Annotated in this window: 43 protein-coding genes and 2 pseudogenes (2 of these 45 cut by a window edge); 32 read left to right on the top strand and 13 right to left on the bottom strand. The window is 47.8% G+C overall.

Going from position 1 to position 57,671, the window contains the following annotated elements:
• A protein-coding gene (locus RWO08_RS07115) for a M20 family metallopeptidase (RefSeq protein WP_314211618.1) crosses the window boundary here: on the top strand, positions 1-1,167 show its 3' portion. It extends 39 nt beyond the left edge of the window; the window shows 1,167 of its 1,206 coding nt (coding positions 40-1,206); its start codon lies beyond the left edge, outside the window; it ends in the stop codon at positions 1,165-1,167.
• A 17-nt stretch (positions 1,168-1,184) separates the two neighbouring features.
• On the top strand, positions 1,185-2,024 hold the full coding sequence (locus RWO08_RS07110) for a MetQ/NlpA family ABC transporter substrate-binding protein (protein ID WP_291453799.1): 840 nt from the start codon (positions 1,185-1,187) through the stop codon (positions 2,022-2,024).
• 47 nt (positions 2,025-2,071) lie between these two features.
• On the opposite strand, the gene RWO08_RS07105 is transcribed toward RWO08_RS07110, so the two are convergent.
• Positions 2,072-3,076 (bottom strand): biotin--[acetyl-CoA-carboxylase] ligase, encoded by a 1,005-nt coding sequence (locus RWO08_RS07105; RefSeq protein WP_314211617.1) that lies wholly within the window; start codon positions 3,074-3,076, stop codon positions 2,072-2,074.
• Between the two features lie 172 nt (positions 3,077-3,248).
• On the opposite strand from RWO08_RS07105, the gene RWO08_RS07100 reads away from it, so the two are divergent.
• On the top strand, positions 3,249-4,295 hold the full coding sequence (locus RWO08_RS07100) for an alpha/beta hydrolase (RefSeq protein WP_314211616.1): 1,047 nt from the start codon (positions 3,249-3,251) through the stop codon (positions 4,293-4,295).
• Between the two features lie 47 nt (positions 4,296-4,342).
• On the opposite strand, the gene RWO08_RS07095 is transcribed toward RWO08_RS07100, so the two are convergent.
• From RWO08_RS07095 to RWO08_RS07060, 8 genes are all read right to left on the bottom strand, one after another.
• On the bottom strand, positions 4,343-5,635 hold the full coding sequence (locus RWO08_RS07095; protein ID WP_314211615.1) for an adenylosuccinate synthase: 1,293 nt from the start codon (positions 5,633-5,635) through the stop codon (positions 4,343-4,345).
• Between the two features lie 12 nt (positions 5,636-5,647).
• A complete protein-coding gene (locus RWO08_RS07090; protein WP_314211614.1) occupies positions 5,648-6,544 on the bottom strand; it encodes a cation diffusion facilitator family transporter in 897 nt (298 codons plus the stop codon).
• Positions 6,545-6,604: 60 nt separating this feature from the next.
• Positions 6,605-7,555 carry a C39 family peptidase gene (locus RWO08_RS07085; RefSeq protein WP_314211613.1) on the bottom strand — a complete coding sequence of 317 codons (951 nt, stop codon included), beginning with the start codon at positions 7,553-7,555 and terminating at the stop codon, positions 6,605-6,607.
• Between the two features lie 217 nt (positions 7,556-7,772).
• A complete protein-coding gene (gene glnA, locus RWO08_RS07080) occupies positions 7,773-9,119 on the bottom strand; it encodes a type I glutamate--ammonia ligase (protein WP_023391564.1) in 1,347 nt (448 codons plus the stop codon).
• 42 nt (positions 9,120-9,161) lie between these two features.
• The gene (locus tag RWO08_RS07075) at positions 9,162-9,512 is read right to left on the bottom strand and encodes a MerR family transcriptional regulator (RefSeq protein ID WP_306486499.1); all 351 of its coding nucleotides are present in this window, start codon (positions 9,510-9,512) and stop codon (positions 9,162-9,164) included.
• Between the two features lie 175 nt (positions 9,513-9,687).
• Positions 9,688-10,530, bottom strand: coding sequence for a triphosphoribosyl-dephospho-CoA synthase CitG (citG, locus tag RWO08_RS07070; RefSeq protein WP_314211612.1), 843 nt, complete (start codon positions 10,528-10,530; stop codon positions 9,688-9,690).
• Positions 10,523-11,218: a GntR family transcriptional regulator gene (locus RWO08_RS07065; protein ID WP_314211611.1), complete on the bottom strand. Its 696-nt coding sequence runs from the start codon at positions 11,216-11,218 to the stop codon at positions 10,523-10,525. The genes citG and RWO08_RS07065 overlap by 8 nt, the downstream gene beginning before the upstream one ends.
• Before the next feature lie 87 nt (positions 11,219-11,305).
• The gene (locus tag RWO08_RS07060) at positions 11,306-12,049 is read right to left on the bottom strand and encodes a MerR family transcriptional regulator (RefSeq protein WP_314211610.1); all 744 of its coding nucleotides are present in this window, start codon (positions 12,047-12,049) and stop codon (positions 11,306-11,308) included.
• 104 nt (positions 12,050-12,153) lie between these two features.
• On the opposite strand from RWO08_RS07060, the gene RWO08_RS07055 reads away from it, so the two are divergent.
• Positions 12,154-13,065 carry a DUF2268 domain-containing putative Zn-dependent protease gene (locus tag RWO08_RS07055; protein WP_314211609.1) on the top strand — a complete coding sequence of 304 codons (912 nt, stop codon included), beginning with the start codon at positions 12,154-12,156 and terminating at the stop codon, positions 13,063-13,065.
• 152 nt (positions 13,066-13,217) lie between these two features.
• On the opposite strand, the gene RWO08_RS07050 is transcribed toward RWO08_RS07055, so the two are convergent.
• Entirely contained in the window at positions 13,218-14,600 is a 1,383-nt protein-coding gene (locus RWO08_RS07050) for a citrate:proton symporter (RefSeq protein ID WP_311466221.1), read from the bottom strand.
• A gap of 348 nt (positions 14,601-14,948) precedes the next feature.
• Here RWO08_RS07050 and RWO08_RS07045 point away from each other — a divergent pair, with 348 nt between their 5' ends.
• Genes RWO08_RS07045 through RWO08_RS07000 form a run of 10 tightly spaced genes read left to right on the top strand, consistent with a single transcriptional unit; the run spans position 14,949 to position 22,743 of the window.
• Positions 14,949-15,281: a hypothetical protein gene (locus RWO08_RS07045; RefSeq protein WP_314211608.1), complete on the top strand. Its 333-nt coding sequence runs from the start codon at positions 14,949-14,951 to the stop codon at positions 15,279-15,281.
• Between the two features lie 34 nt (positions 15,282-15,315).
• Complete coding sequence (locus RWO08_RS07040; protein WP_314211607.1) at positions 15,316-15,726, top strand: acetyl-CoA carboxylase biotin carboxyl carrier protein subunit; 411 nt, start codon at positions 15,316-15,318, stop codon at positions 15,724-15,726.
• A gap of 24 nt (positions 15,727-15,750) precedes the next feature.
• The gene (locus RWO08_RS07035) at positions 15,751-16,875 is read left to right on the top strand and encodes a sodium ion-translocating decarboxylase subunit beta (protein WP_268442528.1); all 1,125 of its coding nucleotides are present in this window, start codon (positions 15,751-15,753) and stop codon (positions 16,873-16,875) included.
• Between the two features lie 18 nt (positions 16,876-16,893).
• Entirely contained in the window at positions 16,894-17,025 is a 132-nt protein-coding gene (locus RWO08_RS07030; protein WP_298078484.1) for an OadG-related small transporter subunit, read from the top strand.
• A 6-nt stretch (positions 17,026-17,031) separates the two neighbouring features.
• Positions 17,032-18,066 (top strand): [citrate (pro-3S)-lyase] ligase, encoded by a 1,035-nt coding sequence (gene citC / locus RWO08_RS07025; protein WP_315271221.1) that lies wholly within the window; start codon positions 17,032-17,034, stop codon positions 18,064-18,066.
• Positions 18,067-18,068: 2 nt separating this feature from the next.
• Positions 18,069-18,377: a citrate lyase acyl carrier protein gene (gene citD, locus RWO08_RS07020; RefSeq protein ID WP_070756744.1), complete on the top strand. Its 309-nt coding sequence runs from the start codon at positions 18,069-18,071 to the stop codon at positions 18,375-18,377.
• Positions 18,365-19,252 carry a citrate (pro-3S)-lyase subunit beta gene (gene citE / locus RWO08_RS07015; RefSeq protein WP_291428105.1) on the top strand — a complete coding sequence of 296 codons (888 nt, stop codon included), beginning with the start codon at positions 18,365-18,367 and terminating at the stop codon, positions 19,250-19,252. Before citD ends, citE begins: the two co-directional genes overlap by 13 nt.
• 1 nt (position 19,253) lies before the next feature.
• A complete protein-coding gene (citF, locus tag RWO08_RS07010) occupies positions 19,254-20,786 on the top strand; it encodes a citrate lyase subunit alpha (protein WP_314064301.1) in 1,533 nt (510 codons plus the stop codon).
• Positions 20,779-21,333 (top strand): citrate lyase holo-[acyl-carrier protein] synthase, encoded by a 555-nt coding sequence (gene citX / locus RWO08_RS07005; protein ID WP_314211605.1) that lies wholly within the window; start codon positions 20,779-20,781, stop codon positions 21,331-21,333. The genes citF and citX overlap by 8 nt, the downstream gene beginning before the upstream one ends.
• A gap of 15 nt (positions 21,334-21,348) precedes the next feature.
• Positions 21,349-22,743, top strand: coding sequence for an oxaloacetate decarboxylase subunit alpha (locus RWO08_RS07000; protein WP_314211604.1), 1,395 nt, complete (start codon positions 21,349-21,351; stop codon positions 22,741-22,743).
• A 237-nt stretch (positions 22,744-22,980) separates the two neighbouring features.
• On the opposite strand, the gene RWO08_RS06995 is transcribed toward RWO08_RS07000, so the two are convergent.
• Both RWO08_RS06995 and RWO08_RS06990 read right to left on the bottom strand, forming a co-directional pair.
• The gene (locus tag RWO08_RS06995; protein ID WP_314211603.1) at positions 22,981-23,739 is read right to left on the bottom strand and encodes an HAD-IIB family hydrolase; all 759 of its coding nucleotides are present in this window, start codon (positions 23,737-23,739) and stop codon (positions 22,981-22,983) included.
• Positions 23,740-23,742: 3 nt separating this feature from the next.
• On the bottom strand, positions 23,743-25,458 hold the full coding sequence (locus RWO08_RS06990; RefSeq protein ID WP_314211602.1) for a PTS transporter subunit EIIC: 1,716 nt from the start codon (positions 25,456-25,458) through the stop codon (positions 23,743-23,745).
• A 190-nt stretch (positions 25,459-25,648) separates the two neighbouring features.
• Between RWO08_RS06990 and RWO08_RS06985 the strand changes: the two genes are divergently transcribed.
• The 7 genes from RWO08_RS06985 (at position 25,649) to RWO08_RS06955 (ending at position 33,707) form a co-directional block, all read left to right on the top strand.
• Positions 25,649-26,416 carry a MurR/RpiR family transcriptional regulator gene (locus tag RWO08_RS06985; RefSeq protein WP_314211601.1) on the top strand — a complete coding sequence of 256 codons (768 nt, stop codon included), beginning with the start codon at positions 25,649-25,651 and terminating at the stop codon, positions 26,414-26,416.
• Positions 26,417-26,437: 21 nt separating this feature from the next.
• Entirely contained in the window at positions 26,438-27,775 is a 1,338-nt protein-coding gene (locus tag RWO08_RS06980; protein WP_311466204.1) for a bifunctional UDP-sugar hydrolase/5'-nucleotidase, read from the top strand.
• 295 nt (positions 27,776-28,070) lie between these two features.
• Positions 28,071-28,535, top strand: a complete 465-nt coding sequence (locus RWO08_RS06975; protein ID WP_035364070.1) for a CtsR family transcriptional regulator — start codon at positions 28,071-28,073, stop codon at positions 28,533-28,535.
• A gap of 19 nt (positions 28,536-28,554) precedes the next feature.
• Positions 28,555-31,065, top strand: a complete 2,511-nt coding sequence (locus RWO08_RS06970) for an ATP-dependent Clp protease ATP-binding subunit (RefSeq protein ID WP_314211600.1) — start codon at positions 28,555-28,557, stop codon at positions 31,063-31,065.
• A 24-nt stretch (positions 31,066-31,089) separates the two neighbouring features.
• Positions 31,090-31,968, top strand: coding sequence for a CdaR family transcriptional regulator (locus RWO08_RS06965; RefSeq protein ID WP_306486514.1), 879 nt, complete (start codon positions 31,090-31,092; stop codon positions 31,966-31,968).
• Between the two features lie 4 nt (positions 31,969-31,972).
• Positions 31,973-32,509: a tRNA adenosine(34) deaminase TadA gene (gene tadA, locus RWO08_RS06960; protein WP_252477769.1), complete on the top strand. Its 537-nt coding sequence runs from the start codon at positions 31,973-31,975 to the stop codon at positions 32,507-32,509.
• 205 nt (positions 32,510-32,714) lie between these two features.
• Positions 32,715-33,707, top strand: coding sequence for a 2-hydroxyacid dehydrogenase (locus RWO08_RS06955; RefSeq protein ID WP_306486516.1), 993 nt, complete (start codon positions 32,715-32,717; stop codon positions 33,705-33,707).
• Between the two features lie 170 nt (positions 33,708-33,877).
• Here RWO08_RS06955 and RWO08_RS06950 read toward each other — a convergent pair whose 3' ends face one another.
• Positions 33,878-34,729 carry an HAD family hydrolase gene (locus tag RWO08_RS06950; protein ID WP_311467668.1) on the bottom strand — a complete coding sequence of 284 codons (852 nt, stop codon included), beginning with the start codon at positions 34,727-34,729 and terminating at the stop codon, positions 33,878-33,880.
• Positions 34,730-34,838: 109 nt separating this feature from the next.
• Between RWO08_RS06950 and manA the strand changes: the two genes are divergently transcribed.
• The 11 genes and pseudogenes from manA to rpoC all read left to right on the top strand — a co-directional run.
• Complete coding sequence (gene manA / locus RWO08_RS06945) at positions 34,839-35,789, top strand: mannose-6-phosphate isomerase, class I (protein WP_314211599.1); 951 nt, start codon at positions 34,839-34,841, stop codon at positions 35,787-35,789.
• 23 nt (positions 35,790-35,812) lie between these two features.
• Positions 35,813-36,424, top strand: coding sequence for a class I SAM-dependent methyltransferase (locus RWO08_RS06940; protein WP_291430596.1), 612 nt, complete (start codon positions 35,813-35,815; stop codon positions 36,422-36,424).
• Positions 36,425-36,681: 257 nt separating this feature from the next.
• Complete coding sequence (locus RWO08_RS06935; protein WP_314211598.1) at positions 36,682-38,742, top strand: YSIRK-type signal peptide-containing protein; 2,061 nt, start codon at positions 36,682-36,684, stop codon at positions 38,740-38,742.
• Positions 38,743-39,071: 329 nt separating this feature from the next.
• The gene (locus RWO08_RS06930) at positions 39,072-45,932 is read left to right on the top strand and encodes a ZmpA/ZmpB/ZmpC family metallo-endopeptidase (RefSeq protein ID WP_314211597.1); all 6,861 of its coding nucleotides are present in this window, start codon (positions 39,072-39,074) and stop codon (positions 45,930-45,932) included.
• A gap of 140 nt (positions 45,933-46,072) precedes the next feature.
• A complete protein-coding gene (locus RWO08_RS06925) occupies positions 46,073-47,173 on the top strand; it encodes a PfkB family carbohydrate kinase (protein WP_314211596.1) in 1,101 nt (366 codons plus the stop codon).
• Position 47,174: 1 nt separating this feature from the next.
• Positions 47,175-48,086: a pseudouridine-5'-phosphate glycosidase gene (locus tag RWO08_RS06920; protein WP_314211595.1), complete on the top strand. Its 912-nt coding sequence runs from the start codon at positions 47,175-47,177 to the stop codon at positions 48,084-48,086.
• Between the two features lie 197 nt (positions 48,087-48,283).
• Positions 48,284-50,203, top strand: a complete 1,920-nt coding sequence (locus tag RWO08_RS06915; RefSeq protein ID WP_314211594.1) for a heavy metal translocating P-type ATPase — start codon at positions 48,284-48,286, stop codon at positions 50,201-50,203.
• Positions 50,203-50,499, top strand: coding sequence for a helix-turn-helix transcriptional regulator (locus tag RWO08_RS06910; protein WP_291430585.1), 297 nt, complete (start codon positions 50,203-50,205; stop codon positions 50,497-50,499). Before RWO08_RS06915 ends, RWO08_RS06910 begins: the two co-directional genes overlap by 1 nt.
• 150 nt (positions 50,500-50,649) lie before the next feature.
• Positions 50,650-51,582, top strand: a complete 933-nt coding sequence (locus RWO08_RS06905) for a dihydroorotate oxidase (protein WP_291430584.1) — start codon at positions 50,650-50,652, stop codon at positions 51,580-51,582.
• Between the two features lie 320 nt (positions 51,583-51,902).
• Positions 51,903-55,383, top strand: a pseudogene (gene rpoB / locus RWO08_RS06900) (DNA-directed RNA polymerase subunit beta); the annotation flags it as partial.
• 263 nt (positions 55,384-55,646) lie between these two features.
• A pseudogene (rpoC, locus tag RWO08_RS06895) lies at positions 55,647-57,671 on the top strand (DNA-directed RNA polymerase subunit beta') (its annotated part continues 1,533 nt past the right edge of the window); the annotation flags it as partial.

The following is a 57,671-nucleotide window of genomic DNA, read 5'->3' as shown; positions in this document are numbered from 1 at the left end:
GCAGAAAAATTAGCCACTTACCAAGACCATGCCAAGGCCATTTATGAGCGACCTGAGGTCTGCAACACAGAATACTTTGCTTCTGATTTACTGGCTAAGCAATTGCGACAAGAAGGGTTCGAAGTCACCCAGAACATTGCAGGTCATGAGACTGGCTTTGTCGGGGTCTACCGGGCAAGCAAGCCAGGTCCTGTCTTGGCCTTCCTAGCCGAGTATGATGCCTTGCCAGGTATTGGCCATGCTTGTGGGCATAACCTCTTCGGTAATTATTCACTCTTAGCAGCTGTAGCCCTCAAAGCCGTCATCGATGACCTAGGTGGTGAAATCCGAGTATATGGGACACCTGGAGAAGAAGGCGGGGAGAACGGCTCTGCCAAAGGTTCCTATGTCAAGGCTGGCTTCTTCCAGGATGTCGATGCCGCCCTTTGTGCTCACCCAGCCCACAAATTCGCGCCGACCTTACGGCTCTTGGCTAATGCGCCAGTTGATATTGAGTTTTTTGGCCGGGCTTCACATGCAGCCGGGGCACCGGAAGCGGGCATTAACGCCTTGGAGGCTTTGATTCAAGTTTTCAATTCCATTAATGCTTTACGCTTAAATCTGACCAAGGATGTCAATATTCACGGTATTATCACCAATGGCGGGCAGGCTGCCAATGTCATTCCGGAATATGCGTCAGGTCGCTTCTACCTCAGAGCCGCTGAGCGCAAGACCTTGGAAAGTGTCTACCAAAAGGTGGAAAATATTGTCAAAGGGGCGGCGTTAGCAACCGGATGCGACTACAAGTTTGGTCTCTTCCAGAACTGGGTGGACGATGTGGTACCAACGCCACTCTTCGACCAACTCTTCTTCCAAGAAGTCGCTGACTATGGCATTGATGAGTCCGAAATCGAAAGAAGCGAGCGTAATTCGCTAGGTTCTTCTGATGTCGGCAATGTCTCTCAAGTCGTGCCTACCATTCAACCTACGGTTTCCATTAGTGACAGCCCAATTCCAGGTCATTCCGGGGAGTTTAAAGCCGCAGCAGGTAGCCCTAAGGGTTATGCTTCCATATCGGTGGCAGCTAACTTGCTGGCTAATACGGCCTTGGCGCTACTATTGGACCCAGAAAAACTAGCGGCCATTAAGGCCCAGCATCAATCATTGACACAAACAAATAATAATTAATAAAGGAGTCATGCAATATGAAAAAGTTTGTTAAAAAATTAGGGGCTCTAGCCCTCGCAGCAGGTTTAGTGTTTGGGGCTAGCTTCCCAACTGCACAAGCCGCCAAAGAATTTGAAGGCCAAAAAGTAAAAGTTGGGGTTGTCGGTGAAGCTGACAAGGAACTCTGGCAAGCTGTAGCAGAAAAAGCGAAAAAAGATGAAGGTATCGAAATCGAAATTACCAACTTCTCAGATTACAACTTACCAAACGCGGCAGTAGAAGACGGTTCATTAGATCTCAACGCTTTCCAACACATTATCTTCTTGGAAGAATGGAACAAGGCTAACAAGGGGAAAGTTGTAAATATCGGCTTCACTTATGTAGAACCTCAAGGTATTTACTCTGAAAAAGTTAAATCTTTGGATGAGTTAAAAGCTAAAGATGGGGCAAAAATCGCTATTCCTAACGATGTGACCAACCAAGGTCGGGCCCTCTTGACCTTAGAATTAGCAGGTTTGATTGAAGTAGACGATGCTAAAGGTATTTTAGCTAGCGTTAGCGACGTAACTAAGAACGACAAGAACATCAAGTTTGAAGAAGTGGACGCTTCTCAAACAGCACGCAGCTTGAAAGACGTGGATGCAGCAGTTATCAATGGGAACTACGCAGCAGATGCTAATTTAACCGTCAAAGACGCTCTCTTCGTTGATGCGACTGACAAAGCAAAACTGAAAGATGAGTACAAGAACATCATCGCCGTTAAAGAGTCTGAAAAAGACAACAAACTCTACAAGAAAGTCGTAGAAATCTTCCAATCAGACGAAATCGCTAAAAAGATTGAAGAGTTAAGCAAAAACTCTAAGATCCCAATGTGGTAATCTAAATGATTAAAAAAATCCCGCATCTTATGATGCGGGATTTTACTTTAGTCGAGGTCATCAGCAAATTGTTGACTAGAAAAATGAACCTCTTGGCTGAAGAGGGTGCGGATTTGACCGTGAGGGTCTTGAACCAAGAGGTGGCCCTGGTCGGTGATTCCTTGAATGATACCTGTATATTCTTGTCCTGCTTGCTGGTAGCTGACTTGGCGCCCGACGCCCAGTAGGTGTTCTTCATAGTGGGGTAGGTAGGTTTTGTCAGAGAGGGTACGGATATAATAAGCCAATTGCTTAAGGAAGTCATGGATGACTTGGTTGGGATTGAAGTCGGCTGGCATTTTCTGACCAAAGAGGGTCCCTGCAACAGACTGAGTTGAGGCTTCCGCTTGACTGAAGTCGCCGCTTAAGTTGAGGCCGATACCAATAATAATCGAGGATAGGCTACGACTTTCAATATCGGTCGTCGCTTCTGTCAGGATTCCGCCAATTTTACGACCACGACAGAAGAGGTCATTAACCCATTTGATATGCAGCCTTTGTCCACTGGCTGCTTCCAGAGCGGCAACCATGGCACTGGCAGCTAGCAGGGTGTATTGGGGCACTTCTTCTAAATCTGTCACTTGGGGTTGGAAGACGACAGATAGATAGAGACCTGAGGCAATATCGGAATGGAAATGGCGACCTGAGCGGCCTCGTCCTTGGGTTTGTTTACGAGCAATGAAGAGGCCGGCTTGGCCAGGTGATTGAATGGCGAATTGTTTGGCTAGGTCATTGGTTGAGGTGACACTGTCATAGAGGGCCACATGCAGCGATTCAAAAGGGGCATCCAAGTCACGCTTGATTTGTTGGGCATCTAGGGTATGGCTGACCCTCTCTAGCAGATAGCCCTTCTTGCTTAGACTGGCAATTTGGTAGCCTTGCTGACGCAAGCCTTCGACAGCCTTCCAGACAGCTGTCCGAGACAAGCCTAATTGATCCGCCAAGGCTTGGCCAGAAATGGGCTGACCATCTTGTTCTAGTAAAACTGCCAAAATTTCATCTTGTGTCGACATCATGTGACCTCCTCGTCTTCGATAATCTAAGTCTAGCAAATGTCTGGTCCGGGGTCAATTCCTGCCTAGCTAGTTGAAAATAGAGCTAGCTAGACCTATAATGAACTTGAGAGGGGAAGGCAAGCAAGTCATGCTTCCCATTTTGAAGGATAAAATAAGGAGAGTCTTTCCCATGAATCTTATGAAGAAGCTAGTGCCCCTGCTAGGGGGCCATCATCAACTGGGGTTGCCAGGAGTTCGACACTATTTGGCTTGGCGCTATCCTCAGGTTAATCCGGATTTACGTTTTCGAGGTTGGATGACGGATATCTTAGTTGACTTCAAAAAGCCAGAAGGCCTAAAGGCCTATAATGAGACAGGCCTTACGACCTACCGAGTGCCCTTTCCTCAGGATCCAGACCTAATTATCGAAGAAGTGAAGATTCCCAGTAGTCAGAACCCTAATTTAAGTGCCCTTATCTATCGTTCTAAGCAGCCACGACCCCAAGCGACAGGCTTGCTATGGCTTCATGGGGGTGGCTATGCCCTGGGGCATCCACGCTTGGAATTACCCTTCATCCGGCAATTTGTGCTAGAGACCAATACGGTGGTCCTAGCTCCTGATTATCGGCTGTCCGCTCAGGAGCCCTATCCGGCAGCCTTAGAAGATGCCTACGCTAGCCTAGTTTGGCTCAAGGAAGAAGCGGCCGACTTAGGCGTCAATCCTGACCAACTCTTTGTGGGAGGACCTAGTGCTGGTGGTGGTCTTACCATTGCCACGGTTCTCTATGCTAGAGATAGGGATCAAGTTCAAGTGGCCTTCCACATGCCCATTTATCCAATGATTGATGACCGTCTATCGACAGAGTCCATGAAGGGTAATCGGGAAATGATTTGGAACGAAATCAAAAATCGAGCGGGCTGGCAGCTCTATCTAGGAGACCTCTATGAATCTAAGGAGGTGCCCATCTACGCGGCACCCTATCGGGCATTAGACTTAAGGGGTATGCCACCTGCCTATACACATGTGGGAGATTTAGATCCCTTCTTGGATGAAACGCTAGACTATATGAAGCGACTGCAAGCTGCGGGTGTAGCGGCCAAGTACCGCGTCTATCCGGGTGCCTATCATGGCTATGAGGCTTTCGATTGCGCCTTGACGCGTCAGACTATGGCAGATTGGTTAGCAGCTTACAAGGAAGCTGTCACTCAGTATTTTGCCCCACAAAAAGAGTCATAAGCACAAAAATCCCCGTCTGTCATCAGATAGACGGGGATTTTTATCGTTTAGCTGCGCCATACGCTTTCTAAGATCATGGTTTGTTCGCGGTCTGGACCTACAGACAAGGTGGCGATTTTAGCCCCCACTAATTCGCTAATACGACGGACATAGTTTTGGGCATTCAAAGGTAGGTCTTCCAAACGACGACAAGAAGTAATGTCTTCAGTCCAACCTGGTAATTCTTCATAGACAGGTGTGCAAGATTTGAGCAACTTGAGGCTAGCTGGATAGTACTCAATCACTTGACCATCTGGTGTCTTATAAGCAGTACAAATCTTAATGGTCTCTAAGCCAGTCAGAACGTCGATGGAGTTAAGGGAGAGATTGGTAATGCCTGATACTCGGCGAGAATGACGCATGACAACAGAGTCAAACCAACCCACCCGGCGAGGGCGACCAGTAGTTGTCCCGTATTCACGGCCAACTTCGCGAATTTGGTGACCAATTTCATCGAAGAGTTCAGTAGGGAATGGGCCATCGCCGACACGAGAGGTATAGGCCTTGCAGACGCCGACAACACGATTGATGCGAGTTGGGCCAACCCCACTTCCGATGGTGACCCCACCAGAGACTGGGTTGGAGGAAGTAACGAAAGGATAGGTCCCTTGGTCGATGTCCAACATGACCCCTTGAGCTCCTTCGAAGAGGACGCGTTTGCCTTGATCCAAGGCATCGTTCAAGATAACGGAGGTATCAGTCACGTATTGTTTAATTTCTTGACCGTATCGATAGTACTCTTCAAAAATATCTTCAAAACGTAGGGGATCTGCGCCATAGACGCGTTCAATAAAGAGGTTCTTCTCTGCCAAGTTAGTCCGTAGGCGTTCTTCAAAGATTTCACGGTCTAATAAGTCGGCAATCCGAATCCCAACCCGAGCAGATTTATCCATATAGGCTGGGCCAATCCCTTTGTTAGTAGTCCCAATCTTGTTATCGCCTTTAGAGGCTTCTTGGAGCTTGTCCAAGACAATATGGTAAGGCAAGATAACATGGGCACGTGAGGAGATACGAAGATTATCGGTTGAGACACCTTCGCCATGTAGGTAGGCAAGTTCTTCCACGATAGACTTAGGGTTAACGACGACGCCATTGCCAATGACGCTGATTTTGTCAGGGGAGAAAATCCCGGAGGGAATGAGGTGTAACTTGAAGGTTTTGCCGCCAAACTGAATGGTGTGACCGGCATTGTCGCCACCTTGGTAGCGTGCGATGACTTCGGCATTCTCGCTTAGGAAGTCGGTAATTTTCCCTTTACCTTCATCGCCCCATTGAGTGCCTACAACAACAACTGATGACATAAACATACCCCTTTACTGATTGAGATTGGTTTGGAAATATGGTTCGACATGGACATCGACATCATACACATTATAATTATACGCTAAAATCTGTTCGATTTCCTCTGTTATGTGATGAGATTGAATAACTGAAAGATGACCATCAATTAAAACGGTGATATCCACGTGGACATACTGGCCACAGAGACGAGCGCGAATCTGCGGCACAGCGCGGATTTGAGGGTGTTTGAGGACGATTGCGCGATAGGCTTCTAGTTCCTCTTGGTCAAAACCATCTGATAATTCAAAGGTCGAATCTTTGAAAATAGTATAGGCGGTGTGGAGGATAATGCCACCAATTACAAGAGCCGTCAGGATATCCAGCCAGGCTAGTCCTAGGCTAGAAGCGGCAATGGCCACCATGGTGGCAAGTGTCGTTAAGAAGTCACTGAAGAGGTCCTTGGCACTGGCCTTAAGCCCCATGCTCTGAGTTTGCTGGGCTAAATGATGGATGTAGCGCTGGGTGACGAGTAAAATGACACTGGCAGCCAGCCCCACCCAGAGTGCTTGGAGATCAGGGCTGGGATAATCCTGAGCGATAAAGCGTTCTGCTGAAGTTTTGATAACTTCAAGTCCGACAGTGAACATAATCAGAGAAGTGGCGAAACTGGCCAAGGGTTCAAATTTGGAGTGACCAAAATAATGATCCTCATCTGCTGGTTTGCGGGCAATTCGAAGGCCAATAAAAATCAAAATCGATGAGATGATATCCGTTAAGTTGTTAAGACCATCGGCTCTGAGAGAAGCTGAGTGGAAGAAATAAGCGGCGCCCAATTTGAGGCTAGAAATAATCAGGTAGACGATAATGCCGACTAAGGCCCCACGGGCGGCAATTTTAAGTTGCTGGTTTTGTCTGTCGCTAGTTTGCATAGAATTTTCCTCCGCGAGATAATGCCAAAAAATCAGGAGCCTTAGCTCCTGAAATGATGCTTATTTGGATATGGCCCAATAGTTGACCCCTTCTTCCATCATGGTTTGGGCTGGAATAGCTTTAATGCTGAACATTTTGCTTGGGTCATCATTAGGGTCATTGACATAGACTTGGCCATCTTGGTAGCCACGAATGACAAGGATGTGGCCAGTTTCGGTGAAGAGGCCTGGTTTAACCGTCGCGACAATGGCTTGCCCTTGGTTGACAGCCTGCATGGCTTCTTCAAAGTTATTGCCGAAATTGGTGAACTGATAATTGAAGGATTGAGCGAAGTCATAGAAAATATTCCAAGAAGTTCCTTGGTTGTGGACATAGTAATGGTCCTTGCTCCAATCCAGAATGGTCTGCGGTGTTACCGTAGCTTGCGGATTATAGTAGGCATGAATCATAGCCAAGGAGAGGATAGCACAGCCATTTTCGCCCAATTGGCGAGTGGTGTCCGTTCCGTATTGGAGGGTCCGCCATTTAGGATCTTTCTGCAGATAGAGCGGAATGTCCAGTTGTTTGACGTTCTGCAACTGGCTAACTTCGGCTGGTTTTTGCGGCAGGAAGAGATAGCCTAGCTCGCTGATATTTTGGCGGTGCTTGTTGATGGCAGCCACGATGTCAGACTGGGCATTAAGTAAGTCGTTCTGATAGTCTTGGTTTTGGATATCTTGCAAGACTTCAGAGAGCTCGTCCTTGGATAGGCTGTGAACTAGGGAATCATCCGATAGTTGCAGCGGAACCGTGTTGAAAGGCGCCGATTCTGACTCACTAGATGACTCAGGTGTGCTAGAGGTCACTTGGCTACTTTGGACCTGAGCAATATGTTCTTGGCCAGCCACTTGGTTATTTAATTTTGATGCCTGATGCGTATTTTCCTTGAGGAAAACGACAATCGCCGTCCCGCAAATCAAGAGCAAGAAGAAGGTAACAACGGCAATCGTATTTTTACGACGTTTGCGCATAGGGCCAGCTCCTTTGGTTAAGTAATCAATCATAAGGGAAGTATAACAGAGAAATATATGATAAATATGAATTTTCTGGCAAGAAATCAAAGAATTTCTCCGATACAATCCTTATTTATTGTATCAAAACCTGGAACATAAAGCACCTATTCTGGTTGCCTGTTACAGAGACTTAATAAAGAGAGGCTGGGTGTTACACCAGCCTCTAACTTGTTGATTAATAGTTTTTGAAGTATTGTTCTAGTTCCCATTGGGTGACTTGCTTTTGATAAGCGAAGTATTCGGCTGTCTTCTCAGCGATGAAGTTTTGCGCGATGTGGTCACCCAAGGCTTCCAAAATGACAGGTTCCTTCTTGAGCTCTTTGAGGGCTGCACGCAAGGAGCCTGGTAGATCCTCTACCCCTTCCGTTAGGCGCTCTTCACGGGTCATGGTGTAGATATTACGGTCAACAGCAGAAGGTGGCATAATCTTATCTTCGATCCCCTTGAGGCCGGCTGCCAAGAGGACAGACAGAGCCAAGTAAGGGTTAGCCGCTGGGTCTACACTACGTGCTTCAATCCGAGTAGAGTTACCTCGAGCTGCCGGAATCCGGATAAGTGGTGAACGGTTTTGACCTGACCAAGCCACGTAGACAGGGGCCTCGTAACCAGGCACCAGCCGCTTGTAGGAGTTAACCAGTGGGTTACAGATAGCGGTATAGGCGCGGGCATACTTGAGCAAGCCACCGATGAAGTAGAGGGCGGTTTGGGAGAGTTGGTCTTCTGTGTCAGGATCGTAGAAGGCATTACCTGATTCATTAAAGAGGGACATGTTACAGTGCATCCCGCTCCCGGCAATGCCGAAGATAGGCTTAGGCATGAAGGTCGCGTGCAGGTTGTGGCGACGGGCCACGGATTTGACGATGAGTTTGAAGGTTTGGATATTGTCGGCAGAACGGAGGGCGTCTGCATACTTCCAGTCGATTTCGTGTTGGCCAGGCCCTACTTCGTGGTGGCTGGCTTCAATTTCAAAGCCTAGAGCTTCTAGTTCCAAGACGATGTCACGACGGCAGTTCTCGGCCAAGTCGTTAGGCGCCAAGTCAAAGTAGCCGCCGTTGTCGTTGAGTTGCATGGTAGGTTGGCCTTTTTCATCTAGTTTGAAGAGGAAGAATTCTGGCTCTGGCCCAATGTTGAAGGAAGTGAAGCCAAGGTTTTCCATGCGCTTGAGAATACGCTTGAGGTTGCTACGAGGGTCACCTTGGAAAGGCAGACCATCCACGCTGTTGACGTCACAGATTAAGCGGGCAATCTTGGTGTCGCCAGCGCCATCTTCCCAGTTGAAGACTAGCCAAGTGTTGTAGTCAGGTACCAAGTACATATCGCTCTCTTCAATCCGGACGAAGCCTTCAATCGAAGAACCGTCGAACATCATTTTGTTGTCTAAGGCCTTTTCTAATTGGGAGACAGGCACTTCGACGTTTTTGATGGTTCCGGTAATATCAGTGAACATGAGGCGGACATAACGAACATTGCGTTCCTTGGCGTCTAGTAAGATACTTTCTTTGGTCCATTGAGTGGTTGGCATGGAAATCCTCCTTTGATAGTAGGCTAGTCAGTCTAGCCAGACTTAGCGAAATCGACCTTGGATGTCTAACTCATCCCATAAAATCCGACGGACATCTTGGTCAGTCAGGGGTTGACTGGTAGTAGGATGCCCCATATGAGGGCGCTCAGCTTCTGTTTCGAAGCGGCGTTTAATGCCCTTCAGGGTCATGCCTTCCTCGAGCAGGTCACTAATTTCCAAGAGCCGATCTACATCGTTGAGGGAGTAGAGGCGGCGATTGGTTGAGCTTCTGCCCGGCACTACCAGACCGAAATCTTCGTAATGCCGAATTTGCCGGGCGGTCAAGCCTGTTAGGGTCATGACGGTTCCGATGGGAAATACGGCGAGAGATTTGCGGAATTCTTTGGCTGCCATAGTTGTCACCTTCTTTTATCATTTATGATTATAGGGAAAGTCAAATGAGGGGTCAACTGCTTCCTGACCTCTTATGTTAGATAATATGACAAACGTTCGGGTTCTGCAAGCCAGAGCCCTAGATCAGTCGCTAAGCCAAATAAAAAAGCTTGCCAAGTTACTTAGCAAGCCGGGATTAAGTTTGGGTAATCAGTGTGCAGAAATAGCCTAGAGCCAAGAAATCGGCGCTGCCGCCGGGGCTAAGATGACGTTCGATGAGGACTTGGTCATAGGCTATAAGTCGCTCTTCGAGCTGGGCCAAGGATAAGTCAGGAAGTTGGCTTAAAAGTAGACTCATTTCGCCTTGAATCTGGGCTAAGGCGGTCAGTCCACCCCGGTGGAGTAGGTTGCCATCTTGGACGGTAGCCATTAAATAGACTAAAGCCTGCAACCAAAGCTGGCGTTGATCCAGGTCTTGGCGATGATAGACAAAGGGTAGCAAGCCTTGGCGCAAGACCGGATAGCCTGCTGCTGCTTCGCCCCGGACCCCGGTAATACCATGCTCCAAGTAAAGGCGTTCGCCATAAGAGAGGGAGGTTTTTTGGGCCAAATGGGCAAAATCCTGAGTTACGAGCTGCTGGGTCATGGCCTTAATCAAAGGCCAACTAGCCTCCAGGTCGCCCTGGCAGGCTCCCAAGGCACCTAATAAGAGGGCGAAGGAAAAATTAGCCCCCTTGTGGGTGTTGACTCCAGCTGTTGCAGTTAACATAGCGGCTTCGGCTTCTTGCCCTAGCTGACGTAGGGCTTGGAAGAGCTGATCAGGCGACCCCGCATGTGCTTGGCCTAATTGGACATAGCCCTTAAAATAAGGTCGTAAAGCCTCGATACTAGCGGCGAAGGTTTGGGGTGTCATATCCTGGTGGGCGCCATTGGACCAGGGATCCACCAGGCCAGGTTTAGGTGCCAGTTGAACTTCAAAAGCCAGGGCCTGGCAGGCTAGGTCTGCCAGATAATCAGAAGAGAGCGTCTTATTAGTCAATGTGGAGTTTCTCCATTTGCTTGAGGATGAAACGCAGGGACCGATCCAGATGCTCGTGGGTAATGAGGGTAATCTGATCAATATCGTGGTTGCACATCCCGCGGTAAATCAGCCAGTGTTCTTCTAAGGCTGCGCTCCGGCGTTGGGAGGAGCGAATGGACAAGTCGCGGAAATAAATGACATAGGTCCGCAGCTCAGAGACGATATCTCGCAAACGGGTCATCTGGCTCTTGGCATAGATGAAGTCATTGAATTTGGTGAAGTTAGCCAAGACCTCATCCACGCGGTTGGCCTGGTTGAGTTGCTCGCACTCTTCTAGGATAGCTTGAAGTTCCTGGAAGTCTTCAGGTGTCATCAAGGTCATAGCTTTAATAGTGGCTAAGGTGTCTAGGGACTTACGAATGTCGTAGATTTCTAGGGCGTCCTTGATGCTAATGCCTTTGACAATAATGCCAATTTTAGGAATATGCTCCACTAAGAGTTCCTTGGTTAATTCTGTTAGGGCATAGCGGATGGGCGTCCGACTAATGTTGAGGGCTGTAGAGAATTCCTTCTCATTGATCCGGGTGCCAGCTGGGATTTGGCCCAAGATAATCGTCTTACGAAAGGCTTCGTAGAGCGAAATCTTGAGGGGTTTATTCTGAGTAATATCTAAGTTGCGTTTGACCGCCTCGATAATCGCAGACATAGGGATTCTCCTTTTCTTTTTGATGTCATCATGTCCATTATACCTAAAAATAGGGACTTTAGCCAAGCCAAGACCTTGTTAGGGCCCTTAGGATTTAGCGTGGCGGACAAAATATTGGATAGCTTGACTGACGAATGCTGCTAAATCGGGAGCAAAGCGATTGAGATTGTGACGAAAATCAGGATTGTCTTGATAGTTTTGCCCAATGTAGCCGAAGACGGTCAGGGAGCAGTCAAAGGCATAGGTATTGAGGAGACGGTAGAGTTCTTGACATAAGCTTTGTACAGGCTCCGACTCGATTGAAAGTCCGGCCTCAAAATGCTGAGCCCATTGGCGAAAGACCGCATTGAATTTCTCGGCGACCTCTATTTTCTGCCCCTCTTGGCGCTTTTCAGCCTCAATCATGACGTCTAGGCCGTAATTTTGTCGCGCTTGGCTAACATAGGGCAGCATATCTGGATAGCTAAAACCGCGAAATTGCGCTTGTGGTGATAGGGACTGGCCTGCTTTTTTAGCTTGGATGCTAGCCGTTAAGGTTTCTATTAAGGTGTCTAAACGTTGGCGCTCTGATTGTAGTTGAGTCAGCTGTTGCTCCAGAAGTTGGAGGAAATTAGTGCTATTGGCATCTAGTAACTTACCAATGTCCTCTAGTGAGAGACCTAAGTATTTATAGTAGAGGATGAGCTGGAGACGCTCCAAATCTTCTTCTTGGTAATAGCGGTAGCCATTGGCCTCTTTCTTAGCTGGTAAGAGGCCAATGGCATCATAGTGGTGGAGTGTTCGAGGGGAAACTCCAGCTAACTGGGCAGCTTCTTTGACCCGATAAATCATGCCTGCTCCTCCTTTTTAGTAAAATCTAGTATTTAGTATAACATAGGGCTTGACCCTAACGTAAGGTTAAGGTGTAGACTAATAGAGAAAAAGGAGGAATTAGGATGAACTTAAAGATCATTCGTACAGATCAAGTCTATCGACAAGTCTTGACCTTATCCCCAGAGCAGGGCGAAGCCTTATTCAGGAAGGAAGTTTTAGCGCCTTTTCGGGGGAAATTTGCCCGCCAGGGTTTAAGTATAGAAGCTGGACAGGGGGCGGATGCCCTGCAGATTTTGAGCTTGGCCAATCTAACGCCCTTTAACCTAAGGTCTGAGCATAGTGCGGATATTGATGCACTAGACGATTCAGTTTATCAGGAGCTAGAAAAAGCTTTCCATCTGGCCATTGACAGTTTCGAACAGGCAGGAATCCACCCACCATGCAAAGAATATGTCTTAGCGATCTTGCTAGGCAAGGCGGAGAGTCCTGTTATGCGACTCAATGATAATTATCTGGGTGAAGGCGGGATTCCGGGCTACATCTTCTTGTCCTTGGTACCAAGTCAGGAGACCTTGCGACGTTTGCCAGCGGCCTTGGCCCATGAATGTAACCATAATGTGCGCTACCAATTTGTGGATTGGCAACAAGGAGCCCTGAAGGAGCTTATGGTGGCAGAAGGCTTGGCTGAGAACTTCGTGCTAAAACTCTTTGGGCCCGACTATCTAGGCCCATGGGTGACCAAGACCGATTTGGCGACCTTAGACAGTCTCATCAAGCCCAAAATCAAGACTAATCTTGATATCTCTAACCTCTATGGGGCCGCTCCTTATCTCTACGGGGATGAATTGACCCAAGTGCAAGGGGGGCGCCCTGTCGGTCTGCCCTATGCAGCAGGCTATAGCTGTGGCTATCACTTGGTACGCTACTATCTTAAGAAGACGGGCGTGAGCATTGAAGAAGCTAGCTTGAAGACAGCTGATGAGATCTTGGCTCAGGTACCAGAATTCTGGGAGCAGCCAACTTCCCAACTCTAACCAAGCAATCTTGCTTTGCTACCCTATCTATCAATCTATCTATTGATAGATAGGGTCTGAGTTAGGAAATTTACGTGCATAAGTGGACACAATTTACATAGGGACACAAAAAAGAGAGCTAGGACTTAGTCCTAGCTCTTTTGTCTTAGGTATTATTGTGCTAAGTAGAGTGGCATGTGGCCCATCAAGACGATAGTGACCACGAAGATAACGAAGACCACTGCGGCGTACTTAGCAGATTCACGTTGCCATTCGCCCATGTCCAAGCCAGTTAAGCGGAGCAAGAGGTAGATGAAGGCAACCAGTGGGCTCAAGAGGTGGAAGGCTTGCCCCATGAGAGAAGCCAAGGCCATTTGCATATCGGTGAAGCCGTATTGACGACCGATTTCTGCGAATGGAATCAGCACCCCGTAGTAGAAACCATCGTTGGTTAAGAAGAAGGTCCCTGGTACGGAGATGAGGGCAATAATCAAGCTCCAGAAGCCTGCTAATTGTTGTGGAATGATGTGGACGATGCTGTCGGTCAAGGCCTTAGCCATACCTGTCCCTTGGAAGAGACCCATGAAGACCCCTGCCCCGAATACGAGGAGGACCACTTGTACCGCATCCCCAGCGTTCTCACCAATACGTTTGGATTGAGTCTTGAGGTCTGGGTAGTTAATCATCATGGCTAAGCCGGTCCCGATTAAGAAGAGAACGACAGGCTTAACTTCGATAGCGTCGATGAAGGAACCTGCTACTAACCAGCCAATTAGGACTAAGGTCATAATCGCGTTGATCCAGAAGTTTTGAGGACGGCGGATAGCCAAGACTTCAGGGTCAGAAATAGTAGTCAATTCATCTAGCTCAGCGTCGGTTAATTCCTTGATACCCAAGCGGGCACGTTCTTTTTTACCCATACCACGGGCAACGAAGAAAATCACGTAGAGGATAGAGATAACCATCCCTGGTGCTAAGTAACCCAAGATGTCGGCTTCAACGCCCAAGACGGACATGGCACGAGCGGTTGGGCCACCCCATGGCAAGAGGTTCATGATGGTGTTTTGCAAGATAACTAAGACACCCAAGTTCATGAGTTTCATGTCGAGTTTCTTGTAGATTGGCACGAAGGCCGAGCAGCAAATTAAGGTAGTGGTAGTTCCGTCACCGTTCATGGAAACAGCGGCCGCAACAATAGCAGTAGCCACGAGGACTTTCATTGGATCGCCTTTAGCGTAGCGAATCATTTTGTTAGTGATTGGGTCGAAGAGACCGGAATCTAACATGAGGGAGAAGTAGAGGATGGCGAAGAGGAGCATAACCCCGGTTTCAGCCGTCCCTTTCATTGCAGTGAGTTTATCCTTGGAGTTGTTGCCAAAGAGACCTTGGCGAACCAGTGTCCCGATGTTGACATCTTGGACCACGCCGGTTAAGACTGCTACCAGCGCAAAAGCAAGTGGAATGAGTACTAGGGCAGTGAATGGTGACATTTTTTTCTTCATGATGACATACATGAAGACAACCATCATTGCATAAGCAAAGACTGTGAGTAACATCATATCTTCCTTTCTGAAATTAAAATAATAATAGCATGGGCAGGAGCCAAAAGTCGCTAAAACCTTCTGACCTAGACCCGACACGTCCATTCCATGAAATGAACGCGTTTACTTTATGCCTGTATCATAGCGAATGTTTAGACAAAAAGAAAGGGCTTTAGCTAAAAAGAACACTTAAAAAACAAGGGCTTAGGAAATTTGTATAGCCAAAAAAGACGCCTTACTTAATAGGAAGACTAAATCAAAATCTTGGCCTAATAGAACACAAAAAGAACAGTATTTGACTAGTGTAAGCGCTAGTTTAGGGTATAATACAAGTAGTAGATTAATCTGGAAGGGAGTGAAGAAATGGAACTACTCAGACGATTATTTGGCGGCCGACGCCGCGCTGAGGAAGCAGAGAGCCAAGCGCAAGCGCAAGCTCAGCAAGCTGCTTTTGAGGCAGAATGGGAGCCCGTGGCAGCCTATGTGGATGCCGACTCAGAAGAAGCGCTAGAAGTCAGCGTGATTGCTTCTGCTCTAGCAGCGGCCAATTATCCCGACAGTCAATTTGTGGTCAAGCGCGTCTTGAAACGCAACCCCGAAGCGACGACTGTATCGGTGATTGCGTCAGCCATTGCGGCTGGGGACACCCCTGACAGCCAATGGGCGGTCAAGCACATTTATCAAAAACGCACATAAGGTTTATGGATTTATTTAGGAGGAATTATACAATATGTTACGCAAATTCAAAATCAAAGTTGACGGCAAAGAGTACTTGGTAGAAATGGAAGAAATTGGGGCCGTAGCGCCAGCCGCCCCAGTTGCGCCAGCGCCCGTGGCTCCTGCTCCAGCCCCAGCTGCACCAGCTAGCGAACCTGCAGCAGAAGCAAGCCCAGCGCCAGCTGCTCCAGTTTCTGTAGCACCAGCCGGAGCAGATGCCATGCCATCCCCAATGCCAGGGACTATTCTCCGCATCTTAGTTAACGTTGGGGACACAGTGACTGAGAACCAACCATTAATGATCTTAGAAGCCATGAAGATGGAAAACGAAATCGTAGCATCTAAAGCAGGGGTGGTATCAGGGATTCATGTGGCTAACGGCCAAGTAGTCAACCCAGGTGATGCCCTCATTACCATCAACTAATTTAGTCAGTAAAGGAGACAAACAGTGGAAACATTAATTCAAGGTATTACGACCATTAACATTGGTCAAGTTTTCATGATGGTCATTGGTGGCCTACTCATGTATCTGGGGATTAAGAAAGAATACGAACCAACCTTGCTGGTACCAATGGGCTTAGGGACGATTCTGGTTAACTTCCCGGGTTCAGGGGTCCTAGACCAAACCGTCGGTAACGTAACCCAACACGGGGTTTTAGACATCCTCTTCCGCGCCGGGATTGAGACAGAACTTTTCCCTCTACTTATCTTCATTGGGATTGGGGCTATGATTGACTTCGGGCCATTACTTCAAAATCCTTTCATGTTGCTCTTCGGTGCGGCAGCTCAATTCGGGATCTTCTTCGTTGTCGTAGTCGCAGTGTTAGCGGGCTTTGACATTCGTGAAGCAGCTTCTATCGGGATTATCGGTGCGGCTGACGGTCCTACTTCTATCTTCGTAGCCAACCAATTGGCACCTCATCTCTTAGGGGCCATCACGGTTGCAGCCTACTCCTACATGGCTTTAGTGCCAATCATTCAACCAGTTGCTATTAAGTTAGTAACAACCAAGGAAGAACGCAAGATCCGCATGACTTACCATGCTGAAGGCGTATCTAAGATGACTAAAATCCTCTTTCCAATCGTGATTACCATCGTGGCTGGTTTTATCGCGCCAATCGCCTTACCATTGGTAGGTTTCCTCATGTTCGGGAACTTATTACGTGAGTGTGGTGTCTTAGATAGCTTATCCGCAACAGCTCAAAACGAATTGGTTAACATTGTGTCAATCCTCTTAGGGATTACCATTTCAGTTAAGATGCAAGCTGGCCTCTTCTTGAATGTCCAAACCTTAATGATTATCTTGTTTGGTTTGGTAGCCTTCATCATGGACTCTATTGGGGGCGTTATCTTCGCCAAAATCTTGAACCTCTTCCGCAAGGACAAGATCAACCCAATGATTGGGGCGGCTGGGATTTCTGCCTTCCCAATGTCAAGCCGTGTGATTCAAAAGATGGCAACCGAAGAAGACCCTCAAAACTTCATCTTGATGTATGCTGTAGGGGCTAACGTTTCTGGACAAATTGCCTCCGTTATTGCCGGCGGGCTCTTGTTGTCTTACTTCATCCACTAAGATTGCGAGGTAACACTTATGAATTTAGATAACTTACGACAAGCTTTTGAACTCATGCTGATTGGGATGGGTGGGGTCTTCTTAGTTCTCGGTATCTTATACGGGGCTTCTGAACTCCTCATCAAGTACTTCCCAGTCGAAAAGGACTAAGACAAAATGGACGGCTACGTGACCAGACGCCTCTGGTTGGATCGTGACTCACAAGCCTTGAAAGATTGGCAGACCTTAATGCAGGCAGCTAATCTGAGTGACCAGGAAACGGTCGATTATACGATCGGCATTTATGATGGGACGCGCTTGGCAGCGACCGGGTCCTTGGACGGCAAGATTCTCAAGTGCTTGGTGGTTTGCGCCGCCTATCAGTCAGAGAACTTGTTGACGCAAGTGGTTATGGCCCTCTTGGAACGTTTGGATCAGGAAGGCTTGACCAATCGCTTCGTCTATACTAAACCAAAGAATCTTCCTTACTTTAAGGCCTTGGGCTTTCGGCTTCTGGCGCAAACCGAAGCCTTGCTCTTTATGGAGCAGGGCTTTCCGTCCTTTCAGGACTATCTGAGCTATTTGACTCAGCATAAGGTGGACAGTTCCCAAAATGGGGCCATCGTCATGAACGCCAATCCCTTTACCCTAGGCCATCGCTATCTGGTAGAACAGGCTTTGTCCGCCTGTGACCACCTCTATATCTTCGTGGTATCCGAAGATCGATCCTATTTTAGCGCGCAAGATCGCTTCAAAATGGTCCAAGCCGGGGTGGCAGATTTGGCCAATGTTACGGTCCTGCCTAGCCGTGATTATATGGTCTCGCAGGCTACCTTCCCCTCCTACTTTCTTAAGGAAAGGGCGGATTTGGCAGTGGCTCAGGTCCAGGCAGAGCTTGATGCGCAAGTCTTCAAGCAGTTCATTGCGCCTAGTCTAGATATTGCCATTCGCTTTGTAGGGGAAGAACCCCTATCGCCGGTCACCCAAGTCTACAATCAGGCCTTGGCCCAAGCCTTCGGCCAGGACTTAGACCTAAAGATTATCCCCCGTCTAGAAAAGGACGGCCAGGTTATTAGTGCGACCCGCGTACGGGCAGCGATTCAAGCAGGGAAGCTAGCTGACTGGGTCAACCTAGTCCCACAGTCAACCTATCATTACATACAGTCACAAGACTTACTGGGCCAAGACGCCCAGAGAGAAAAGGTGGAATAAAGATGGAAATTAAAAAAAGTGCAGTTGTTGGCACCTTGGAATCAAGCGATATTATGATTACCTTGAATCCGAGTGATGCTGGACGCATTGACATTCAATTAGAAAGTTCAGTCGAAAAGCAATTTGGGGCGCAAATTCGTCGTGTCATTGAAGACACCTTGACCCGCCTAGGCATTCAGTCAGCCCAAGTAGTGGCAGTTGATAAGGGTGCCTTAGATTGCACCATCCAAGCCCGGACCATTACGGTGGCCCATCGTGCAGCTGACTTATCAGAATATAACTGGAAGGAGATTGACTCATGGAACGCTTAAGAAGAACAATGATGTTTGTCCCTGGTGCTAATGCTGCCATGCTACGCGATGCGCCACTATACGGGGCTGACTCTATTATGTTTGACCTAGAAGATGCAGTCTCCCTCAAGGAAAAAGACTCTGCCCGCACCTTGGTGCACTTCGCCCTCAAAACCTTTGACTACAGCAATGTCGAAACCGTCGTACGGATTAACGGTCTGGACACTACCGGTGCCCTAGATATCGAAGCGGTAGTCTTGGCTGGGGTTGACGTGGTACGTCTGCCTAAGACCGAAAACGCCCAAGATATCGTGGATGTCGATGCTATTATTACCCGTGTTGAGCAGGAAAATAATATTCCAGTCGGTCGTACTAAGATGATGGCCGCCATCGAATCAGCTGAAGGGGTACTAAATGCTCGTGAGATTGCTAAGGCATCTGACCGTCTGATTGGGATTGCCTTAGGGGCGGAAGACTATGTGACCAACATGAAGACTCGCCGTTACCCTGATGGCCAAGAACTTTTCTTCGCTCGTAGCATGATTCTACATGCAGCGCGTGCAGCAGGGATTGCGGCCATCGACACAGTCTACTCTAACGTGGACAATATGGACGGCTTCCGTGAGGAAGTCACCCGCATCAAGCAATTAGGTTTCGATGGTAAATCGGTCATCAACCCACGCCAAATTCCAGTGGTTAATGAAGTATATGCCCCAACTGAGAAGGAAATCCAACAATCTAAGGAAATCATCTGGGCGATTCGTGAAGCCGAAGCTAAAGGCTCTGGTGTCATCTCAGTTAAAGGGAAAATGGTCGACAAGCCAATCGTGGAACGCGCTGAGCGGGTCATTGCCCTAGCCAAAGCAGCGGGACTCATTAGCGAGGAGGAAATTTAAGATGGTAGTCAACAAAGCAGGACGTGAAATTCCACAAGCAATCGCCGATCAATACGGCGTCTATGAAGGAGAGCTGGCACGGATTAAACCTTATGAAGCTTCAAGCCGTAAGGTAAAGCCCGTTGAACCACGCCAAGAAAAACTCTTGGGCAGCCTTCGCGAAGCCATTGAAAAGACCGGCCTCAAAGACGGCATGACCATTTCCTTCCACCACCATTTCCGTGAAGGGGACTATGTCATCAACATGGTCATGGAAGAAATTGCCAAAATGGGGATTAAGAATCTCTCCATCGCACCTTCTTCTATTGCTAACGTGCATGAGCCCCTCATTGAACACATCAAAAACGGGGTTATCACCAACATTACCTCTAGTGGTCTGCGTGACAAGTTAGGGGCTGCGATTTCTTCCGGTATTATGGAGAATCCAGTGGTGATTCGTTCCCACGGGGGACGTGCCCGTGCCATTACGGCAGGCGACATCCACATTGACGTAGCCTTCTTAGGCGCCCCAAGTTCTGACGAATATGGGAACGTCAACGGGACCAAAGGGAAAGCGACTTGTGGCTCCCTAGGTTATGCCATGATTGATGCTAAATATGCCGACCAAGTAGTGGTCATCACTGACTCCTTGGTGCCATATCCAAACACCCCAATTTCCATTCCGCAAACAGACGTGGACTATGTGGTCGTAGTAGACGCCATTGGGGACCCTCAAGGGATTGCCAAGGGGGCCACTCGCTTCACCAAGAACCCTAAAGAGCTCTTGATTGCAGAATATGCTTCTAAGGTGATTACCGGTTCTCCTTACTATAAGGAAGGCTTCTCCTTCCAAACTGGTACAGGTGGTGCCTCTCTGGCAGCAACCCGCTTTATCCGCGAACAAATGATTAAAGACGGCATTAAGGCTAGCTTCGTGCTAGGTGGGATTACCAATGCCATGGTTGAACTTTTAGAAGAAGGCCTCGTTGAGAAAGTCATCGACGTACAAGACTTTGACCACCCATCTGCAGTGTCCTTGGGTCGCAATGCGGACCACTACGAAATCGACGCTAGCATGTATGCTAACCCATTGTCCAAAGGGGCCATGGTTAACCGTTTGGATGTCGCCATCTTGTCTGCTTTGGAAGTCGATACTGACTTCAACGTCAATGTCATGACCGGTTCTGACGGGGTTATCCGTGGAGCTTCAGGTGGTCACAGTGACACCGCCTTTGCTTCTAAGATGTCCATGGTGATTTCACCATTAGTTCGCGGACGCATTCCAACATTCGTAGACACTGTTAACACGGTCGTAACGCCAGGGACTAGTGTAGACGTAGTCGTAACTGAGATTGGGATTGCCATTAACCCTAATCGCCCAGACTTAGTCGAGCACTTCAAGTCTCTCAAGGTGCCTCAATACACCATCCAAGAACTCAAAGAAAAAGCCTACAGCATCGTGGGCAACCCAGAACCGATTCAATACGGGGATAAGGTTGTAGCGGTCATCGAATATCGTGACGGTAGCGTCATCGACGTGGTGCGCAATGTCTAAGGGACTCTTTGATGGGCCTGAGGTCCATTTGGGCCAGGTTCTATCAGCCCGCGAGGCGCGGAGCCAGCGTCAGAGCCACTTACTCGAGACTTACACGCCGGCCGTCTTGGTTTCCATGACCCTCAACACGCCGGGGCCTGTCAAAAACTCTGAGGGCCTGTCCAAAATCGGTCACCAGCTAGCCCAGCTAGTCAGTGACCATTTGGCCCAAGAGGCGGTCCTTTACCAGGATTTGCTGGAGGCCGTGACAGGGCTCGAGGCCTATTGGGTGGTCAGCCAGGAGGCTGAACAGCTTAAGCGCCATTTAGTGACCTTTGAAGGGCAGCACCCCTTAGGTCGTCTACTAGACTTGGATGTTCTGGAACTGGTGGAAGGCATACCTTGCCCTATCAGTCGCCGGCAGCTAGGATTGGCCCCGCGCCAGTGCTTCCTCTGCCAAGCAGACGCCAAGCAGTGTGCTCGCTCACGCCAACACTCAGTAGCGGACATGCAGGCCTATATCAGTCAGGCCGTCGCTAACTATGAGGCCCAGACTGAATCCCCTTAAGGAAAGGAATAAACTATGAGCAAATTAATTCGTATCACTGAAACAGTCTTACGGGATGGCCAACAAAGCCAAATTGCCACTCGTATGACGACGGAAGATATGTTGCCAATTCTGAAAACCCTGGATCAAGCAGGCTTCCATGCCCTGGAAGTATGGGGCGGTGCGACCTTCGACTCTTGCATCCGCTTCTTAAACGAAGATCCATGGGAACGTCTGCGTCAAATTCGCGCAGCGGTCAAAAACACTAAGTTACAAATGCTCTTGCGGGGTCAAAACCTGCTAGGTTACCGTAACTATGCGGACGATGTAGTGAAGCTCTTCGTGCAAAAATCAGTCGAAAATGGGATTGATATTATCCGTATCTTCGATGCCTTGAACGATGTGCGCAACCTACAAACTTCGATTGAAGCAACCAAGGAAGCGGGGGGCTTAGCCCAAACAGCTATTTCCTACACCACTAGCCCAGTTCACACCCTAGACTACTATGTGGACTTGGTAGGACGCATGGCCAAATTCGGGGCAGATTCTATCTGTATCAAGGACATGGCAGGGGTTCTAACACCACAAGCTGGTTATGAATTGGTTAGCCGTATCAAGGATAAGGTAGATTTACCTTTGGAAGTCCACACCCATGCAACTAGCGGGATTTCTGAGATGACCTACCTCAAGGTAGCGGAAGCAGGGGCCGACATTATCGACACAGCCTTGTCATCCTTCTCTGGCGGGACTAGCCAGCCAGCCACCGAATCGATGGTCTTAGCCTTAGAAGACTTAGGCTTCAAGACAGGTGTGGATATGAAAGAAGTAGAAGCGGCAGCAGCTTACTTCAACGGCATCCGCGACAAGTTCCGGGCTGAAGGTGTGCTCAATCCTAAGGTTAAGGATACTGAGCCTAAGACCTTGATTTATCAAGTGCCTGGCGGTATGTTATCCAACTTGCTCAGCCAATTAACTGAACAAGGTTTGGCTGATAAGTACGATCAAGTATTAGCAGAAGTACCAAAAGTGCGGGCTGACTTAGGTTATCCACCACTGGTAACCCCATTATCACAAATGGTAGGGACCCAGGCGGTGATGAACGTTATTTCTGGCCAACGCTACAAGATGGTGCCTAAGGAAATCAAGGATTATGTCTTAGGCCACTATGGTCAAGCGCCAGCCAAGATTGATCCAGAAGTCAAGCAAACCATCATTGGAGACGCAGAAGTTGTAACAGTACGACCTGCTGACTTGATTGAGCCGCAATTACCAGAATTGCGGGAAGAAATTAAGGACTACGCTAAGTCTGACGAGGATGTGCTCATGTATGCCCTCTTCCCACAACAAGCCAAGGATTACCTAGGCCGCCGGGAAGATCCCTACTATGATGTGCCTGTTCAGACAGTGGAAGTATCCTTGGACTTACAATAAGCTAGAGAGGATGGGAGTCATTCCCGTCCTCTTTTTTTGTTGGGTCGGGCCAGGAAATAGAGGAGTAGTTGAAAAGTTGTGACTAAATCAGCACGTAAATAAGCGACTTCAGACCCTATCTATCAATAGATAGATTGATAGATAGGGAGAGCAAAAAAAGCAGCCAGCCCAGTGAGGGCTAGCTGTCTTTTATCCTATACCCGCGGAAGTGAAGGAAGTGAGGCGGGCCTTGAGGCTTTATAGGTAGTGTGTTTGGAAATGGGCCATGGCGTTAGCGAAGCTAGCTACCACGTGAGTGGCTTGGGCTTGAACTTCAGCTGGAGCATGATCCATACAATAGGAGATGTCAGCCACTGCGAACATGTCGCTGTCATTGCCTGAGTCGCCAAAGACTACCAGGCGGTCATAGTCAGACCGGATGATGGCTAAGCCGGAGGCCTTGGAGACCCCTTGGGCCGTTACTTCTAGCCGCGTAGAGCCTGATTTATAGGTAGCCAGTTGAGGAAACTTGGCTTGCAGGTCAGCTAGGTAGAAGTCGGCGGTCTCAGCACTTGGGCGGACATTGACCTTGTAGAGGCGATGACCTTCTAAGGCCGGATAAGGATCTGGCAAGCAAATCAAAGGCATATTCCAGAGCCGTTGCTTATGCTCGTGGTCGAAGTTACCAATGCGACGTTGACCGTCTAGGGCATCAAAGATTAACTTGTGCTCCTTGAAATAAGCCAGTAGCTTGGGGGTAACGTCTTCAGGTAAGTGATGCTCGGCCAGGAGTTGGGCATAGCAAGTAACAACTGCCCCATTGAAGCCAATCATATGCGTGACATCGAGGTCATTGCCTTGGACAATGTACTGGATCTCTGCCAGGGAGCGGCCAGTGGCGATGGAGAAGTCGCCCAGCTCTTTGGCGGTATGGTAGGCCGCCAAATCAGCTGCATTGACCGTGACAGAATCCTTGACGAAGGTACCATCTAAGTCTGTCACAAAGAGGTTACGCATGACTTATTCCTCCATGCCGAGGATGTCTTGGATCTCCATTTTCAAGACATTGGCGTGGGCCCCATAGATGGATTGCATTTGCATGTCGTTTTCGGCGAAGCCTAGGGCACCTAGTTGGTGAACGATGGTGTCTTTATCTACTTGGGTTTTGTCTTTGACATTAATCCGCAGGCGGGTGATGCAGGCGTTGACTTCTTCAATGTTGTCAGGGCCACCGTGAGCGGCAATCAAGCCCAGGGCTTGTTGATAGATACCTTCGGGACTGTCAGGAATGGTCTTCATGGCAGTGCCTGAGTTTAGCAGGGCTTGGTCTTCAGGGTGTAAGTCATTGTTACTGTTGTCTTGGCCGACTTGGTTAATGGTAACACCCAGTTTTTCGCGCGCTTCTTTCTTGCTTGAAAGTTTGACTTCATCGCTATCTTCACGACCTGGTGTCTTCAAGTTGAACTTGAGGATGAGCAAGCGGAAGACATAGTAGTAGAGGATGAAGCAAGGTACGCCGACGATGAAGACTAACCACCAGTGGGTCTTAGGCCCTTGCAGGACGCCGTAGATGATTAAGTTGATAAAACCGTGACCGGTTGGTGTTGCCACCCCAGCACCCAAAAGGTGCATTACTAATAAGGCAGCACCCGCCATGAAGGCATGGGCAACATAGAGGATTGGAGCAACAAAGAGGAAGGTAAATTCAATTGGTTCGGTAATCCCGGTTAAGAAGGCAGTACCAGCAGCTGCGAAGAGCAGAGAACCGACGACTTTGCGTTTCTTAGGATCGGCTGTCTTGTACATAGCGTAGGCAGCCCCAGATAAACCGAACATGAAGTAAACGAACTTCCCGCCGTTGAAACGGGTGATGGATGGGTCGATTGAAGTAATGTTAGGATCCGCAAGGGACGCTAGGTAGGCATTGATGGTACCTACAACGCGTTCGCCATTGATGGTCCAGGTCCCACCTAATTCAGTGGTACGTACTGGCCAGTTCAGCCCATGGTGGAGACCAAATGGTAGGAGTGCCCGTTCAACCAGCCCGTAGAGGAAGGTGCCTAGCGGACCAGACTTCAGGATGAAGACGGACATGACTGAAATCCCTTGTTGGATTGGTGGCCAGATGAAGAAGAGGATAACCGAAACAAAGGCCATGGCAACAATGGTCACAATCGGTACGAAACGTGGACCACTGAAGAAGCCGATTAGGGCAGGTAATTGTTTCTTAACTGCCCAACGGTGAACGAAGAAGACCACGACCCCGACGATAATCCCACCGAAGACGCTGAGGTCCAGGGTTTGAATCCCCATGACCTTAGTCTGCATGGCATTGGCCATGGCTAGTTTAGCTTCAGCGCTGGATAACTTGCTGGTGTCCACCAAGCTATGGCTTTGGACTAGGAGGAAGTTGAGGACGGAGTGTAAGACGATAAAACCGAGTACCCCGGATAGGGCAGCAGAACCTTTTTCGCGTTTGGCTAAACCAACGGCGACGCCGACAGCGAAGATAATAGGTAGGTTGTTGAAGGCTGTGTCCCCTAAAGTAATAAAGAATTTCATAATGAATTGGAAGATTTGGTTCTGAAGAACAGGGAACATCTTCAAGGTATCTGAGTTAGAAAAGGCAGTCCCAATCCCCTTAATAATCCCGGCCCCTGGCAAGACCGAAACAGGTAAGAGGAAGGATCGGCCAAACTGCTCAAAGGCATAAACAAATTTGTTTTTTTGACTCATTGCTAGTCGCTCCTTCATAATTTGATAAGTCTATTCTAGCAAAAAAGCAAACGCTTTAGTAAAATGTGCTAAAAAGTTCCCAAGGAAGATAAAATTGACTCCAAGAGGTAAAATTACCTCTAAATTTTGTGGTGGCTCCCCGCTGTGGTACAATAGAAATGTAAACCCTTAGGGGATCAGGAGGGATGACATGTTTTTCGTCAATCTAAAGGCTCACTATGAAGAATTATCGGTCTATGAACAGGAAGTCATCGACTATCTCATGAAGCAGGACAATATCGAGGCCCAGACCCTTAAGTCTATTGGGGCGGCCCTGCATTTATCAGCTTCGACTATTGTGCGGGCAGGTAAGAAGTTAGGCTATGCTACCTTCAATGAACTCAAGTATGACCTGCGCCGTAGTAAGGAGTCTAATCAGGAGTCTCATCATCTGGAGGCTAGTCACTTTGACTTGATGAAGGCCCAATTGACGGACGAGTTCCAACGGACCATGGCCCTATTAGCCCAGGCCGATTTCGAGTCGGTGGCCGACCGGGTCTTGGCAGCGCGCCGGGTCTTCTACGTGGGGATTGGGTCTAGCTATATGCCCATGTCTGACTTTAACCGTAAGCTCAAGCTCATTGATGTCTGGGCCAATGACTTCTTCGAACAGTATAGTATTGAACGCATTCCCGATATTGCCACCAAAGAAGATGTTATCGTGGTCTTCTCCCTAGGTGGGGCCAACAAGACGGTTAATGAGACTCTACTCAAGGCTCGCCAGAAGGGGACCCATATTGTGGCCATTACCAGCTTGACCCATCATCCTTTGGCCAAACTCAGTGATCAACTGATTCAGATTTATGATGCGCCCAAAGCGCGAAAGAAGATTCGGTCCCGGCTCATGCTCAACCTGGCCGGAACCCTCCTCTTCGAGACTTTACTCAAACGCCAGGCCGCCCAACAAGAGCAGGCCTAGGCAGAAAGAAGCGATTGATTCATGCAAGCTGTAAAACTTGGCATTCTCCATACCAATGACACCCATTCCTATCTGGATTTATTTGGCCAGCGAGCCCATCTGATTAAAGGCCTGCGTGCGCAGTATCAAGCTAGCTTGTTGCTGGGGGCTGGGGACCTCTTTGTGGGTGGCCCTTACTTCCAGCTCTTCGCCGGCCAGGCGGAAATTGCCCTCTTGAACCAGTTGGGTTATGATGCGGTCACTTTTGGCAACCATGAATTTGATCTGGGACCTAGTTTTTTGGCCTCCTATCTGGCCCAAGCTAGGGTGCCCTTTGTGTCCAGTAACCTGGACTTTAGCCGGGAGCCGGCTTTGGCTGATTTGGCGGCGCAACAAGTGGCGCCTTACCGCCTCTATGACCTGGCGGACGGTGTCCGACTGGCTATCCTAGCAGCCACAACCCTGGAAACCTTGGATAATTCTTCGCCAGGGGAGCTGATTGGCTTTGAAGAGCCTCGTCTGGCCTTAGAACGGAATCTGGACTTGGCCCGTCAGGCTGGGGCAAGCCACTTTGTTCTCTTAAGCCATCTGGGTTATGAGACGGACCTGGCTTTGGCCCAAGAAGTGCCAGACTTTGCCGCCATCATCGGAGGCCATACCCATACGGTGACAGAGCAACCCGCCCTAGTAGGCCAGACCTTGGTGGTGCAGGCTGGCTACTATGGTCGTCTGCTGGGCGAACTCAGTCTCTGGCTCCATCCGGATGGCAGCCACCAGCTAGGCCACTACCAACTACATGATTTAAGTCATTATGCCAAGGTTGCCCGTCCGGTAGCCAAGGAACTCAAAATCTGGCAAAGCCAGGCCCAGGCGCGAATTAGCCAAGTCATTGGCCAAAGTCGCCAGGCCCTGGATGGCAGTCGGGAGGCCCTGAGTCAGGGCCATACCAATCTCAGCCAATTGGTCTGCCGGGCCTATGCGGCAGCTGCTCGGGCTAAGGGCTGGCAAGTGGACTTTAGCCTCATTAATGGGCGAGGCGTCCGCGCCAGTCTGGATCAGGGGCCGGTGACCTATGAGGAGGCCCTGGCCATTCTGCCCTTTGGCTGCCAGCTCTGGGTCCTGGAAGTGACGGGGGCCGACCTCAAGGAGGCGCTGGAATCCGGCCACTATCCTCGTATGATTGACAGTCAAGGCCAGCCCTTAGAGCTTGAAGAGGCAGTCAAGGGACTGGACCCTGAGGCCACTTATCAGCTGGTGACCAACGACTTCTTAGGACGAGGTCGGGATGGTTATGAGGCCTTGGCCCGTCACCAGCTGCTGGATCAGCAGCTGGGTAGCGACCTGGATGCCTTGGTGGCCTACCTGGCCCAAGAGGCTTAAGCCTATTTAATAGTTACACTATTAAATAGGGTTTGAGAGGGCAAAAATTCTGGCTTTTTGGCAGTCGCGAACAGAAAGAGTCAAAAACAAGCCGGAAACGTTCGTCTTTTGGCAGCAAAAGCCTGTCAGAACGGGATTTGGCCCCGGCCACTTATGAAAAAGCAAATATATAATCATTTATATAAAAAGGGGCCTCAGGCTCCTTTTTCTTTAGCCCTAGGTCAAGCAATTAGGTTGGCAAAAGGTCTGATTTGGTGTACAATAGTCAAAGAAAGTCAATGTAAGGAGGGGTAACATGTCAAGCCGCAATATGACCGACATCATTGAGGCCTATTTGAAGGAATTTCTCAAGCACCAAGAGCATGTCGAAATCAAACGTAGTGACATCGCGGAGCACTTCGACTGTGTCCCGTCACAAATTAACTATGTCATCAAGACACGCTTTACCCAGGAGCATGGCTACCTGGTCGAAAGTAAGCGAGGGGGTGGCGGCTATATCCGCATTCTCAAGATTGAATTGGCCGACGAGGCAGCCCTGATTGATCAGCTGATAGAATTAGTGGGCGATAAGATTAGCCAACGCAACGGCATTCATATGATTGAAAATTTGATTGGCAAGGGCCTGATTACCAACCGCGAGGGGACCTTAATCCTGTCCGTGATTGAAAAATCCGTCCTCCATCAAATCAGTGAGCAGGAACAGGCGGCTCGCGCCCAATTGCTCAAGACCTTTTTGCAACAACTCAAATACAGCTATTAAGAAAAGGAGTGAAGACGCGATGTTTGAAGAACTATTTACCGAAAGTGCCCATCAAGTCATGATCATGGCGGCTGAGGCCACCTACCAATTGCGCCATTCAGCCATTGGGACCGAGCATATCTTGATTGGTCTAGCCCGCGAAGAACGTGGGATTGCCGGCGTCATTCTCCGTGAATTTGGCGTGACCCCGGAACTAATTCTGAACGAGTTGCGGGCCATCCACGGCGATGTAGAGGCGCCTATGCCGCGGGGGGAAGTAACCCTACCTTATTCGCCGCGCGCCAAGAAAAATATCATGGATGCCTCCAATACAGCTAAGCGCTTGGGCGCACGCCAAATTGGGACTGAGCACCTCCTATTAGCCATGCTGCCACAAGAAATCCTGGCGACCTTAATCTTACGCAATCTAGACGTCGACTTAGACGCCCTTAAAAAAGCCGTCTACCAAGCCATTGGCATTGATAAGATGCCAATGGGCCAAAGCAAGCCTCAAGCGCGGACCCAGAAAGCCAGCGAAACCGCGCCAAGTAAGACACCGACCTTGGATTCCTTTGCCCGCAACCTGACTCAAATGGCCAAGCAAGGCCAGATGGACCCAGTGGTGGGCCGCGAGAATGAAGTCCAACGCATGCTGCAAATCATCAGCCGTCGTAAGAAGAATAACCCTGTCCTAGTCGGGGACCCAGGGGTAGGTAAGACGGCCTTAGCAGAAGGCCTGGCCCAACACATCGTGTCAGGTGACGTGCCGGCCGATATTGCCAAGAAACGCCTCATGATGTTAGATATGGGGAGCCTGGTGGCTGGGACCAAGTACCGGGGTGAGTTCGAAGAGCGCATGAAGCGCATTGTGGAAGAAGTCATGGCTGACGGCCAAGTCATTCTCTTCATTGATGAGCTCCATACCTTGATTGGGGCCGGTGGCTCTGAAGGGGCTATTGATGCAGCCAACATCCTCAAGCCAGCCCTGGCGCGGGGTGAAATCCAAGTCATCGGGGCAACAACCCTGAGTGAATACCAGAAATACATTGAAAAAGACGCGGCCTTGGAACGTCGTTTCTCTAAGGTGCAAGTAGACGAGCCAACCCCTGAAGAAACCATCCAGATTCTGCAAGGGCTCAAGACCCAGTATGAAGTTCACCACGCCGTGACCATTACTGACCAAGCCATTGAGGCGGCGGTCAAACTTAGTGTCCGCTACATTACGTCACGCTCCTTGCCTGATAAGGCCATCGATTTAATCGATGAAGCGGCCGCTAAGGTTCGGATTGAAGAAGCCGTCTCTCATGATCCCCTTTTCGCCCTCGAGAAGGAAATGGCCAAGTTGCAGGCAGATAAGGAAGAAGCCGTGCTAGCCCGCAACTTCCCAGAGGCAGCTAGCCTTCGCGAAGCCGAACAAAAACTGGAAAAACGCCTAGCCCGGGCCCGCAAGAAAGCCCAGGCTCAGGTTGGCCAGCCAGCACATTTAGTCGTAGATGAAGAACAAGTGGCTCAAGTCGTGGCCCTGTCAACTGGCATCCCAGTGACCCAAATGGCCATGAAAGAAAGCCAACGCCTGGTTAACCTAGAGCGGGAGCTTCATCAACGAGTTATTGGCCAAGAGGAAGCCGTGTCTGCTGTATCACGTGCTATTCGCCGGGCTCGTTCAGGCCTCAAGGCGCCAGGCCGTCCAATTGGTTCCTTCCTTTTCTTAGGGCCAACCGGGGTTGGTAAGACCGAATTGGCCAAGGCCTTGGCCCAAGCCATGTTTGGTTCCCAAGACAATATGATTCGGGTCGACATGTCCGAGTACATGGAGAAACACACCGTGTCTCGCCTGATTGGTTCGCCTCCGGGTTATGTAGGCCATGAAGAAAGCGGCCAGTTGACCGAGAAGGTTCGCCAAAAACCTTACTCCGTCATCCTCCTGGACGAAATCGAGAAGGCCCACCCAGATGTCTTTAACATCCTGCTCCAAGTCTTTGACGACGGGCATTTGACTGACTCCAAGGGCCGCCAAGTCGATTTCCGTAACACCATCATTATCATGACTTCTAACCTAGGGGCAACCGCCCTGCGGGATGAGAAATCTGTCGGTTTTGGGGCTAAGCAGTTTACTGCTGACCACCTGGCCATGGAAAAACGTATTCGCGAAGAGCTCAAGCGTTCTTTCCGTCCAGAATTACTCAACCGGATTGACGAAACGGTGGTCTTCCACTCCTTAACTAAGGAAGAAATTCGCCAAATCGTGAAGCTCCATACTAAGGATATTATCAAGCGCCTAGGCGAACTGGCCATCAAGGCTCGGGTGACCGACACAGCGGTAGACATTATCGCCGAAGCCGGCTTTGACCCAGAATACGGGGCGCGTCCAATTCGCCGTGCCATTCAAAAACAAATTGAGGACCAACTCAGTGAGTTGCTGCTTAGCGGCAGCATTGTCACCGGGGACTCGGTGACCATTGGCGGCCGGTCCGGTAAGATCAACATTGCCGCTAAGGACCATGAGGCTGGCTCAAGCAAGGCCAAAGCTAAGCCCAAAGCCAAAGCCTAAATAATCTAAGACAGGAGCTAGCCCATGTTTGAACAACTGCAAAGACTCTATCCCCAGGCCCAAGCAGTCGCACCGGATGCGGTGCTGCCCGGCTATCTGATTGTCCAATTGGGGGATCAAGGCCTAGCCATTCCTCAGGCTGACCTGACTAGCAAGGAAGAAGAACTCTTGCTTATGATGAGCTTGGCTAAGGCCACTCCCCAGGTGCCGGTCGTGGATTTAGCGCCACATCAACAGGCCTGGCGGGCCTTTCTCCTAGAAGGTCAGCCACTGGAGGCTGAAATGCGGGGCAGTCTGGTCTGTATCTATTTGATTATGCAGGCCAAGTCAGAGACCTTCGACCCTGTCTTGTGGCAGCAGACCCTGGAAGATTCTCTGGAAGCCATTGAAGTGGTCATTCCGGATGAAGCCAATCGTTGGTTAGTCTGCCTTCGAGGCATGGAACACGTTGGCGCCTTGGTGGACATTATTAAGACCTTGGACATTGACTTTGAGACGGTTACCCGAGGTTGTGTCGGCCTAGTAGCCAAGTTGGACCAGGATTATGTGGCCCATTTCCAAGATGAGCGGCGTCTGGTTCACAGTATTCTGTCTCAGATTATGGAGCCAGAGATTGTGCCCTTGACCTCAGTCCTCTTACGCCTAGTAGGGCGCGAAGTGACCAAGCAGTATGCCTTTATGGATCGACTGCACGATGTCCTCAAGCACAACCCAGACTATGCGGCGACAGTGCGAGCCCTCTTTGAACATCAGGGCAACCTGAGTCAGGCAGCCGATGAACTCTATATTCATCGCAATACCTTGACCTATCGCCTCAGCAAATACACCAAGGAGACAGGGCTCAACCTGCAACATCTGACAGATCTGATTGTCAGCTACCTGGCTCTGGAACATAAGGGGTGAGGCCATGATGGATGCAAGCCAACTGGCACCCACCGACTTGGCCCAGCACGAATATTGGATGCAGCAGGCCCTAGAACTGGCCGACCAGGCCCAAGCCCTAGGCGAAGTGCCCATTGGCGCCCTCTTAGTTAAGGATGGCGTCCTCCTGGCTTCAGCCTACAATCTGCGGGAGGTCAACCACCAGGCTACGGCCCACGCCGAACTCCTGGCCATTGAAGCCGCCAACCAAGCCCTAGGCGCCTGGCGCTTAGAGGGCTGTACCCTCTATGTGACCTTGGAACCTTGCCCTATGTGTGCGGGCGCCCTAGTCTTATCACGGGTGGATCAGGTGGTCTACGGGGCTAGTGACCCCAAGGGTGGCTGCGCCGGCAGCCTCATGAATCTCTTGGAAGACAGCCGCTTCAACCATCAACCGCAAGTGATTAGAGGAGTTTTGGAAGCCCAGTGTAGCGACAAGCTCAAGACCTTCTTCCAAGGCCTCCGCAAGCGCAATAAGTTGCGCAAAGAGCAAGCCAAGCAAGCGGATGAACAAGCTGACTAATTAATAAAAAATGAACGCTCAAGCCAGCCTTCTAAAGGGCCGGCCTTGAGCGTTTTTTGTCTTGGCAAGGAGATTACGAACATTTACGAAACAAAATTATCCATTTTCATGAAAATTAATCAACATCGGCTTTCCATTGTGCTAAAATAGGAATATTAAATCCCCCACTTCGTTCAAGAAGTAAGCGCAAGGAGCAAAAGTAATAATGAAAGTACTAGCATATGGTGTTCGTGATGTCGAGAGACCCGTGTTTGACCTAGCCAATCAAAAGTTTGGTTATGAATTAGTTTGTGTGCCCAACTACCTAAAGGGTCCGGAAGAGGCTTGGTTAGCTCAAGGTTGTCAGGCCGTTATTTTGCGTGGTAACTGCTGGGCTACAAAGGAGGTCTTAGATATCTACAAAAAATTAGGAGTAGAATATGTCCTGACGCGGACAGTAGGTGTCGACCATATCGATCTTGCCTATGCTAGGCAATTGGGCTTCAAGTTAGCACACGTCCCTTTTTACTCACCTAATGCGATTGCCGAATTAGCTTTGACCTTGGCCATGACCCTCTTGCGGAATGTCGCCTATACAACTCACTTAACTAGTCAGCAAGATTTTCGTGTCCACGAGCAAATGTTTTCTAAGGAAATCCGTAACTGTACTGTTGGTGTGGTTGGGATTGGCCGGATTGGCTTGACGACCGCGACGCTCTTTAAGGGCTTGGGCGCGAATGTCTTAGCTTATGACGCCTTTCCAAAAGAAGGGGTAGATCATATCTGCACCCAAGTAGAACTGGATGAGCTCTTAGCTAAGTCAGACGTGATTTCCACTCACGCGCCTTACATTCCAGCTAATGGCAAGGTCATCACCAAGGAATTCATCAGCAAGATGAAGCCAGGGGCCATTCTGGTCAACACTGCGCGCGGTGAGTTGCAGGATGTGGATGCCATTATTGAAGCCATTGAATCTGGCCATTTGGCTGGGGCAGGCTTAGATGTCTTAGAGAACGAGAGCCAATTCTTCTTCAAGGACCTGCGTGGTCAAGACATTAGCGATTCTGCGGTTAAGAAATTGGTTGACCTCTATCCTAAGGTCTTATTAACCCCTCACATGGGGAGCTACACCGATGAGGCAGTAGAGAACATGGTGGAAACCAGCTTTAATAACCTCAAGGACTATCTGGAAACAGGAGAATGCAGCAATGATTTCTAGGTAAATAAAGAATTTGCCTCGAAAATAGACAAAAGCGAAAGAACTGAGTGCCGCTTAAGCAGCGCCTTAGTCCTTTCGCTTTATTTATTATAGTAGGATAATATGAAAATATAGGCTTCACTTGCTAGTCCATCTTAGCTAGCTAAATTTTTAGGACACTTAGTTATAAGTTATCCTAACTTAGATAAAAGTTGATAAATAGTATGGGCTACCCCGTCTTCTGCATTGCTAGGGGCCTCATAGCTTGCTAAGTCTTTAATGGCTTGACTAGCGTTAGCCATGGCATAACTATTAGGGAACATGGTTAGCATAGAGCGGTCGTTGGCCGAGTCTCCGATGGTTAGGACTTGATGCTTAGTGAACCCATGGTGCTGGCAGTAGGCTTCAATAGCTAAGCCTTTTTGGGCCTTGAGACTGGTAATTTCTAAATTATCTGGGCCAGAAGAAGTCAGGTCAATGGCAAAGTCCTTGAGGAAATGGTGGGCAGACTCTAAGACTTCAGGGCGCCGGTCAATCAGCATAAGCTTAAGTGGTGGATCCAAGTCAGGGCGATAATCCTCAAGGGGTTGAAGCTCCTTGAAGTGGAGTTCAATCTGAGCCAGACTATCATCGCTAGAAGCTTCCTTGGCGCGATTTAGGAAAGCTTCCATGCGTTGCCGATAGAGGGACAGGTCATTGACATAATAACCGTTCAGAGACTTGAGCGACACCAAAGTCTGAGTTTCAGGCACAGCAAATCGTTCGATAAGGGTCTGGGTATCAGCCAAATCAAGGGCGAAGACATCCTCCAAATTTCCTTTAACGTCATAAGTTGCAGCACCATTGACGGCAATGATGCGAGCGGTCAGTTGATGCTGATCTAGGAGCCACTTAGCAGACCGATAATCTCGTCCGGTAGCAATCAGAAATTCGATATCCGATTGAGCTTGAAGGTCTCGAATGGCTTGGGCGGTAGTGTCGCTAATGACATGGTTTGGGTTCAGTAAGGTCCCATCCATATCGGATGCAAAGAGTTTAATCATCGGCAACCTCCATAATTCGTCATAATTCTCGTATAAATAGTGTACCACGAAATCGTCAAAAAATGGTATGATAGAAGCGAGATAATTTAGCTTAGAAAGGATGATAGAGATGACACAACCGATTTTCTTAAAGCCTGTGTTACAAGATAAGATATGGGGTGGCCGTAAACTTGAACTAGAATTTGGCCTCAAAGGTCCTAGCGACACGGTAGGGGAAGCTTGGTGTATTAGTGCCCACCCTAATGGGGTGTCGACCGTCATTAGTCCTGCCGAATATGCAGGACTGGGCCTAGATCAGCTCTATCGAGAGCATCCAGAATTATTTGGGAATCCTAGTCAAACTGTCTTTCCTCTCTTAATTAAAATCCTAGATGCAGCAGCCGAGCTTTCTGTGCAGGTCCATCCTGATGATGCCTATGGACTTGAACATGAAGGGGAGCTTGGGAAGACGGAATGTTGGTATATCATTTCTGCGGAGCCAGGAGCCAAGATTGTTTATGGGCATAAGGCTCAATCGCGACAAGAATTCGAGGACTTGGTAGCGAGCGGACGCTGGTCAGACCTCTTAGTGGAGGTGCCAGTTAAGGCGGGCGACTTCTTTGATGTGCCGGCAGGGACCATTCATGCGATTGGTGCAGGGGTGGTCATCCTGGAGACACAGCAGAGCTCAGATACTACCTATCGTGTCTACGACTATGATCGACGGGATGCGCAAGGCAATCCCCGTGATTTGCATCTTAAGCAGGCGGCGGATGTCACTTTCTATCCAGATCCAGAGCGTCACTTGCAAGTCAAGACTCAGCAAGTTGGTGACAGCCAAGTTATCCAGTACCTAGAAAATGAATTTTTCACTGTGAGCAAGTGGGAAGTCGTGGATAGCCTTACTTTAAGCCTGGATAATGCCTATACCTTGGCAACCGTCATTGCAGGGCAAGGCCGACTATGGCTAGACGGCGTCGCTTATGACTTAAATCTTGCAAGTTCCTTTATTTTACCGTATGGCGTTTCTGAAATTCGTCTGGAAGGGAACCTGACCTTAATTAGTTCCCATCCAGCTTAAATAGGGGAGTGTGTCAGCAGATAATGAGTGAACAATACTTTAAATCTAGTCCTACTAGTCAGCATTCTTTGCACCAGATTCAAGATGGTGTGGCAGGCCTGACTTTAAGTTTCCAGACCGATAATGGTGTTTTTTCTAAACAACGCATGGACTATGGCTCCAAGGTGTTAGTGGAGGCTTTCGCAGATTCCGTTCCTGCAGGGACTTATCAAATAGTAGAACTGGGGAGTGGCTACGGTCCGGTCACAATTGCTTTAGCAAAATTATATCCTCAAGCTCAAGTGACAGGTGTCGAGATTAATGAACGTGCCTACCAGTTGGCGCAGGCCAATAGCCAGCTCAATCGAGTAGAGAATACAGCCTACCAGCTGGCTGACGCAGGCCAATGGCAAGCTAGTCAAGCACCGGATTTTGTGGTGACCAACCCACCCATTCGGGCCGGCAAGCAGGTCATCCAACAATTCGTACGCTCTGCTCAGACTAATTTAAGACCTGGCGGTGAATTATGGCTCGTAATTCAGAAAAAACAAGGCGCTCCTTCTATGGAAACTTTTATGGAAGAAGTCTTTGGAAATGTTGAGTTAGTGACCCGAGATAAGGGTTATTGGATTTTGAAAAGCCTAAAGACAAAATAGTAAATTTTACAGAAGCCATTTTGATTGATTCATCAAAATGGCTTTTTTGTGATTTGTATATATGAATAAAATCCGAGCATCAAAACCACTATTATTACAAGATGATGACATAGGTATAGTGTTAATTCTTAATGGAGCATGACACTATAGTTAGAGCCTTAAAGATTAGTCGAACGCTCTTTATAACTAGTCTTTTACTTTCTGATTTGAGAATAATAGGGAAAAACAAATTTTAGTATATCTTTCTGCTAAATAGTGTGGTAAAATACACAAATGACCGACAAATTATAATCAAAGAGAGGGAATACACAATGAAAAAACTTAAGGATTCCAGCAGCCTTAAACAAATTCAACGCTTTTCCATCCGAAAAATTTCGGCTGGTATTGCATCTGTTGTAGTGGGGAGTTTCTTTGCATCAGCATTGAATAGTCCCGCTGTGAATGCACAGGCCACTACACCAGCATCTAACACTCATTCAGTGGCAAAACAAGTAACGACACAATATCAATACCTTGCGATTGAAGAGTTAACTTGGGCGCAACGTCAAGCAATCAAATCAGGCACTCCTAGTCAAATTGCCCAAGTGGATCAAGTTTATTATTTTGTCTATCAAGCAAAACAAGATGCTCGTCAATTACCAGTTACTGGTGAAGGATCCACCTTGTTGGGGCTTGCAGCAGGCGCGACCTTGATTGTATTTGCAGTTGGCTTGGTTCGTGATAAGAAGAAAGCACTGACCAGCTTAATGCTTGTGACCTTAGCAGGACAGGTAGCATTGGTGCCGAATTCACAAGCAGCTCAAGCGCGATTGCTAGAACAATTCAATCAAAGTTTCCAAACGCCAGTGGGACAAGCCTTGCCAAATCCTCAAGTTCAGATAGAAGGATATGAATATGTAGGGTATTTTGCCGCTCAGGAGCTGGCGCAAGTAGCACCTAATGCTTCTGTAGATGGTGCGATTAGTGAATCAACTGAATCTAAGGCTTCTTCAGCGGAATCAAGCGCAAGTCAATCCTCTGAATCGAAAGCCTCTTCAGAGGAATCAAGCGCAAGTCAATCATCTGAATCAAAAGCTTCTTCAGCGGAATCAAGCGCAAGCGAAACATCTGAATCAAAAGCTTCTTCAGCGGAATCAAGCGCAAGTGAAACATCTGAATCAAAAGTGTCTTCAGCGGAATCAAGTGCAAGTGAAACTTCTGAATCAAAGGCATCTGCTGAAGAATCCAATTCAAGTGTAACACCAGCACCAGAGCCACCTAAAACGCTAGATTTCAAAGACTTAGACGCTGCTTTACAGGCAGCGAATAAGCAAGTGGCTAATCTAGAGGCTGTTAAACTTAGCGATAAGACTCCAAAGTCAGTGAAAGCTTTTGAGGAAGAATTAGCAAATGCTAAGAAGGATTTAGACACACTGATTAGCAGAGCGCAAGAGCTCAAAGATAATCCTAAAAATACTGAGCAAGTAGCGATTAACGATTTAACTAAGCAAGTTCAGAACTTAGCTGATAAGACATCTAAATTATCCGATAACCTAATTGCTCAAGCAGACAAGACGCCATTACAAACGGTGATGACGGCTTTAGCAGAATTGGTTAAAGAAGCTAAAAACGTAGGGTTAATTGATGAAGTGATTAAGTCCCAAGCGACTTTGCAAAATGCGCGTTCAGTGGTTAAAGATCAAGATGCTACTGAGAAAGATGTAGCGGCAATGGTGAAAGCAGTTGAAGCCCTAATAGAAGATTTAACGTATAAGCTAAAGGCTCAGCAACCAGCCCCAACTCCATCAAAAACGCTAGATTATAAAGCTTTAGATGCCTCATTGCAGGCTGCTCAGGCTCAGCTTGCTAACATAGAAGCAACACCTAAGAATGATAAGACCCCTAGCTCTGTTGCAACTTTTGAGAGTGAACTTGCTAAAGCTAAGGAAAGTTTGACAGCACTCACTAATCAAGCTCAAGTCCTCAAGGGGAAAGCTGGTGCGGCAGAGCAAGCAGATATTGATGCGCTCACCCAACAAGTTCAGGAATTAGTCAACAATTCTGAGAATCTAGCCAGTCTTTTAGTAGCTCAAGTGGATAAATCGGCTTTGCAAGCAGCGATGTCGTCCTTAATCGCAAAACTTAATAAAGCGAGAAATTTGGGCTTAATGGATGAAGTGATTAAGACTCAAGCAACTTTACAGAATGCACGATCAGTGATGCAGGACTCAGAAGCAACCGAGAAAGATGTTGAAGCAATGACTCAGGCAGTTGAAACTCGATCTCAAGGCTTACAGTATATTTTGGATAACTTAGAGTCTAAAGAAGCGCAACCGTAATCTCGATAGATAAGCTAATTGTTTGAGATAGTAGCATAAAAAAGAGTGTTGATAGTTCTGGCTATCAACACTCTTTTTGCGTAAGCAGGTTGTTTGATGAAAGTATGAATCGAGATATTAAGGAATTATAAAATGATGAAACCTCGATGTTATTAGTTGGTTATGCCATGTGGGGCTTTAATTAGACTGTTCAGTTATTCTTGGAAACGATGGAATAAATTGATTTATCAATAAAATATGAGAAAATCTAGTTTAACCATATATTTATTAATTTTTTTGTGGTAAAATACACTAGCGAATAATAATTTACTAAGAAAGGGAAAAGCTCAATGAAGAAATCTAAGAGCTCTAGTAGCCTTAATACAGTCCAACGTTTTTCCGTCCGGAAATTTTCTGTTGGGATTGCTTCCGTTGTAATAGGAAGTTTTTTTGTGTCAGCGGTAGCGGCACCTGTCGTTCAGGCACAGACTGCCACGACAGTTACAAGTTCTCAACAGGTAACCAAACAAGTGTCCACTCAGTATCGGTATGTATCCATTGAAGAATTATCTTTGGAACAACGCCAAGCCATTAAAGCAGGAACCCCTAGCCAAATTGCTGAGGCAGATCAAGTCTACTATTTTGTTTATCAGGCAAATACAGGGAAAAATCATTTGCCAGTCACAGGCGAATCATCAACCCTATTAGGTCTAGCAGCAGGTGCGGCGCTGCTTGTGTTTGCCGTTGGCTTAGTTCGTGATAAGAAGAAGGCTTTGACTAGTCTGATGGTTATAACCATGACGGGACAGGTTTTGCTGGCCCCAAGTTTACAGGCGGTTGAGACGCGTCTACTAGAACAGTTTAATCAAAGCTTTCAAACACCTGTGGGGCAAGCATTACCTGATCCAAAGTTAAGTATTGAAGGTTATGACTATGTAGGGTATTTTCCTGCCAGTGAGCTAGAGCAAGTGGGACCTAATGTTTCTAGTAATAGTGCAATTAGTGCAACGAGCAACCTCGAGTCAGTAGCTTCTTCAGAATCCTCCAGTGGAACATCCACGCGAGTAAGTAGTGAAAGTCCTCTGGTGTCAGTGCAATTTGAGACACCAAGTGCCGATAGTACGCCGACACTGCAACCAGAGGAATCGAGCGCCAACGTGACACCGGTGTCAACGACCAAACCTGAAAAGCCAAACACCAGCACGAATCCAGCGTTGGAACCGAGCACCAACGCGACACCAACGCCGACGCCACCAGCAGGGGAATCAAACACTAGCGTGACACCAGCGACGACGCCACCAGCAGAGGAATCAAGCACCAGCGTGACATCAGCGACGACGCCACCAGCGTTGGAACCGAGCACCAGCGTGACACCAGTACCAACGCCACCAGCAGAGGAACCGAGCACTAGCGTGACACCAGCGCCAACGCCGCCAGCAGAGGGACCGAGCACCAACGTGACCCCAGCACCAACGCCACCAGCAGAGGAACCAAGTGCCAATACGGCTCCAGCACCTAATACTCCGAAGCCTTTTGAGTATAGAGTCTTAAATTTGACTTTGGAGTTGGCAGAAGCTCAAGTGGATGACCTAGAAGTGGCTGTCACGGAAGGGAAAACCCCTAGTTCAATTGCCTCTTTCAAGGAGGAATCCTCTAAACTGAAATCCCGTCTTGCAACGCTTGTTAATAAGGTAAAAGAAATCAAGGCTGCACCTGAGACTACAGATCAGTCGACAATTGATAGCTTGGCTCAAGAAGCGCAAGAGTTAGTTAATCGCACCAAGAACTTGTCTGAGGTTTTAGTAAGTCAGGCAGATAAGTCGCCATTAGAAACTGCTGTGGCAGCTTTAGCAGAGCAAGTAAAAACAGCCAAAGCTCTTGACTTAAGCGATAAGACGCCAAGTAGCCAACAGGCCTTGGCTGATGAAATTCGCAAAATACAAGCAACACTCCAGAATGCTCAGTCAGTAGTGAAGGATCCTGAAGCAGCAGATGCTGATGTAGAAGCGATGACTCGGTCAGTAGTGAACCAAGCCAAATCCTTGGAAGCTGCCGCCAAGGCTCTCCAAGCTAAGGCAGATACACAGGCGCTAGTATCAGCTTTGGCTTTACTAGATGTACCTGTTGATACAGACCAGAAGACACCGCAAAGTATTGCGGATTACCAACAAGCGCTAGATTTATTGAGAGACAGTCTAGAAGCTACGCGTGCTCAAGCGCAAGCTATCTTAGCTGATCCAGATGTTAAGCAGGAACAAGTGGATAAGGCCTTGGTAGCAGTAAATGAAGTGCAGGCTAAACTTGATCAAGCTAAAGCTTTGCTACGACAACAAGCAGATAAGTCCGCCTTAGAGAAAGCCAAAAATAATCTGGAACAAGCGATTCAAAAACCAGTTGTAACAGATCAGAAACGACCAAAGACCGTTCAAACTTACCAAGCGGCAAAAGACCTTGCTTTGCAATTGAGTCAAGAAGCTGCTCAACTATTAAAAGATCTTAATGCTACTCCAGAAGAGGTTTTGGCAAGTACGGAAAAAGTCAACAAGTCTTTCCAACAGCTAGAATTAGCAGAAGCGGGCATTTTGGATCTTGTGGACAAAGCGGATTTACAACGAGCTCTGGCACAGTTGAATCTACCAGTTGACACGACAGGTAAAACAACACGCAGTGTGAATAATTTCAGCCAGGCACTTGCTGGGCATCAAGCTACTATTGATGAAGCAAAAGCTAATGCTCAAGCTTTGATAGCTAATCAAGATGCCACACCAGAAGAAGTAGCCTCCGCAATCGAGGCTGTGGAAGCCGCTCAAGCGCTGAAAGACCAAGCGCAAGCTCTCTTAATGGACCGCGCAAATAAAGAAGCACTTGGCCAACAGGTTGAGGCAGCACAAGAAGTTGTCGCCAATCGTTATACGCCAGCTAGCTTCCAAAAAGTTGCTGACCAGCTCAAAGCTGCTCAGGCCGTTTTAGAAGATGGCGATAGCAACCAAGAAGCGGTTGACCAAGCGACTCAAGCCCTTCGAGAGGCCTTAGCGCAATTGGAGCAGGTAGAACCTAAATATACAACTGTTAATGTTGAAGCACCTGCATCTGATTTATCTCGGGTCGTCACCGTGCGTTATCAGTTAGAAGACCCTAACCAACTTTACCGGGGAGGCAAGGTACAAGTCTTCCAGGGGGATCGTCTAGTTAAGACAGTCCCAATCCAAAATTTGACCGCAAATATTGATGGGTTGGATTATCATGTGTCTTATCGTCTCCATACTGTGATGGATTATGAGAACCAGCAAGGTGCTCAGTCGAAAGATCAGTTAGAGGATCAAGCAATAGAGTTAGATTTGAAGAAGATTGAGCTCAAACAAATCAAGGGTGTGCAGCTCTTCCATCGACAAGCTGACGGTAGTCATCAGTTGGTGGCTAGTTTGAGTCAGGTTCCATCTGATTTAAATAATTATTATGTTAAAGTACAGTCTGACCGCTTCAAGGATGTCTATTTGCCAGTTGCTTCTATTGAGACAGTTAGTCATGAGGGTCAGTCTTATTATCAAGTGACTACCCAGGCCCCTGAGCTAGTACAAAATCAAGGCGGCTCAAGTGACTATCACCAAGGCTATCAATTCCTAGTTGGTCAAGAACGTCCAGCGGATGGGAATGTGCATTATAGCTTTAAGAGCTTGCTTGAGGCTATACGCCAAAACCCAGCTGGAGACTACATCCTGGGTGCCAACCTATCAGCGTCCGAGGTCAGCTTAGCAGCCGACGCGACCGCCTATTTTGTGGGAACCTTCACTGGGACTCTATCCGGCCAGACTGCAGACGGCGCGCAACATGCTATCTATAATTTGGTTGCACCACTCTTTGATCAGTTAAACCAAGCGACTATCAAGCATTTAGACCTTAAACAAGTGGCCATTGAATCAGGTAATTCTATGGCTGCGCTAGCCAAGCGGGCGACTAATTCGATAATCAGTGATGTGGCAGTTTCTGGGCGCGTGTCAGGGACGACCAATGTAGCAGGTATTGTTCATACGGTTGTAGGTGGTAGCAGGCTTGAGAATGTTCGATTCCAAGGTGAGATTAGCCAGAGTGGCCAGCCTAACCAGGCCCAAGAAGTGGGTGGTTTAGTCGGCCTACTTGAACAATCCAGTGTTACTAACGCATATGTCGATGCCAAGCTGAACGTAAATCTAAACGCGCAAAGTGCTCGGGCGGGTGTAGCCTTTGGTCGAGTTGTGTCCAGCCAAGGCAAGGCAGTAGTCAAGAATGTCCTTGTCAAAGGAAGCCTTACTAATACAGGCTCTACCGTTCAAGGTCGAAGCGGGGGACAAGTAGGTGGGGTCGTCGGCTCTACTTGGATGAATGGGCGATTAGAAAACATCATCTCAGACGTGGCAGTCACTAATGGCTACCGTGTTTACGGTGATAATGGTGCTATTTCAGAAGGCTATATCCGTAATGATCAAGTGGCTTGGAAGATGACTGAACGCGTAACCGGTGTAGAAGAGCCAAGTTTTAAACCTGCTAAGGCTAGTCAAGCTGATGTGGATAAATTAGCTAGTCAATTAGAAGCGGCCGGTGGGGTCCTGACGGATACGCCTGCAAGCTCTTATGTCGATCAAATCAACCAACAATCAACCGATTATAGTCGTTTGGCTAATTATCAAGCTAGTCGTGCTCAGGCCTATGCCAATATGGAGAAACTCCTGCCATTCTATAATAAGGAGCAAATTGTTAAGTATGGGAACTTAGTGGCGCCAGACAGCAAGTTGGCGACTCAGGTGCTCTTGGCGGTTACGCCAATGCAAGGTAATGCTTTTGTGACGGACTACAACCAAGCAATGGACCGGATTATGTTGCACTTTGCTGATAAATCAGTGAAATACTTGGCCTTAGGTGCGAAATCTGAGTTCAAACAAACAGGCGTGGTTGAGTATCAATTAGAGGATTCAGGTCTTATCTATACACCTAACCAAGTGCTGAAATCAGTGGATGATGTCATGAATGCAGTCCTCGATATCATGAAAGAGACAGGTTTATCATCTGACGCTGTTTGGCAAGCCGCAGGTGTCAATAATCTCTACACAGATGTAAGTGCCAGAGTCAAAAATGATCGCCGAACGGCCCTAGAGAACAAGCTTGGCCGATCAGCAACTGAGGAAGAAATTGCAGAAGATTTAGAAGTCTATCGCCGCGAACAGCGTGCCTATCAGATTGAGACACTCTTCTTCAATGCAACCTTTGGCGCTTTCCAAGATACCTTAGCCAATGACTTAGTGAAGATTATTCGCCAGGAGGCCAACTATCTGGGAGATAATGAGCAGGCGCGTGCTGCTTTGATTCAGAAACTCAAGGATAATCGTGGCGCCCTGCTTTTAGGTCTGGCATATCTTCAAGACCACTACCGTATTAATTTTGGAGAACATAACCTAGGGGAGATTGCCACCTATCAGTCAGACTTCTTCGGTAATCAAAAGAGCATTATTGATAAGCTGATTAGTATTGGAAGTCAGGGTGTTCAAACCTTGCGTTCTAAGAATAGCGCCAAGACATACAGCAGAATCTTAAGTGCTGACAGCAAATTACCAACGGTTCTTGATTATCTAACTTATTTCCGCGAGTTATGGACCAAGTTTGATCAATACGAATGGTTCCGAGATGCAACTAAGGCTAATGTTACCATGGAGGAACGTCCGTCTCTTGAAGAAGGGCTAAATAAATCTCCTTATAAGGTCTACGATCGTTTATCTGTGCCGGATTATCGTGATTACATCTTGCCTTTACTCAACCTTAAGAAGAGTCGAATTTTCTTAGTATCCAATGTTTTATCGCTAACCTTGGGGTCGACAGATCGTCGTCCTTACCTAGCGCCAGAAGAGTTTGACAAACGCGTTAAGACTTTAGCTGATCGTCAGCAAATGCACGTTGATACCTGGTATCGTGTAGCCTTACCAACTGTCAAAGAGCGCATGGCTCGTAGAAATGCTATGCTAATCTGGGATGGTTATGCTAATGGCAAGAACGGTGGTTGGTATGATAGGTTAGGCAATGACACCTCCAATCGGCCAGTTAAATATCCATCTATGGGTATTAAGGAATTCTTTGGTCGAATCGATCGTTTCTATGATAACAATGGAGCTGGAGCATATGCTGACACTAGCAATGGTGTGTATTTTGTCTTCACAGACATTTTATCCGACTACGTTGGAACGTCCCACTATACCCATGAGCTAGTCCATAATATGGAAAAATCAGTCTATCTTGGTGGAAACAGCTGGCGTCCGGAGGAAGTCTGGGAAGAATATGCTCAAGGGCTCTTGCAGTCACCTGAGGGACCAGAGTATGATCATATTGGGCTTAATACCTCCTTTGACTGGAGCGATAAGACGAACCGTCTCTATAACGCGACACCATCACGCTTCCAGTCTGCAGATGACTGGGGTCAATATGTCCACCGACTCTTCGATATCCTCTACTTGCTAGACTATGCTGAAGCCAAAGCAGTCTTAGAAAAGGGTCCAGATGCCATGAAACAATGGTTCAACCGCTTCATTAATGTGCCGAATGGGCCTAACCATGTCAATAATAAGGTAGTAGAGATTAGTGATGAAGAGTGGACAAACTTTAATATCCAGTCGATTGATGACTTCATTGATCGTAGCTTAGCGCCAAAACGCTACTTCCGTAATGGTTTTGAGACGGATCGCAACTCTTATGAACGAGTTAATATGTTCCATCCAATGTACGGGACAGGCCAAAATGATAAAGGCTCACCAGGCGGTTGGTGGTTCAAAAGAATGGCTTGGGAACTGATGGGTTATAAGGGTTATAAAGATGGTTTTATCCCTTATGCTTCCAACCAATTAGAACGCCAAGCTAGAACGGATGGCCAGACCCTAAATGATAACTATATTATCCAGAAGATTTCTAACGGCGACTTCCAAGATCTTAATGCCTTTAAGAAGGCTATGTTCAAGGAGCGTCTGGATAAGGTAGCTAATGGGGCAACGCTTCGTCCTGTTACAGTACGCAATCGTCAAGTGACTAGCTTGGCGGATATTGAAGCGCTGATGAAGGAAGCTGTTGACAGAGTGCTATCAGCTCGTCAGACGGGTAATATACGGAATGATGTCTATAACTTGAAGAAGGAAATCTATCTTGAACTATTCAAGGCTTCGAATGACTTCCGTCAATCTATTTTTGCCAACGAATAGAAAGCAGAAAACGGCAGCTAAAGCTGCTGTTTTTTGTAGTTTGGATGGAATATAATAGTCTCCCTTGCTTTTTAAGGGCAGAAAGAGTACCATATAGACAAAAGTTATTTTAGAGACAATGGTCTAGAAGGGCGGTGCCTATGTTAACGCCTAATGAAGCCAAGGTGCTTGCCTTGATTGAGGAAGACCCTTTCCGCACCCAGCAAGAATTGGCGACATTGATGGGAATTAGTCGGTCAACGGTGGCTAGTTTAATCTCCTCTCTGATGCAGAAACATCAGCTACGCGGACGAGCCTATATTCTGAATGAGGCGCGGCGAATTTATTGCATCGGTGGGATGAATATCGACCGTAAATTTCGTCTAACTGGCGCAATGCAGCTCGGTACTAGTAACCCTGTCACCTCGACTCTCAGTGTGGGCGGCGTAGTCCGCAACGTAGCTGAGAATTTAGGGCGATTAGGTCAAACGGTTCAATTGCTGTCAGTAGCGGGAATGGATCAGGATTACGACTGGATTAAGCAGCAGACTCAGGCCTACGTGGATATGAGCCAGGTAACTCAAATTCCAGAGGTGGCAACGTCAACCTATAGCGCTATCTTGGATGAGTCCGGGGATATGCAATTGGCGCTAGCCGATATGGCGATTGCCGACCAGATGGATTTGGATTGGATTAGTCAATTTGCTCCACGGCTTAAACTAGCAGATTACCTGATTCTGGATTTGAACTTGCCTCTAGAAACCGTGACTTATTTGATTCAACTTGCAAAAGCTGAATCAATTCCGCTTGCCATTATCCCGGTCAGTGGGCCCAAGATGAGCCATTTGCCAGAAGATTTGAGTGGCGTTAGTTGGCTTGTTGTAAATGAGGATGAATCCATCAGCCGCTTTGGCAATTTGCTTGCTTCAGACTTATTGGATGCCTGGTTAGCAACCGGCGTCTTGCAAGTTGTCATGACCAGGGGGACACGTAGTAGTTTCTATGGACATCAGGATGGCAGCCGCCAGGAGGTCCAGCCTCTCCTAGCGCAAAATGTAGTAGATGTAACAGGGGCAGGCGATGCCTTCTCTGCTGGTCTTCTCTATGGTCAGTTGACAGGGCATGATGCTAAGACATCTATTTATTATGGGATGGCCAATTCCTATCATACGGTTCAAGCCAAACAAACCGTTAGACTCAATCTCTCTGCTAGCCAGTTGGAGAGTGACTATCAGACATTAAAAGAAAGAGGTTTATCCTAAGATGAAAAACTTATTATCTATTAGTAAAGAAGTACAACACGCTTTAGACCACAACTTACCTGTTGTCGCTTTAGAATCTACTATCATTTCTCACGGGATGCCCTATCCACAAAACGTTCAAATGGCTAAAACAGTAGAACAAATTATTCGCGATAATGGCGCCGTGCCAGCAACAATCGCCATCATGGATGGTCAGTTTAAGATTGGTTTAGAAGAAGCTGATTTAGAACGTTTGGCTAGCGAGAAGCCAGTTGCTAAGGTATCTCGACGTGACTTGGCAGAAGTCTTCGCCAAAGGCATCTTAGGGGCTACGACAGTCGCAACGACCATGATTGGGGCGCATTTAGCGGGTATCAAGATCTTCGTTACTGGCGGGATTGGTGGTGTGCACCGCGGTGTAGAAGAAACCATGGATATTTCTGCGGACTTAGACGAATTAGGTCAAACACCAGTGACGGTCGTTTGCGCGGGCGCCAAAGCTATTTTGGATTTACCAAGAACTTTGGAATATTTGGAAACCAAAGGGGTGCCTGTAGTGGGCTACCAAACGGATTACCTACCTGCCTTCTACACACGGACTTCAGAATACAAGCTCAACAGTCGCGCAGACAAGCCAGAAGAAATTGCGGCCATGATGGACTACTCTGAAGCGCTTGGCCTTAAGGGTGGGATTTTGGTGACGAATCCAATTCCTGCTGAGCACGAAATTCCACATGAAAAAATTGATGCCATTATCGATGCGGCTGTAAAAGAAGCAGATGAGAAAGGGATTCGAGGCAAAGATAGCACGCCATTCCTATTAGCTAAGATTGTTGAATTAACAGATGGGGCTAGCTTAAATACTAATATTCAATTGGTTTATAATAACGCCAAATTAGGGGCACAGATTGCTAAAGCCTATCAAGAACGTTAAGCTTATTTATGGTGGCCGGGACTGAATGTCCCGGCTTTTTGTATGTCTTGTTGGTGGGAAGCTGGTGACGGTCTGCATCATTTTTTGTTGATGGGTCGATGGCTAGCCAGAAGGGCTTGACTTTTCTACTAGATATCATATAATAAAACTATCAACACTTGAATAATTGTTCAATCTAAATAAAGGAGGCGGATGAGATGTGTGATCATGACCACAATTCTCATACACATCAGCACCACGGCCACGCGCATGCATTCAAATCAGCTATCTTTGCCTATGTAATTGGGCTTCTTACTTTCTTCCTAGGGCTTTTTACAGGCCAAGCATCTCTGCTAGTGAATGCCCTCTATAGCTTAACGGTCTTTTTGTCCGGCTATCATGTCTTAAGTGAGGGTTTGCTAGAGACTTGGCAGGCTAGCTACAAAGCGCGCCGTTTTTGTCCTAATACTCACTTATTGATGGGGCTGGCGGCTTTAAGTGCCATGGCAATTGGGCAATTCCAAGAAGCAGCCTTGCTGATATTGATATTCGCTGGTGCTCATTTTCTGGAGGACTATGCAGAAGCCAAATCTAAGAAGGAAATGACGAGTCTCTTAGCCATGCAACCTCAAGAAGCACGTCTCTTGGCGGGAGATGGCACAGTAACAATCGTACCGGTTCAAGATTTAGCTGTTGGGGATCAGGTGCAGGTGCTAAATGGCGCCCAAATCCCTATTGACGGTCGAATTGTGAGTGGCCAGGCAGTCATTAATGAGGCTATGATAAACGGCGAGAGTATACCGCAAGAAAAAAGCGCAGGTGACAGGGTCTATGCGGCGACCCTCAATGGCAATAGTAGCTTTGTCATGCGAGTAACACGTTTGGCAGATCAAACTACTTTTGCCAAAATCCTTGGCCTAGTCAAGGAGGCGCAGGCCAAACAAAGTCCGGTAGCGAGTCAGATTCAGCGCTTGGAGCCAGCATATGTGAAGGGGGCGCTCCTCTTTACGGCCTTGTATGCGCTCGTGGTGACACTATGGGGATCGCTCTCATTTCATGAAATAGCCTATCGAACCTTGGTTATGCTCATTGCCCTCTCGCCTTGTGCCTTAGCTGCTAGCGCTATTCCTGCAACTTTGTCAGCCTTATCGAATTTGGCTAAGCAAGGGGTACTAGTCAAGGGTGGGAGCCACCTACATCAAGTGTCAGGCCTTAGCGCTATTGCTTTTGATAAGACGGGGACATTAACTCAGGGGCGGCCTCAGGTGACAGACATCCTCTTATCAGCTGAAGCTGAACAGCTACTGGCTGTTTGGGTGTCTATGGAACGCCAAGCTAATCATCCTCTAGCGCAGGCCATTGTGGCTCATTATGCTAGTTTGCCCGTTTTGGATTTAGAAGTCAGCAATCAGATGGGGCAGGGACTCTATGCAGATTATCGAGGCCGTAGCTATCAGGTGGCTAAGCCGACTGCCTTTGAAGCGGTGGCACCAGACTATGAGCGGCAAGGTCGAGAATGGGAAAGTCAGGGTAAGACAGTGGTTTACTTGGCTCAAAACCAAGAAGTCTTGGGAGCGGTGGCGCTGATGGATATTGCCAAAGAAGATGCCCGTCAAACTCTGGATTACTTCAAGCGAGTCGGTGTTAAAACCGTCATGTTAACGGGGGATGCCGAGTTGACGGGGCAGGTCATTGGCCAGCAATTAGGGATCCAATCCGTCCAAGCCCAAGTCATGCCTGACCAGAAGGCAGAGGAAATCCGTAAGCTAATGGACAAACACCAGATGGTAGCCATGGTGGGGGATGGCGTCAATGATGCGCCTGCCCTGGCTAGCGCAAGTCTAGGGGTTGCGATGGGTCAAGGGACGGATGTGGCTATGGAGACGGCGGATGTGATTCTCGTTCGAAATCAACTCCAATCTCTGTCTTATTTGCATCGCCTAGCTAAGAAGCATGACCGGATTATCTGGCAGAATATTGGCTTTTCCATGCTAGTTGTGTTAGCCTTAGTTATAATGAATGTCGGCCAAGTTTCCAATATCGCCCTAAGTGTAGTGGGGCACGAAGGCTCAACTCTTCTAGTGATATTAAACGGGTTACGACTTCTAGTCCCCTTATCATCACGAGGTGAATCATAATGTATGACGAACAAGTAATTGAAGAGCTAGCACAATTTTTTAAAGCAGTAGCGGACCCTTCCAGACTCAAACTCTTGCTACATTTAATGAAGCAAGAAGCCAATGTGAATGAATTAGCTGAGGCGACTTGCTTAACTCTTTCGGGGGTCTCCCACCAACTTAAACTTTTGAAGTTAATGAAGTTGGTTAAGGCTAGTAAACAAGGTAAGTATGTCTATTATAGTTTGGACGACGACCACGTTAAACACATTATCACAGACTCTCTGACGCATTTGTCTGAGGATCGTTCTGAATAGCGGACAGGCGGCTTTAGCTGCCTGTTTTTTCGTGGCAACCAGAGATGCGAACGTTCTGTTGAGAAAAGTTAACAATTTTCGCCTTAGGCATTCTGTTAACATTGGACTTATGCTATAATAGGTAAAATTTTAGAAAGAGATGGTGACCAAATGACTGTCAAGACAAGCTTCTTAGGGAAACCCTTAGCCAATCCCCTCATGAATGCATCAGGGGTCCACTGTATGACGGTGGCCGAGATGGATGAGTTAGCACAAAGTGCGGCTGGAGCCTTCGTAACCAAGACGGCAACGCGGGACTATCGAGCAGGCAATCCCCAACCGCGTTATGTGGATGTGCCTCTGGGCAGCATTAACTCCATGGGCTTACCCAATGAAGGATTAGCTTATTACCTAGACTATTGCTTAGCGCGCCAGGATCAACAAGCCCTACAATTCTTGTCGGTAGTAGGTCTAAGCTACGATGAGATTGTTGAGAACCTGCGTACTATAGAGGCTAGCGCCTATCAAGGCGTGACAGAATTCAACTTGTCTTGTCCTAATGTTCCGGGCAAGCCTCAAATCGCCTATGACTTTGAATTGACAGAGCGACTCTTAACAGAAGTCTTTTCTTTCTTCACTAAACCGCTAGGGCTTAAGTTGCCGCCTTACTTCGACATTGCTCATTTTGACCAGATGGCAGCTATCCTTAATCGTTTTCCGCTGACCTATGTTAACTGCGTCAACTCCATTGGCAATGGTCTCTATATTGATGTAGATAAGGAGCAAGTGGTGATAAAACCCAAGGGAGGTTTCGGGGGTCTAGGTGGAGACTACATTAAGCCAACAGCCTTGGCTAACGTGCGGGCCTTCCATCAACGACTCAATCCATCTATTAAGATTATTGGCACCGGGGGTGTCAGAACCGGTCAGGATGTTTTTGAACATATTCTTTGTGGGGCTAGTTTAGTTCAGGTAGGGACGGCCCTTCACCAAGAAGGCGTAGGCATCTTTGAGCGTCTGGTCGCTGAGCTGGAGGCTATTATGGAAGCAAAGGGCTATAAGAGCTTAGATGATTTCAGGGGTAAATTACGTGAGATTGACTAAGTTTAGTAGATAAACAATCACCGAGCCCTTTGCTCTGCAGAGGGCTCGATGCTTGGGTTTAAGAGGCTAGTCCCCCTTGACAAAAGGACTTGAAATCCGTATAATATTCAGATGCAAGAGTATGCACTTTAGAAAGTAAATGCGGCTTGAAATCTTGTCCAAGCCGGTGTTTGAGGCCTAAACAACATGTAACGTCACTCCGATGAGTTGGTTCTGTTGTCTTTTTTTTGCGCTTCAAAGACCGAAAAATGTCATTTGTTAACAATTATCAATAATTGTAACCTTAATGTAAAGTGGTGTTCTTAGATTATATTATAGGGGTGAATCGCTTGAGTCATATCGTGAAATACGGTAAAAAAGCTGAGCGTCGAAGCTATGCGCGTATCGACGAAGTCTTAGAGTTGCCGAACTTGATTGAAATCCAAACGGATTCCTACAAATGGTTCTTGGATGAAGGGCTAAAAGTGATGTTCGAGGACATTTCGCCGATTGTCGATCATTCGGAGAACTTGGAACTTCATTTTGTAGACTATGAGTTCAAGGAAGCTAAGTATAGCTTAGAAGAAGCTCGTAGCCATGACGCTAACTACTCAAAACCAATCTATGTAACCTTGCGCCTGTTCAACAAAGAGACAGGTGAAGTCAAAGAACAAGAAGTCTTCTTTGGGGACTTCCCAATCATGACCGAAATGGGGACCTTTATTATCAACGGGGCGGAACGGGTTATTGTTTCCCAGTTGGTACGTTCTCCAGGTGTCTATTTCCACGACCGTATGGACAAGAAAGGCCGCCACAGCTATACTTCTACGGTTATTCCTAACCGTGGGGCTTGGTTGGAATTTGAATCAGATGCTAAAGGGATTGCCTACGTCCGCATTGACCGGACCCGGAAGATTCCATTGACTGTCTTGATGCGTGCCTTAGGTTTTGGTTCAGATGACGAGATTTATGATATTTTTGGCCAATCTGAGCTCTTAGACTTAACTATCGAGAAGGATGTTCACAAAAACATTCAAGACTCTCGTACGGAAGAAGCCTTGAAGGACATTTACGAGCGTCTCCGTCCAGGTGAACCTAAGACCGCAGAAAGCTCACGTAACCTCTTGGTTGCGCGCTTCTTCGACCCACGTCGCTATGACTTAGCACCTGTAGGTCGTTACAAGATCAATAAAAAGCTCCACCTCAAGAACCGTTTGGTTGGCTTGACCCTGGCAGAAACCTTGGTTAACCCAGAAACAGGCGAAGTACTCTTTGAAGAAGGAACGGTCTTGGATCAAGAACGTGTTCAAGCTTTGATTCCTCATTTAGAGGCTGGCTTGAATAAGGTAACTCTCTATCCTTCTGAAGATAGTGTGGTAGCTCAACCAATCGATTTACAAATCATCAAAGTTTATTCACCTAAGAACCCAGAGCAAGTGATTAACTTAATCGGCAACGGGAATATTGAGAAGATTAAGTGCTTGACGCCAGCTGACATTATTGCGTCAATGAACTACTATCTCTACTTAGACCAAGGAATTGGTGTTACAGACGATATCGACCACTTGGCTAACCGTCGTATCCGTTCAGTCGGTGAATTATTGCAAAACCAATTCCGTATCGGGCTATCCCGGATGGAACGGGTAGTGCGTGAGCGTATGTCGCTCCAAGACGTTGCGACCATCACGCCACAACAATTAATTAACATTCGTCCAGTGGTAGCGGCTATTAAGGAATTCTTCGGTTCCTCCCAGTTGTCACAATTCATGGACCAAGTTAACCCACTCGGGGAATTGACCCACAAACGTCGTCTATCAGCCTTAGGGCCTGGTGGTTTGACGCGGGACCGTGCCGGCTATGAAGTGCGGGACGTTCACTACTCTCACTACGGTCGTATGTGTCCAATCGAGACGCCAGAAGGTCCTAACATCGGGTTGATTAACAGCTTGTCTTCTTATGCGAAGATTAACAAGTATGGTTTTATTGAGACGCCTTACCGTAAAGTGGACAAATCGGTTACGCCACACCGTGTCACGACCGAAATTGACTACCTAGCAGCGGACGAGGAAGACTTGTATGTAGTAGCCCAAGCCAACTCTAAACTCAATGAGGACGGAACCTTCGCGAAGGACCTAGTTATGGCGCGTTTCCGTTCACAAAACATTGAGGTTAACGTTGACCAAGTAGACTACATGGACGTGTCACCAAAACAAGTTGTCGCTGTCGCGACTGCTAGCATTCCGTTCTTGGAAAACGACGACTCCAACCGGGCCTTGATGGGTGCCAACATGCAACGTCAAGCTGTGCCACTTATTAATCCGCAATCCCCACTGATTGGGACTGGGATGGAATATAAGGCAGCGCACGACTCAGGGGCTGCGCTCTTATGTAAACGCGCCGGTGAAGTGGTTTATGTCGATGCTAACAAGGTTCGCGTACGTACACCAGAAGGTGAAGTTGACGAATACCGTCTAACTAAGTTTGCGCGTTCTAACGCAGGGACCTGCTACAACCAACGTCCAATCGTAGAATTAGGCGACCAAGTTGATGCTTTAGAAATCTTAGCAGATGGTCCATCTATGCAAAATGGGGAAATGGCCCTCGGTCAGAACCCATTGGTAGCCTTCATGACTTGGGAAGGGTATAACTATGAGGACGCGGTTATCATGTCTGAGCGTCTAGTCAAAGATGATGTATATACCTCTATCCACATTGAAGAATATGAATCAGAGTCCCGTGACACCAAGTTAGGGCCTGAAGAAATTACACGCGAAATTCCAAACGTGTCCGAAGATGCCCTCAAGTACTTGGACAAAGACGGGATTATCTGTATCGGTGCGGAAGTAAAAGACGGCGATATCTTAGTTGGTAAGGTAACACCAAAAGGTGTGACCGAGTTGTCTGCAGAAGAGCGCTTGCTCCACGCTATCTTCGGTGAGAAGGCGCGTGAAGTACGTGATACCTCCTTGCGTGTGCCACACGGCGGGGGCGGGATTGTCCACGACGTTAAAATCTTTACCCGTGAAGCTGGCGACGAATTGGCACCAGGTGTCAACAAGCTGGTCCGCGTCTACATCGTACAAAAACGTAAAATTAACGAAGGGGATAAGATGGCCGGTCGTCACGGTAACAAAGGGGTTGTCTCCCTTATCATGCCGGAAGAAGATATGCCATTCTTACCAGATGGTACCCCAGTTGATATCATGTTGAACCCGTTAGGGGTTCCATCCCGTATGAACATCGGGCAAGTCCTAGAGTTACACTTGGGGATGGCTGCTCGCGAAATGGGCATCAAGATTGCAACACCTGTCTTTGACGGTGCTAGTGAAGAAGATGTCTGGGCAACAGTTAAGGAAGCTGGCTTAGAAGCTGACGCTAAGACTATCTTATATGATGGTCGAACCGGTGAACCATTTGACCGTAAAGTCTCTGTTGGGGTTATGTACATGATTAAGTTGGCCCACATGGTCGACGACAAGTTGCATGCTCGTTCAACAGGTCCATACTCTCTGGTTACCCAACAACCATTGGGTGGTAAAGCTCAATTTGGTGGGCAACGTTTCGGGGAGATGGAAGTTTGGGCCTTGGAAGCTTATGGTGCCGCTTATACCCTGCAAGAAATCTTAACCTACAAGTCTGACGACGTAGTCGGCCGGGTGAAAACCTACGAAGCTATCGTCAAAGGTCAACCAATTCCACGTCCTGGTGTACCGGAATCCTTCCGCGTCCTTGTTAAGGAATTGCAAGCCTTAGGTTTAGATCTCAAAGTTTTAGATGAACATGATCAAGAAATCGAATTACGCGATGACGACGATGAGGATGAAGTAATCAACTTCAATGCCCTCGACCGCTATAAGGCTGATCAAATGGCTCACCATCATGCAGCAGAAGCCGAAGATGAAGGTGAAGAACCAAAGGCTGAGATCAACCTTGACGAACAGGCAATCGCGGAAGACTTCATCGATTCAGCGGTTGAAGACGAACTCGATTCATTAGACTAAGTTTTAGGAGCCCCTAGCCTAGCAAGTCTAGGCTAGGCTGGCAATCCTAACAGAACAATACAAAAGAAAGAGGAGGTCAGCCCTTTGATCGATGTAAATAATTTTGAAGCGATGCAAATTGGCCTAGCGTCTCCAGAAAAAATTCGGAGTTGGTCCTATGGTGAGGTCAAAAAACCTGAAACTATCAACTACCGGACGCTAAAACCAGAAAAAGACGGCTTATTCTGCGAGCGCATCTTTGGTCCAACTAAGGACTGGGAATGTAGCTGTGGGAAGCTCAAACGAATTCGCTATAAGGGTCGGGTCTGCGACCGTTGTGGCGTCGAAGTAACGCGTGCCAAAGTCCGTCGCGAACGGATGGGGCATATTGAGTTGGCAGCGCCTGTCACTCACGTATGGTACTTCAAAGGAATCCCAAGCCGGATGGGCTTGGTCTTGGACATGAGCCCACGACTCTTGGAAGAAGTTATCTACTTCGCTTCATATGTTGTAATCGACAGCGGTGACACCCCATTAGAACGCAAGTCTCTCTTGACTGAGATGGAATACCGTGAGAAAAAACGCGAATACGGTGACCGTTTCTATGCCAAAATGGGGGCAGAAGCCATCAAGGAATTGTTGGATGCTGTTGATTTAGAAGCAGAATGTGCGGAATTAAAGGAAGTGCTCAAGACCGCTACAGGTCAAAAACGGATGCGGGCGATTCGTCGCTTGGACATCTTAGATGCCTTCCGTTTATCAGGCAACAAGCCATCATGGATGGTCTTGGATGTGCTGCCGGTTATTCCACCAGATATTCGTCCTATGGTCCAATTAGAAGGTGGCCGGTTTGCAACAAGTGACTTGAACGATCTCTATCGTCGAGTAATCAACCGTAACAACCGTCTCAAACGTCTCTTGGACTTGGGCGCACCAAACATTATCGTTCAAAACGAAAAACGTATGTTACAAGAAGCGGTCGATGCCTTAATCGATAACGGTCGTCGTGGCCGTGCCGTAACAGGTCCAGGTAACCGCGCACTCAAGTCTCTCTCTCACATGTTGAAAGGGAAGCAAGGTCGTTTCCGTCAAAACCTTTTAGGGAAACGGGTCGACTACTCTGGTCGTTCGGTAATTGTCGTGGGGCCAAACCTCAAGATGTACCAATGTGGTTTGCCAAAAGAAATGGCCATCGAACTCTTCAAGCCTTTCGTTATGAAAGAATTGGTGGAACGTGGTATTGCGGGCAACATTAAGAATGCTAAACGTATGATTGAAACTCAAGACACAGCCATCTGGCCAGTGATTGAAGAAGTTATCAAGGAACACCCAGTTCTCCTCAACCGGGCACCTACACTTCACCGTTTGGGAATCCAAGCCTTCGAACCAACCTTGGTTGAAGGTCGGGCAATTCGCTTGCACCCACTGGTCTGTGAAGCCTACAACGCCGACTTTGACGGTGACCAAATGGCCGTTCACGTCCCATTGTCTGAAGAAGCTCAAGCTGAAGCACGCTTGCTCATGTTAGCGGCGCAAAACATCTTGAACCCTAAAGATGGTAAGCCAGTTGTTACCCCATCTCAGGACATGGTCTTGGGGAACTACTACCTGACCTTGGAAGAGGCTGGGCGTATTGGTGAAGGTTTGGTTGTAAGTGATGTCTCTGAAGCAGAGATTGCTTACCAAAACGGCTACGTTCACCTCCACACTCGGATTGCGATTCCTGCTAAGGCTTTAGTTGGTAAGCCATTCACTGATTGGCAAAAGGAACGTCTCATGGTAACGACCGTTGGGAAATTGCTCTTCAACGAAATCATGCCTCCAGAGTTCCCTTACCTCAATGAGCCTTCACACGAGAACTTAACTGAGAAGACACCAGATAAGTACTTCTTAGAAGCTGGAGTAAATGTACCAGAAGCGATTGCGGCGATGGACTTAGTCCCACCATTTAAGAAGAAAGACTTAGGGCGCATTATCGCGCAAGTCTTCAAACGTTTCAAGATTACCGAAACTTCTGTTATGTTGGACCGCATGAAGAACTTGGGTTACAAGTTCTCAACTCGTGCCGGGATTACTGTAGGGGCGGCCGACGTATTACGTCTGGAATCTAAGGGTGAAATCTTAGAGAAA

Source organism: uncultured Abiotrophia sp. (assembly GCF_963520105.1).
Lineage (GTDB): Bacteria > Bacillota > Bacilli > Lactobacillales > Aerococcaceae > Abiotrophia.
This window is presented reverse-complemented; position numbering and strand designations above follow the sequence as displayed.

Bases quoted from the DNA above. Each gene is read 5' to 3' on its own strand.
- glnA (WP_023391564.1), bottom strand. From the start codon at position 9,119: ATGCCAACCACTCAATGGACCAAAGAAAGTATCTTACTAGACGCCAAG.
- RWO08_RS06925 (WP_314211596.1), top strand. From the start codon at position 46,073: ATGTTAACGCCTAATGAAGCCAAGGTGCTTGCCTTGATTGAGGAAGAC.
- RWO08_RS07000 (WP_314211604.1), top strand. From the start codon at position 21,349: ATGAGCAAATTAATTCGTATCACTGAAACAGTCTTACGGGATGGCCAA.
- RWO08_RS06940 (WP_291430596.1), top strand. From the start codon at position 35,813: ATGAGTGAACAATACTTTAAATCTAGTCCTACTAGTCAGCATTCTTTG.
- RWO08_RS07100 (WP_314211616.1), top strand. From the start codon at position 3,249: ATGAATCTTATGAAGAAGCTAGTGCCCCTGCTAGGGGGCCATCATCAA.
- RWO08_RS07065 (WP_314211611.1), bottom strand. From the start codon at position 11,218: ATGTCTGCGATTATCGAGGCGGTCAAACGCAACTTAGATATTACTCAG.
- manA (WP_314211599.1), top strand. From the start codon at position 34,839: ATGACACAACCGATTTTCTTAAAGCCTGTGTTACAAGATAAGATATGG.
- RWO08_RS07040 (WP_314211607.1), top strand. From the start codon at position 15,316: ATGTTACGCAAATTCAAAATCAAAGTTGACGGCAAAGAGTACTTGGTA.
- RWO08_RS06950 (WP_311467668.1), bottom strand. From the start codon at position 34,729: ATGATTAAACTCTTTGCATCCGATATGGATGGGACCTTACTGAACCCA.
- RWO08_RS07090 (WP_314211614.1), bottom strand. From the start codon at position 6,544: ATGCAAACTAGCGACAGACAAAACCAGCAACTTAAAATTGCCGCCCGT.
- tadA (WP_252477769.1), top strand. From the start codon at position 31,973: ATGATGGATGCAAGCCAACTGGCACCCACCGACTTGGCCCAGCACGAA.
- citX (WP_314211605.1), top strand. From the start codon at position 20,779: ATGTCTAAGGGACTCTTTGATGGGCCTGAGGTCCATTTGGGCCAGGTT.
- RWO08_RS07050 (WP_311466221.1), bottom strand. From the start codon at position 14,600: ATGTTACTCACAGTCTTTGCTTATGCAATGATGGTTGTCTTCATGTAT.
- RWO08_RS07055 (WP_314211609.1), top strand. From the start codon at position 12,154: ATGAACTTAAAGATCATTCGTACAGATCAAGTCTATCGACAAGTCTTG.
- RWO08_RS07110 (WP_291453799.1), top strand. From the start codon at position 1,185: ATGAAAAAGTTTGTTAAAAAATTAGGGGCTCTAGCCCTCGCAGCAGGT.
- RWO08_RS07060 (WP_314211610.1), bottom strand. From the start codon at position 12,049: ATGATTTATCGGGTCAAAGAAGCTGCCCAGTTAGCTGGAGTTTCCCCT.
- RWO08_RS06910 (WP_291430585.1), top strand. From the start codon at position 50,203: ATGTATGACGAACAAGTAATTGAAGAGCTAGCACAATTTTTTAAAGCA.
- citF (WP_314064301.1), top strand. From the start codon at position 19,254: ATGGTAGTCAACAAAGCAGGACGTGAAATTCCACAAGCAATCGCCGAT.
- RWO08_RS06985 (WP_314211601.1), top strand. From the start codon at position 25,649: ATGTTTTTCGTCAATCTAAAGGCTCACTATGAAGAATTATCGGTCTAT.
- RWO08_RS06970 (WP_314211600.1), top strand. From the start codon at position 28,555: ATGTTTGAAGAACTATTTACCGAAAGTGCCCATCAAGTCATGATCATG.
- RWO08_RS06915 (WP_314211594.1), top strand. From the start codon at position 48,284: ATGTGTGATCATGACCACAATTCTCATACACATCAGCACCACGGCCAC.
- RWO08_RS06990 (WP_314211602.1), bottom strand. From the start codon at position 25,458: ATGAGTCAAAAAAACAAATTTGTTTATGCCTTTGAGCAGTTTGGCCGA.
- RWO08_RS06995 (WP_314211603.1), bottom strand. From the start codon at position 23,739: ATGCGTAACCTCTTTGTGACAGACTTAGATGGTACCTTCGTCAAGGAT.
- citD (WP_070756744.1), top strand. From the start codon at position 18,069: ATGGAAATTAAAAAAAGTGCAGTTGTTGGCACCTTGGAATCAAGCGAT.
- citC (WP_315271221.1), top strand. From the start codon at position 17,032: ATGGACGGCTACGTGACCAGACGCCTCTGGTTGGATCGTGACTCACAA.
- RWO08_RS07075 (WP_306486499.1), bottom strand. From the start codon at position 9,512: ATGGCAGCCAAAGAATTCCGCAAATCTCTCGCCGTATTTCCCATCGGA.
- RWO08_RS07030 (WP_298078484.1), top strand. From the start codon at position 16,894: ATGAATTTAGATAACTTACGACAAGCTTTTGAACTCATGCTGATTGGG.
- RWO08_RS07045 (WP_314211608.1), top strand. From the start codon at position 14,949: ATGGAACTACTCAGACGATTATTTGGCGGCCGACGCCGCGCTGAGGAA.
- RWO08_RS06905 (WP_291430584.1), top strand. From the start codon at position 50,650: ATGACTGTCAAGACAAGCTTCTTAGGGAAACCCTTAGCCAATCCCCTC.
- RWO08_RS06920 (WP_314211595.1), top strand. From the start codon at position 47,175: ATGAAAAACTTATTATCTATTAGTAAAGAAGTACAACACGCTTTAGAC.
- RWO08_RS07105 (WP_314211617.1), bottom strand. From the start codon at position 3,076: ATGTCGACACAAGATGAAATTTTGGCAGTTTTACTAGAACAAGATGGT.
- RWO08_RS06965 (WP_306486514.1), top strand. From the start codon at position 31,090: ATGTTTGAACAACTGCAAAGACTCTATCCCCAGGCCCAAGCAGTCGCA.
- citE (WP_291428105.1), top strand. From the start codon at position 18,365: ATGGAACGCTTAAGAAGAACAATGATGTTTGTCCCTGGTGCTAATGCT.
- RWO08_RS07095 (WP_314211615.1), bottom strand. From the start codon at position 5,635: ATGTCATCAGTTGTTGTTGTAGGCACTCAATGGGGCGATGAAGGTAAA.
- RWO08_RS06975 (WP_035364070.1), top strand. From the start codon at position 28,071: ATGTCAAGCCGCAATATGACCGACATCATTGAGGCCTATTTGAAGGAA.
- RWO08_RS06955 (WP_306486516.1), top strand. From the start codon at position 32,715: ATGAAAGTACTAGCATATGGTGTTCGTGATGTCGAGAGACCCGTGTTT.
- RWO08_RS06980 (WP_311466204.1), top strand. From the start codon at position 26,438: ATGCAAGCTGTAAAACTTGGCATTCTCCATACCAATGACACCCATTCC.
- RWO08_RS06930 (WP_314211597.1), top strand. From the start codon at position 39,072: ATGAAGAAATCTAAGAGCTCTAGTAGCCTTAATACAGTCCAACGTTTT.
- RWO08_RS07085 (WP_314211613.1), bottom strand. From the start codon at position 7,555: ATGCGCAAACGTCGTAAAAATACGATTGCCGTTGTTACCTTCTTCTTG.